Annotated in this window: 38 protein-coding genes and 1 tRNA gene (2 of these 39 cut by a window edge); 13 read left to right on the top strand and 26 right to left on the bottom strand. The window is 51.5% G+C overall.

Annotated elements, in window-relative coordinates; translation table 11 throughout:
* A protein-coding gene (locus HMPREF9441_RS01460; RefSeq protein WP_172634895.1) for a hypothetical protein crosses the window boundary here: on the top strand, positions 1-874 show its 3' portion. The gene continues 848 nt to the left of window position 1, outside the view; 874 of the gene's 1,722 nt are visible here — the last part of the coding sequence; the start codon falls outside the window, past its left edge; its stop codon occupies positions 872-874.
* Between the two features lie 238 nt (positions 875-1,112).
* Here HMPREF9441_RS01460 and HMPREF9441_RS01455 read toward each other — a convergent pair whose 3' ends face one another.
* The 5 genes from HMPREF9441_RS01455 to HMPREF9441_RS01435 form a co-directional block, all read right to left on the bottom strand.
* Entirely contained in the window at positions 1,113-2,003 is an 891-nt protein-coding gene (locus tag HMPREF9441_RS01455) for a T9SS type A sorting domain-containing protein (protein ID WP_008617194.1), read from the bottom strand.
* A gap of 40 nt (positions 2,004-2,043) precedes the next feature.
* Positions 2,044-3,870, bottom strand: a complete 1,827-nt coding sequence (locus tag HMPREF9441_RS01450; RefSeq protein ID WP_008617192.1) for a RagB/SusD family nutrient uptake outer membrane protein — start codon at positions 3,868-3,870, stop codon at positions 2,044-2,046.
* A 25-nt stretch (positions 3,871-3,895) separates the two neighbouring features.
* Positions 3,896-6,976, bottom strand: a complete 3,081-nt coding sequence (locus HMPREF9441_RS01445; RefSeq protein ID WP_008617190.1) for a SusC/RagA family TonB-linked outer membrane protein — start codon at positions 6,974-6,976, stop codon at positions 3,896-3,898.
* 12 nt (positions 6,977-6,988) lie between these two features.
* Complete coding sequence (locus HMPREF9441_RS01440) at positions 6,989-9,595, bottom strand: zinc-dependent metalloprotease (protein ID WP_008617189.1); 2,607 nt, start codon at positions 9,593-9,595, stop codon at positions 6,989-6,991.
* 97 nt (positions 9,596-9,692) lie between these two features.
* A complete protein-coding gene (locus HMPREF9441_RS01435; protein ID WP_008617188.1) occupies positions 9,693-12,176 on the bottom strand; it encodes a leucine-rich repeat domain-containing protein in 2,484 nt (827 codons plus the stop codon).
* 469 nt (positions 12,177-12,645) lie between these two features.
* On the opposite strand from HMPREF9441_RS01435, the gene HMPREF9441_RS01430 reads away from it, so the two are divergent.
* Positions 12,646-15,129, top strand: a complete 2,484-nt coding sequence (locus HMPREF9441_RS01430) for a M6 family metalloprotease domain-containing protein (RefSeq protein ID WP_008617179.1) — start codon at positions 12,646-12,648, stop codon at positions 15,127-15,129.
* 252 nt (positions 15,130-15,381) lie between these two features.
* Here the strand turns inward: HMPREF9441_RS01430 and HMPREF9441_RS01425 are convergent, their stop codons facing one another.
* From HMPREF9441_RS01425 to HMPREF9441_RS01380, 10 genes are all read right to left on the bottom strand, one after another.
* Complete coding sequence (locus HMPREF9441_RS01425) at positions 15,382-16,632, bottom strand: M16 family metallopeptidase (RefSeq protein WP_008617177.1); 1,251 nt, start codon at positions 16,630-16,632, stop codon at positions 15,382-15,384.
* 290 nt (positions 16,633-16,922) lie between these two features.
* The gene (locus tag HMPREF9441_RS01420) at positions 16,923-18,005 is read right to left on the bottom strand and encodes a carbohydrate porin (protein ID WP_008617163.1); all 1,083 of its coding nucleotides are present in this window, start codon (positions 18,003-18,005) and stop codon (positions 16,923-16,925) included.
* Between the two features lie 91 nt (positions 18,006-18,096).
* Complete coding sequence (gene feoB / locus HMPREF9441_RS01415; protein WP_008617161.1) at positions 18,097-20,484, bottom strand: ferrous iron transport protein B; 2,388 nt, start codon at positions 20,482-20,484, stop codon at positions 18,097-18,099.
* A gap of 80 nt (positions 20,485-20,564) precedes the next feature.
* On the bottom strand, positions 20,565-22,613 hold the full coding sequence (locus tag HMPREF9441_RS01410) for a cytochrome c biogenesis protein CcsA (protein ID WP_008617159.1): 2,049 nt from the start codon (positions 22,611-22,613) through the stop codon (positions 20,565-20,567).
* 29 nt (positions 22,614-22,642) lie between these two features.
* Positions 22,643-23,782 carry a Rid family hydrolase gene (locus HMPREF9441_RS01405; RefSeq protein WP_008617158.1) on the bottom strand — a complete coding sequence of 380 codons (1,140 nt, stop codon included), beginning with the start codon at positions 23,780-23,782 and terminating at the stop codon, positions 22,643-22,645.
* 7 nt (positions 23,783-23,789) lie between these two features.
* On the bottom strand, positions 23,790-24,500 hold the full coding sequence (locus HMPREF9441_RS01400) for a hypothetical protein (RefSeq protein WP_008617157.1): 711 nt from the start codon (positions 24,498-24,500) through the stop codon (positions 23,790-23,792).
* A gap of 32 nt (positions 24,501-24,532) precedes the next feature.
* Positions 24,533-25,744, bottom strand: a complete 1,212-nt coding sequence (locus HMPREF9441_RS01395) for a porin (RefSeq protein WP_008617156.1) — start codon at positions 25,742-25,744, stop codon at positions 24,533-24,535.
* Positions 25,745-25,803: 59 nt separating this feature from the next.
* On the bottom strand, positions 25,804-27,246 hold the full coding sequence (locus tag HMPREF9441_RS01390) for a di-heme oxidoredictase family protein (protein ID WP_008617155.1): 1,443 nt from the start codon (positions 27,244-27,246) through the stop codon (positions 25,804-25,806).
* 108 nt (positions 27,247-27,354) lie between these two features.
* Positions 27,355-28,587, bottom strand: coding sequence for an imelysin family protein (locus HMPREF9441_RS01385; protein ID WP_008617154.1), 1,233 nt, complete (start codon positions 28,585-28,587; stop codon positions 27,355-27,357).
* Positions 28,588-28,641: 54 nt separating this feature from the next.
* Positions 28,642-29,955 (bottom strand): hypothetical protein, encoded by a 1,314-nt coding sequence (locus tag HMPREF9441_RS01380; RefSeq protein ID WP_008617153.1) that lies wholly within the window; start codon positions 29,953-29,955, stop codon positions 28,642-28,644.
* A gap of 239 nt (positions 29,956-30,194) precedes the next feature.
* Here HMPREF9441_RS01380 and HMPREF9441_RS01375 point away from each other — a divergent pair, with 239 nt between their 5' ends.
* From HMPREF9441_RS01375 to HMPREF9441_RS01365, 3 genes are all read left to right on the top strand, one after another.
* Positions 30,195-31,175 (top strand): helix-turn-helix transcriptional regulator, encoded by a 981-nt coding sequence (locus HMPREF9441_RS01375; RefSeq protein WP_008617152.1) that lies wholly within the window; start codon positions 30,195-30,197, stop codon positions 31,173-31,175.
* Positions 31,176-31,208: 33 nt separating this feature from the next.
* The gene (locus tag HMPREF9441_RS01370) at positions 31,209-31,742 is read left to right on the top strand and encodes an LOG family protein (RefSeq protein ID WP_039864744.1); all 534 of its coding nucleotides are present in this window, start codon (positions 31,209-31,211) and stop codon (positions 31,740-31,742) included.
* A 725-nt stretch (positions 31,743-32,467) separates the two neighbouring features.
* Positions 32,468-33,484, top strand: a complete 1,017-nt coding sequence (locus tag HMPREF9441_RS01365) for a porin family protein (protein ID WP_244949550.1) — start codon at positions 32,468-32,470, stop codon at positions 33,482-33,484.
* Here the strand turns inward: HMPREF9441_RS01365 and HMPREF9441_RS01360 are convergent.
* Positions 33,475-34,434: a carbohydrate kinase family protein gene (locus HMPREF9441_RS01360; RefSeq protein WP_008617139.1), complete on the bottom strand. Its 960-nt coding sequence runs from the start codon at positions 34,432-34,434 to the stop codon at positions 33,475-33,477. The two genes, HMPREF9441_RS01365 and HMPREF9441_RS01360, sit on opposite strands and share 10 nt — an antisense overlap.
* A gap of 215 nt (positions 34,435-34,649) precedes the next feature.
* Here HMPREF9441_RS01360 and HMPREF9441_RS01355 point away from each other — a divergent pair, with 215 nt between their 5' ends.
* Complete coding sequence (locus HMPREF9441_RS01355) at positions 34,650-36,689, top strand: DEAD/DEAH box helicase (protein ID WP_008617138.1); 2,040 nt, start codon at positions 34,650-34,652, stop codon at positions 36,687-36,689.
* A 74-nt stretch (positions 36,690-36,763) separates the two neighbouring features.
* On the opposite strand, the gene HMPREF9441_RS01350 is transcribed toward HMPREF9441_RS01355, so the two are convergent.
* From HMPREF9441_RS01350 to HMPREF9441_RS01330, 5 genes are all read right to left on the bottom strand, one after another.
* Entirely contained in the window at positions 36,764-39,988 is a 3,225-nt protein-coding gene (locus HMPREF9441_RS01350; protein WP_008617137.1) for a hypothetical protein, read from the bottom strand.
* 203 nt (positions 39,989-40,191) lie between these two features.
* Entirely contained in the window at positions 40,192-42,357 is a 2,166-nt protein-coding gene (locus tag HMPREF9441_RS01345) for a S46 family peptidase (protein ID WP_008617136.1), read from the bottom strand.
* Positions 42,358-42,374: 17 nt separating this feature from the next.
* Positions 42,375-43,769 carry a DUF389 domain-containing protein gene (locus tag HMPREF9441_RS01340; protein WP_008617135.1) on the bottom strand — a complete coding sequence of 465 codons (1,395 nt, stop codon included), beginning with the start codon at positions 43,767-43,769 and terminating at the stop codon, positions 42,375-42,377.
* 4 nt (positions 43,770-43,773) lie between these two features.
* Positions 43,774-45,276: a lipopolysaccharide biosynthesis protein gene (locus HMPREF9441_RS01335; RefSeq protein WP_008617134.1), complete on the bottom strand. Its 1,503-nt coding sequence runs from the start codon at positions 45,274-45,276 to the stop codon at positions 43,774-43,776.
* Positions 45,277-45,297: 21 nt separating this feature from the next.
* Complete coding sequence (locus HMPREF9441_RS01330; RefSeq protein WP_008617133.1) at positions 45,298-46,533, bottom strand: nucleoside recognition domain-containing protein; 1,236 nt, start codon at positions 46,531-46,533, stop codon at positions 45,298-45,300.
* Positions 46,534-46,627: 94 nt separating this feature from the next.
* Here HMPREF9441_RS01330 and ruvB point away from each other — a divergent pair, with 94 nt between their 5' ends.
* The 5 genes from ruvB to HMPREF9441_RS01305 all read left to right on the top strand — a co-directional run bounded on the left by ruvB (position 46,628) and on the right by HMPREF9441_RS01305 (position 50,406).
* Positions 46,628-47,662, top strand: coding sequence for a Holliday junction branch migration DNA helicase RuvB (ruvB, locus tag HMPREF9441_RS01325; protein ID WP_008617131.1), 1,035 nt, complete (start codon positions 46,628-46,630; stop codon positions 47,660-47,662).
* Positions 47,663-47,676: 14 nt separating this feature from the next.
* Complete coding sequence (gene ybeY / locus HMPREF9441_RS01320) at positions 47,677-48,102, top strand: rRNA maturation RNase YbeY (RefSeq protein WP_008617130.1); 426 nt, start codon at positions 47,677-47,679, stop codon at positions 48,100-48,102.
* A 14-nt stretch (positions 48,103-48,116) separates the two neighbouring features.
* The gene (crcB, locus tag HMPREF9441_RS01315) at positions 48,117-48,494 is read left to right on the top strand and encodes a fluoride efflux transporter CrcB (RefSeq protein WP_147715937.1); all 378 of its coding nucleotides are present in this window, start codon (positions 48,117-48,119) and stop codon (positions 48,492-48,494) included.
* Positions 48,495-48,596: 102 nt separating this feature from the next.
* On the top strand, positions 48,597-49,490 hold the full coding sequence (locus HMPREF9441_RS01310; protein WP_008617127.1) for a glycerophosphodiester phosphodiesterase family protein: 894 nt from the start codon (positions 48,597-48,599) through the stop codon (positions 49,488-49,490).
* A gap of 133 nt (positions 49,491-49,623) precedes the next feature.
* Positions 49,624-50,406: a class I SAM-dependent methyltransferase gene (locus tag HMPREF9441_RS01305; RefSeq protein ID WP_008617126.1), complete on the top strand. Its 783-nt coding sequence runs from the start codon at positions 49,624-49,626 to the stop codon at positions 50,404-50,406.
* Between the two features lie 632 nt (positions 50,407-51,038).
* On the opposite strand, the gene HMPREF9441_RS01295 is transcribed toward HMPREF9441_RS01305, so the two are convergent.
* Positions 51,039-51,120, bottom strand: a tRNA-Leu gene (locus tag HMPREF9441_RS01295).
* Between the two features lie 84 nt (positions 51,121-51,204).
* On the bottom strand, positions 51,205-53,748 hold the full coding sequence (locus HMPREF9441_RS01290) for a glycoside hydrolase (RefSeq protein WP_008617122.1): 2,544 nt from the start codon (positions 53,746-53,748) through the stop codon (positions 51,205-51,207).
* 203 nt (positions 53,749-53,951) lie between these two features.
* Between HMPREF9441_RS01290 and HMPREF9441_RS01285 the strand changes: the two genes are divergently transcribed.
* Together HMPREF9441_RS01285 and HMPREF9441_RS01280 are read left to right on the top strand one after the other, a co-directional pair.
* Positions 53,952-54,626, top strand: coding sequence for a nitroreductase family protein (locus tag HMPREF9441_RS01285; RefSeq protein ID WP_008617120.1), 675 nt, complete (start codon positions 53,952-53,954; stop codon positions 54,624-54,626).
* A gap of 90 nt (positions 54,627-54,716) precedes the next feature.
* Positions 54,717-55,802 (top strand): mannose-1-phosphate guanylyltransferase, encoded by a 1,086-nt coding sequence (locus HMPREF9441_RS01280; RefSeq protein WP_008617119.1) that lies wholly within the window; start codon positions 54,717-54,719, stop codon positions 55,800-55,802.
* Between the two features lie 77 nt (positions 55,803-55,879).
* Here HMPREF9441_RS01280 and HMPREF9441_RS01275 read toward each other — a convergent pair whose 3' ends face one another.
* From HMPREF9441_RS01275 to HMPREF9441_RS01265, 3 genes are all read right to left on the bottom strand, one after another.
* Positions 55,880-56,287 (bottom strand): HIT family protein, encoded by a 408-nt coding sequence (locus tag HMPREF9441_RS01275; protein ID WP_008617118.1) that lies wholly within the window; start codon positions 56,285-56,287, stop codon positions 55,880-55,882.
* Positions 56,288-56,292: 5 nt separating this feature from the next.
* Positions 56,293-56,760: a transcription elongation factor GreA gene (greA, locus tag HMPREF9441_RS01270; protein WP_008617117.1), complete on the bottom strand. Its 468-nt coding sequence runs from the start codon at positions 56,758-56,760 to the stop codon at positions 56,293-56,295.
* Positions 56,761-56,940: 180 nt separating this feature from the next.
* On the bottom strand, positions 56,941-57,671 hold the 3' portion of the coding sequence (locus HMPREF9441_RS01265) for a TlpA disulfide reductase family protein (RefSeq protein WP_008617116.1). The gene runs 427 nt beyond the window's last position; 731 of the gene's 1,158 nt are visible here — the last part of the coding sequence; its start codon lies beyond the right edge, outside the window — the gene reads right to left on this strand; its stop codon occupies positions 56,941-56,943.

Below are 57,671 nucleotides of genomic sequence, written 5' to 3'. Positions count from 1 at the left end.
AGAGTACATCAAGTCGTCCAAAACGGAAATCTCTGGTGCTACCGTCATTTTACGTGAAGGCGGATTGGCCGATTTAGGCGATTTGTGTTATGAGTATTCTCTGAAATCTGCCTTACGCTTCAAGGTAATGGGTTGGGGGAAGGCCATGATTGCATGTAACGAATGCGAGTTGAAGGGTACTTATAGCCTGAAAAACGTCGTAGGACCTAATTTCTATTTCAATTATGAAAAGTTCTATGTATGGAATGGCTTTGGCAAAGAAGAGGCGGAAATAAAGATTGGAACCACATTGGTGAACGTGGCTACGTCGAACGACTATGTTGAAGGCGGTTGCAACCCGGGCTTCACTACCGACGGCGGCGAGACTCCGGTTGATCCGGAACCCGATCCGGAGCCAGAACCGGAACCCGAGCCAGAACCTGATCCGGAACCGGGCACTTCTGCCGACATCGAGCTTCAGATTCCGACCGACATCGAAAGGGAATGGTTTGCGGAAGCCGACGACTTTGCCATCCGCGTCAATGGCAAATATGAAGAAGACATTATTCTCGAAGGTAATGCAACGACATTGCACGGCGTGAAAGTGTCGGAGAGCAACCTGAAGGTTACCCTTTCCGGAATAGAAAACCTGCCTTCCGGCGACGAGTACACTTACGAGTTGTGGATTTGGGTAGAAGAGGAATCTTGGAACGCCTTTACCGACGCAGAGCGGAAAGCATGGGTTAGCGGAGACGGTGACGGAACGGACATTACCGAGAAGTGTACGGTTACCGCACCCGAAGGTTATAGCGTAAGGAAGAATGTCTATGCCGGTTTGGGCGGACAGAAAGATACTCCTTATATCAAAGTCTCTATCCATGTGGTGAGAGATTGATTTCTCTTGCGGATGCAATCTTGTAAGAAAAGAAGTTGGAAGTCCTTTGTTTGGGAAATGGTCTGCAAATAATTGTTTCTCAGATTAGTAAGGCAAAAGGAGACGCTTTATTGAAAGGCTGAAATCATTCTGCGCCAAACGAAAAATCGTTTGCAGCAGAATAAAAAAACAATCTCAGCCAAATGATTTTTCGTTTGGCTGAGATTGTTTTGTGTTAATAATCCGGAAAGTTTGCGGCTTATTGCACGGCCAATTTGCGAATGGCGTCGCCGGCTTTCACGATATAGATGCCTTTAGGCATGTTCGACAGGTCCATACGGTCGGTATGGGCGGCGTTCATCAGCAGTCCGTTGGCATTATATACCTTGATGTCGGTAGCTTCGTTCAGCACCACGCGGTTGCCCTCGAAGAAGATGCGGGACTTCGGGGCTACGGTTTCCTTGATGTTCACCGTGCTGTTGGTCGGAGTGGTCACGCGAATGCCGTGGATGTAAATAGGGTCGGCAGTAGCAGATTGGAAATAAGCGTAGATAGGTTCGTTGCTTTTGAGGGAATAACCTCCATTGTTATTGGTTAAAGTCTCAATGTTTTTCCATGTGAATATTCCAGAACGAAATAATGGGCTAAATCCGGGTAGTGCATATTTGGCACTGATAACGTCGTAATTGGTAAATACGGTATTGATATCTTTTGAAGCCATCATACGTACACAAGTCTGTCCTTCGCGTGACAAGCAGATACTGAAAGAGGAACAGGATGGCATGAGAACAACAAATCCTCCTCCATTTGGGTTTCCTATAGCCGATGAGGCTGCTGTGATAATGGCTCCCGTACGGAAACCTTCTGCGCCGATTTCACCACCTTCTCCGGCACCTTCCCAGAACGGGTCGGCATAAGTGGGAGGATAATCGGGAGCGATGTCTGCCGGTACCATTTGGATGATTTTGCCATTCGGGTCAATTTTATTGTCCGCTTCGTTGCAAAGGCCTACATACTTGTCTATCTTTTCTTGGGAGTCAAACCAAAGCCAACCGTCTGCGTCGACATCATAAAACAGGTTGTACTCCTGTGCCTGTACTCCGATGGTACAGGCCAAACCTAAAAATAAGGTACTGATAATCTTTTTCATTTTCTTTCTCTTTTTAGTTAAACAATCACTAATATCTATGTTATACTTCTACCCAATCCGGATTTTGGTCGATGCCGTGGTAGCGTATCTCGTCCCAAGGAATGGGAAGGTAATACTGCATCTTTTGGAACACGCGTACACGTTGTGGGAAACGGTTCATGTTGCTGATGGAATAAGTGGTTGTTTCACCACGTTTCACGATTTTCATCGCTTTAAGCGGGTTGCTCGTTCCGTTCAGCTTTTCCTCAGCTATGCCCCAACGGAAAAAATCCCAATATGAAGTTTCTTCAAAAGCCAGTTCCACGCGGCGTTCATTCACCAGTTGCTCCCATGTGAGCGAGGGCAACTCGTCCATGTGCGCACGGCGGCGGATGGCGTTCACTTGGGTACGTGCCGCTTCTGTGTTGCCCAACCGGAACATTACTTCTGCATAATCCAGCAATACTTCCGCATAACGCCAGATGATGTAATTCTGGCTGCTGGCATAGGCTTCGTCGTTGTTGATCTGTTGTTTTTCGTTGACGAACTTGCCCATATAGTAGCCCGTGCGGGTCACGGCTGCTGTGGTGGACGTGCCGTAGGCCGTCAGGTCCTCTCCCGGGATTTCGTTGTTGCCTTCGCGTGTGTAGTGTATGTCCATGACATGCCCGTTATAGGTGGAGCCGTCATACAGGATATTGGCGTAGAAGCGGTAGTCGCGTCCCACATAAGGGTGCTGTGCATCGTAAGTGAGGCCGGCGCGCATGCCATATTCATCCACATGGTTCTGCGTGGGCGTATAAGCGGCTGTCGTACCCGTAAAGTGGGGAGCGGCGGCGTCACGATCCAGTTTATGGCCGAAGCCCGTGTCGTAATTGCCGTCGTCAGAGTGCTGTACTTCAAGAATGGATTCCTTGCTGTTCTTGGTGAGGAATATGTTTCGGTATTCTTGTTTGATACTTTCCTCATCCGTTCCGGCTATCTGTATCAAGTCATAGTACTGCAAGCCCATGAGGGTTTCGTAGGCTACCCGTGCCGAGTCGAGCATGTCGTGAGAACGGTCGTCGCTGAAGCCCAGATACGTTTTTTCCTGATTCTGAAATACGTCGCTCGAAGCCCATTGGAATGTTTTAGCCACCAGCATGAGAGCTGCTCCTTGGGTGATGCGCCCCTCGTCCGTAGCATCATATTCCAAAGGGAGGACGGTGGCGGCAGCCCGGGCGTCGTCCACGATGGCCCGTACCATTTCTTCGTATGAGGCCCGCGGATATTTCCGGCTGTCATTCAACGGGTCGAGAGGCTCTTGGATGAGCATTACTCCACCGAACTGCCTCCAGAGCATATAATAATAGTAGGCGCGGAAGAAATGTGCCTCGCCCAATATACGCTGTTTTTGGCTACCTTCGGCAATCTCGCCTTGGTTGACAAACAAGCGGTTTACGGACTGTATCTGTGTATAGTAGTTCGACCATTGTACTTGTGCCCAGTTGGTGATTTCTTTGGTGTTGCTTTTCAGTAAATCACCGTAACCGGCATTGTAATAGTCGTTCTTGGAGGGCACTATCTGATCGCCGAACCAGGGCATGTAGTAACGCGAAGCGCTTTTGACCAAAGCGATGGTCGTGGGAACGTAAGTAGAGAAGCCGGAGTTCATGTTCCGATACCATGGCAAGACATACTCGTCCAAAAGCATGGGGTTCTTCCAGATGTCTTTTTCCGACATCTTGTCCACGGGTGTGTCGCGGAACAGGTCGTCGCAGCCCGTGAAAGCGGTGAGTCCGGCGGCAAACAATCCGCAGAGGATATATTTTTTGAAAATCGCGATTAAGCGAGAACAGAGGCAAGCTTGCTTGGCTATGCCGAGTGTAAGCGATTTATGCAAATCCATAACGATTCGTTTTAAGAAGTTAGACTTAGAAACCTAAATTCAAGGTGATTCCGTAAGAACGTTGGATAGGATAGCCGCGCAACGATTCCGGGTCCATCCCCAAGTCGCTGAGTGAAGACCAAGTGACCAGGTTACTGCCTTGCAAGGCAATGCTGGCCGACGTCAACTTGAGTTTCTTCAGCACGGCCGGTTGCAGGGCGTAGCCCAATGACAGGGATTTCAGGCGCAGGAAGTCGCAGTCTCTTACCCAGAAAGTTGACTCTTTACGGTTGTTGTCATTAGCCGTGGCAAATTTGATGCGCGGCAGTGAGGCACCGGGATTGTCCGGTGTCCAAGTGTCCGTCAGATGGTATTTCTGGAACCGCTGTAAGCTTCCGCTGTTCGTGGTGTAAAGCTCCTTGATGTTCTGTTGGTAACCTGTGGCGCCTTGGAACATGACGTTGACGAAAAATCCTTTGTAACTTGCACCGAGGCGCAGACTGAAATTAAAGTCCGGGTTGGAAGAATTTTTCACGTAAATCAAGTCTTTAGTGTCGAGTACGTGATTGCCGTCCTGGTCTTTGTACTTGATGTCGCCGGGAGCCAGTGTGGCGTTGCCCTGTCCGTCCTGATCGAGCGGCCAGTTGTCAATCTCTTCTTGCGACTGGAACAGGCCTTCGGCTTCATACATCGACCATACCATGCTGCTGCGTCCCACACGGCGCAGGTTAGGAGTAACGCTCGACTCATCGCCGAAATCCAGATATTTGTCCTGACTCTTGGCCAGTGTCAGATCTACGTTGTACTTCACCTTGCCGACGGTGTTGCGGTGGGTCAATGTCAAGTCCCAACCCCAGGCTTTCAGTTTGCTGAAGTTCATGTTGGGCACGTTGCCGTCCACGCCGGTCGAGGGCGGGTAGAGATAGGACGGGGCGGCTGTGATTTTGTCCGTTTCGTAACGCCAATAGTGTTCGAAGGTCAGGCCGAAGCGGTTGTCCCAGAACCCCAGGTCGGCAGCGATGTTATAGTCGTGCGACTTTCCCCACGTCAGTTCGGGATTGGGATAATTGCCTGTAGACATAATGATGCCCGGACGGTAATTACCTCCTATGTTATAACCCTCTCTTGTAGACTCTATATAAGTGAGTAGGTAAGAGTACTCTCCGACCAGTCCGTCGTCGCCGAGCAGACCTGTGGAAGCCCGGAATTTGACATTGGAGAGCACTTTTTGTTTCCAGTTTTTGAAGAACGTTTCGTTAGACAGCACCCACGAGGCCGATACCGAAGGGAAGAAGCCCCACCGATGATCGGGGTGGAAATAAGTGGAACCGTCTACACGGAAACTGGCTTCCACAAAGTAACGGTAGTCATAACCGTAGTTCAGTCGTCCGATGAGGGACGCACGCTGGTTGTAAGTCTCGCTGCCCAACAGGCGTGCGGTCACGGCTGTCCCGATCGTTTCCGGATAGATGCTGGCGTTCTGGTTTTCGCCCGTCATGTATTGGTTGTGCGTCTGTTGGTAGTTGGCTACGAGCATGGCGCCTACGTCGTGTTTGGCGGCAAACGTACGGTTATAATTTATTCCGGCTTCATAAAGCTGGTTGTCTACGAAACGGTCGATTTGTTCGATGGAGACTTTGGCGGTCGGGTAGACCGTATTCGGGTCGGTATCGAACTGTCCCGTCTGCTGGTCGTAGGTGTAAAGCGTAACGGGTTTGTCGAAGGTCTTCTCCATGCGGGTATTGTTGTCGAACGTAGCCCGGGCATAGACAGAGAGGCCTTTCACCCAAGGCAGCTCCCAACGCAAATTGGCCGTAATGGTGTTCATCTTTCCCGTGTCTTTGATGTAGCCTCCAAGGCCTTCCACGTTGATGAGCGGGTTGCTGCCGTCCACGCTGGCCAGATAGCCATTGTCAAACCGCAATACCTGGAGGGGAGAGGAGTTGTAGGCGTTGTCGATGGTCGTATAACTGGAATTCTTGCTGTTGGAGCGCGAACCGGTAATGTCGAGCGAGAGCACAAGTCCTTTGGTCAGTGTAGCATCCAGTTTGGCTGAATAGTTGAAACGGTCGCGGTTGACTCCGCTGTACAAACCTTTGGAATGGGTATATCCGCCCGAGATGTAGTATTTTACGTATTGGTTACCTCCGTTGGCCGATACGCTGTGCGTAGTGGTGTAGCCCACGTTGTCCAGATAATCCAGCAGGTTTTCATCGCCGTACACGTTCGGATTGGAGTGCGTGCGTATCATTTCCAACTGTTCGGGAGTGTAGGCCGCATTGGCCGTACCCGGCGTGTTCTCCACTGCACGGTTGTAGAGCTTGGCGTATTCGTAGGCATCGAGGAAGTCCGGCAATTGCGTGGCTTGCTGGATATTCATCTGGCCTCGGTAGTTGACCGACACTTTTTGGTTGCCGGACGCCCGTTTGGTCTGTACTAAAATCACCCCGTTGGCGGCGCGGGCACCGTAGACCGCTGCGGCAGCGGCATCTTTCAGGATGGAGATGCTTTCTATGTCGTCAGGATTCAGGTCGGACAGACGCATTTCCCCGTCGCTGGTGGTCGTACCGAAACGCGGTACGCCGTCGATGACAAGTAAAGGAGAATTATTGATACCCCGGATATGCAGGTTAGCTTCCTTGGCACTACTCGGGTCACCGGTGGTTTGCATGACCTGCAGACCGGCCACCTGACCGTAAAGAGCTTCGTCGAGATTGGCCGTCGGCAGGCTCAGCAGGTCTTCGCTCTTGATGGTCTCGATGGAGCCGGTGAGCGAAGCTTTCTTTTGTGTACCGTATCCTACTACGACGAGTTCGTCCAGATCCTGTGCGTCGTCTTCCAACGTGACTACCAGGTTTTTCTGTCCGGGTTTGATTTTGATGGTCTGGGTTTTGTATCCGAGGAATGAGATGACCAGTTCCGTTCCTGTTTCCGGAATCGAAAAGTTACCGTCCAGATCGGTTACGGCTCCTCCTTGTGCATTCTTCCATTTGACGTGGGCTCCGATGACAGTCTCGCCTCCGCGGTCTATCACCTTGCCTTTTAATATGGGTTGTGGAGTTTGTGCCGCCAGTCCCCCGGCCAGACATAAGGCGCCGATAAACAGCGCAGTTATTCTTTTTCCCATGGTGTAATGCTTTTAATTGGCAAATGTCCGCTCGATGAGCAGAATCTGATAATCGTAGAAATCTTTAGTGGAACCGGTTGCAGCAGCGCGGCGCGACTTATAAAGGCTGAGCACCTTGCGCAAGCGTCCGGTCATGAGAGCGCCGATTTGTTCCTTTGTCAGCGTGGGCAGTCCGAAGTTGATACGGGCAAACTCGTTGCCGTGACTCATGCCGCAAGAGCAAGGGAAGCTTGAAGTCATTTCGTCGAAAGCATCTTCCGGTGTCGTCGGTTGGCCGATGGCGCCTGTGTGGAGTGCGGCCGCATCTCCCGTGAGGCTTGTCGAGGCCTTTGCCGTAGGAGCCAGTCCCGTATTTTTCAACATGAGGGCGATGGCCGCGGCTTGCAAGCTCTGTTCGGCATCAGACAAACGGCCTCCGGTCGGGGCCTTGAAGAGGGCTGTGGTGACCTCGTTCAGATATTCGTCGAGCCGGAAATTGTGTACCGGATCCACGAGACCGCCTTCTTGAATACGGTAAAGTGTGGCCGAGTTGATGAGTGAGCTGACAATCATGGTCTGCAATTTGTCGTTTACGTTCATGTTGATTTCAAATTTACCGATCAGCTCTTTCACTGTCAGCCACTCGTTGTAGGTACGGGCTTGTTCCAACAACCAAAGCATGGCTTCACGCTGCCGGTCGCGGTCGATATAGTGTTTGGAGGTTTCCTTGCCGTCGCCTTGCCGTATCTCTTCGTAACGGATACCTCCGATATAAGGCATGACGTGGCGCAGGTAGCGGGTGTATTGGTTGACGATTTCACGGTACATGTTTTCCATCTCGTCGTAACGTTCGCCGCGTTCCATGTTCCATGTTTCGAGGTTTTGCATCAGAATCTTGAGGTTGCTGATGCCGTAGTCGCCGGCTTTGATATGGTCGTTGCCCAAGTCCTCCGTTTGGTCGGTCGGGTCCACGGTGCCGAAAAGCTGTTGTGCTCCGAATTCATACATGGGGTCTCCGGCCTTTTCGGCTATCCACTGGTCCAATGTCGGTTTTTCGGATTCGGGAGTCGAGGCACCGGGAATCAGACGGTAGCCCCAGTTGATGGCGTGGATGTCGTACACACCCAATACGGGCGGTGTCAGTTTCACCCCCCGTTCCACATCGCCCGGCTGGGCGACGAAGTTGTTGCGGGCGTAGTCCATGATACTCGGTGTCGTACCGTACTTCTGTGTGAAAGAGGGACTGCGTAACGAATCTACGGGGAAGGAGTAGCTTGCCCCCATATTGTGCATGAGGCCGAGCGTGTGACCGATTTCGTGAGCGGCTGCATAACGGATGGATTCGCGCATCACGTCGTCGTCGAATACCTGGCAACGTACTCTTGGGTCTACCGCTCCTGTCTGTACGAAACGCCAGTTGTGGAGCAGAGAAATGATGTTGTGGTACCAGATGACGTCACCGGTAAGGATTTCGCCCGTACGCGGATCCACATGGCTGGGTCCCATGGCGTTGGCTGTGGCTGTTGCAGCGTATTTGAAGCAACTGTAACGCATGTCGTCCGGGTCGAAGTCCGGGTCGTTTTTAGGATAATCCACAGCTTTGATGGCGTTTTTGAAACCGGCGGTCTCGAAAGCTGTGTTCCAGTCTTCTATTCCCTGATGGATGGCCGTGCGCCACTTTTCGGGGAAAGCGGAATCTACGTAGAACACGATGGGTTTCTGCGGTTCCACCAGTTCGCCTTGGAAGTATTTGTCCAAGTCCTCTTTCTTCGGTTCCAAACGCCAACGATGGATGAATGTGCGCCGGATGAGGCGGTCTTGTTCCGAAGTGTATATGCTCTTGTCGGAGTAGAAAAAACCTACGCGATTGTCTTGCAGGCGCATCGGCATCGGGTCGTCAGGCAATGCGAAGAGTGAACGGTGCATGATGACCGAGTAAGGTTGGCCGAGCGGGGTGAGGGTGAATGAAAGACGGCTCTTGATTTCGATGTTTTCCGGGAAACATTTCGAGCTGACGATACCGGAGGCATCCGGCACGAAAGTTCCTTTGAGCGAGTTGGCCCCTCCGAGCAATTTGCTTAACGGATTATCAGTCTTGATAGGACTGATGGCTTTTTCGTTGGCACCGAAGAAGGCCGTGACGTCGATCACCACGTTCTTTCCGTTTTGAGCCGCGATTTTAAACCCTTTCAACACGGGGTCATAAAAGTTCTTGTCGAAAGCCGACTCTATAGGGTCTGTCCCCGCTACGATGTCGCTGCTTTGTATTTGGTGTATGTACACGTTTCGTTCGTCCTTGCTGAAGCGAATCAATAAAGGCTGTGTGGCAATTTGTCCGGCTACAAAATCTCGCGTGTTGCTCGTAGCCGCTACACGGTTGGCCAGGATATAGGTGCGCCCGAAAGCGGAGTCCGGGATTTCGAAGTAAAGTTTTCCTTCTTTGGCATTGTATAAGGTGGTGAACAAGCCTTTCTGTACAGCGGCGTTTTTAGTCACTTTTTTATAATCGGCATTGACGGAGTCTTTTACCAGTGCTGCTATTGCATTCTTGTTCTTTTTGCTCTTTCTTTTGGCCTCAGTCGGCTGGCAAACAGCCAGGGTGGCCAACAAGACGAAAGCTATTCCTGTACCTTTTCTCATGATCGTCTTATTTTTGAATGATTGATTTGTAGACAGTAGAAGATAAGAGAGGAGGATGAGAACTTGTCTTACCCTCCTCTCCGGTATATGTGTTGTATTATTGAGCGTTTACTTTACATGAAATGTGATTCGCTTTTACAATATACAAGCCCGGTTCGAGACTGAAGTTTACGGCATTTCCGGTTGAAGTCTGTACGGCAATGGTCTGTCCGGACAGGTTGTAAACCTTCACATCGCAACCGTTTGCCAGTCCCGTTATCAGGACGTTGCCACGCGTGGCCGTAATGACAGGAGCATTGTGGCGTGTGCCTTCTATGCTGCTTCCGCCTTCTACGAGTGTGGTTGTGGTCTTGAACGTATTTGAACCGCTGAATTTCGGGAATGCGGCGGTGGTCATTTCGCAGTACACGGGCACGTCTTGTTTCACCAAGAACGTGAACACGCCCTCCTCTTCGGTATAGTCTGTTCCGGCCACGAGAGCCTCACCGTCTTCGGTCAACCAAGTATAAGTGGTTTTTACTTTGCAATCAAGCAGTCCGGAGATATTGTCCTGTGCCGAGAGGTCTACGGTCTCGCCCGCTTTTACTTCCGCTGCAATCTGCATGGCATTTTGTGGGGCATAGGTGTAAGTGTTGCAACCCAATGCAGGAAGAGTGGCGAGTGTGAAGTTGTTCTTGCTGCAATTCACGCTTTTGGTCACGTTGTCAGCCTTGAGTTCCGTCAGTTGGTTGTTCATGCAGAACAGCGAACCTAACTCCTTGCACGCCGTCACGTCGAGCGAAGTCAGTTTGTTTCCGTTGAGGCTGACGTAGGTCAGTTTGGTGTTGTTGCTCAGGTCTATGTCCGCAATCTGATTGTTCAGTATGTACAGGCTTGTGAGTTCTGTGTTCTTGCCCAGGTCGATTCCCGTGAGTTTGTTGTCGCTCAGTGTCAGCTTGTTGAGCGCGGTGTTTGCCGCGAGGTCGATTTCCGTGAGTTCCATGTTCTTTGCGTCCAAGGTTTTGAGCATGGTGTTTGCAGAGAGATCCAGTGCCGTGATGGGGTTGTTGTAGCAGTTCAGCACTTCCAACGCCGTGTTTTTGCTCACGTCGAGTATCGTCAGTGCGTTGGTATACACGTTCAGTTCACGGAGGTCGGTGGCCGCTGATGTGTTGATGGCAGTCACTTGTGCGCCGTCCACACGTGAGTCGCAGCCGAAGACTGAGATTTCACGGGCGTAGATTTTGATGTGGCCCTCTCCTGCGGGTGTACCGGTTACGGTGGTAGTCGTTCCGTATTCGTCTGCCATTGCGATAACCTCACTGGCCACTCGTTTGCCGTCGCCCCAGTCCACGATGATGCGGTTGGCTTCGGTCGTAGAAGCGAAAGTCAGGTTACGTTCGTTTCCGTCTACCTGTGCCGTGAGTGTCAAGTAGAGTTCCGGTTCGGTTTCCACGGTCACGTTTTCCGTCTTGAATATATTGGCGTCGGCGAAGTCCGGGAAAGCGGCTGTGGCCATTTCACAATAAACAGGTTCGTCGAAAGCTTTCAGGAACGTGAATACATTGTTTTCCACAGTGTAGTCCGTACCTTCTTGCAGTTCGGTGTCGCCTGTCTTCCATACGAATGTGGTCTTTTGTGCTTCGGCGGCCAGTCCGGTGAGGTTGTCCTGTGCGGAAAGGTCTATCGTCTCACCGGGCCAGATACGCTGGGCGACGGGCATGCCTTTTTGCGGGGCATAAATGAAATATTTGCTTCCCGGCAATGGCAGGTTGGCGAGCGAGAGGCGGTTGTCGGAGCAATTCAATCTGGTTTTGACGCTTCCCACTTTGAGCGAGGTAATTTCGTTGCCGTTGCAGAAAACTACGCTTAACTTATCGCACATAGACAAATCCAACGTGCTTAATTTGTTAGATTGTATATTGACTGTGGCCAAAGCCGTGTTTTGGCTCAGGTCTATCTCGCTCAGCAGGTTGTTGTTGATGTTGAGCGTGCTTAGTTCCGGGTTGGCCGAAAGGTCGATGGATTCAATCTGGTTGTCGTTCAGCATCAGTTTTTTGAGAGCCGTGTTCTTTGTCACGTCGATTTCCGTAAGCGACATGTTGGTTCCGTCGAGCGAGGTCAGTTGGGTATTGGCCGAAAGGTCAAGTGAGGTGATAGGATTATTGCTGCACACCAACTCTGTCAAATTCACATTCTTGCTCACATCGAGGGTCGTGATTTCATGAGTGTTGCAAGTCAACTTGGTCAAGTCCGTGGCTTTTGTTACGTCCAAGGCCGTAAGTTTGGTACCGTCATTGGCTGCATAACTACAGTCGAGCACCACAAGTTTTTCGCCATAAACACTGATTTTGCCTTCTCCTAAAGGAGTGCCTGTCACTGTGGTGGTAGTCCAACCATCGTCAACGGCTATTTCTTCAGTCTCAACCAAATTTCCGTCTCCCCAGTCTACTTTGAATTTGTGACCAGCTTCGGAAACGGCGAAGTTCAGTGTCAATGGCTTGCCTTCCACCTTGGCGGTAAGCGTGATGGCCGGTTCGTTTTGTGCATAAGTGATGATGCCGAACATGGCGAATAGAATAGAGAGTAGATACTTCTTCATAAACGTTTGTTTTTAATTAGAAAATAGTTTTTAGCCTCTTTTTGTCCGCTTTTATTCTTTCTGCGAACCGGTTGCTCTCTTAGTAAGAGAGCGACATTTCATTTACAACGGGCAGTTACACTTACAAAATGAAGAGTCAAATGCTTATTTGGTGAACTTAATTATAGTCTTTGTTGCATTAAAACATGCATTTTGTTTTGCGGATTTCGTCCTTTTGCTTATCTTTGAGGGTGTTATAGGATTGCATAATTATGCAATCGCTCTCTTACTAAGAGATAGACTTTCAATGTACTCTTAATCAACTTGTATGGTGGAAGGACAAAACTGTTCGAAATGTATCCGGTTTATGCGAATAAGGACTTTTGGAGCCGTTTTTACATCCCGGAATAGAAAAAAAGAAAGTAATTCACGGCATCGTATGGAAAAATGAATATCTTTGCGGATAGTATCAATCAAATGCCGAACGGTTATGGTGAAAGTTTATTCTTGTAGGTTTTTTCTTTTGTTTTTGGCTTTGTGTGGCCTGATTCCGGTCTGGGCGGAAAAGAACAAGGGAGATTTAAGTAATTTGGTTTGTTTCGTGCGTTTCTTGGACGAAGATAACGACGAGATGTTCGAGCGTCCTTTTTCTGCGTACGAACAGTTGTTTAATGACGACACGCAGGGGGCGAACTCCGTATACAACTATTTCCGCGAGGCTTCTTACGGGCAACTTGCCTGGAAGAGCAGTTTCTTCCCGGAAGCGGTGGACGGCCGGGTCATATCCTATCGTGCCAGCCGGGAGAGGGGATATTATAAGGAGAAAAGCTCGATTAATGAACTCGGTTATGAGGACGACGTGGACAAGGCGGCACGCGAGCAAGCCCTCATACGCGAAGTGGCGGCTTGGCTTTCCGATGCGCTTCCGGAGGACGCGTCGTTGGACGCGGACGACGACGGCATCGTAGATAACATGTGTATCGTGTTGAGCGGACGTTCGGAGTTGAGCAACCGCCATTTGTTGTGGCCGCACCGTTCCGACCTGGCTTTGCCCGATGAAAAGGCCATATATATAAAAGGTAAGAAACTGGTCGGTTACCTGATGGTGTTCGATGATGCGAACGGTTGGGCGTCGCTGGAACCCGTGCCGTTGAACACCGGAGTGATTTGCCACGAAATGTCGCATTCCTTGGGGACGTACGACCTCTACCACGTGAACGACGACCTGAATCCCGTGGGTGTCTGGGATTTGATGTCCGACAACCTGCTTGTACCCCAGCAGATGTCGGCTTATACGAAGTACCGCTATTGCGGCTGGATAGACGAGATTCCGGAGATTTCGGAACCGGGCACATACGTGTTGAATCCGGTCGGGGGAGAGAAGAAAGAGAATGTGGCTTATAAAATCAGGCCCATCGGCTCCGAAGAATATTTTGTGGTGGAATACCGCCGCAAGGAGGGCAGCACGTTCGACAGCGGGCTGCCGGAATCCGGCCTGTTGGTTTACCGTATCAATCCGGCTTATACGGGCGGTAACGTGAACTACAACGGGACAACCCGTCTGGACGAAGTATACATTTTCCGGCCGGGCGGTACGACAACTGCCGACGGGAACATAGAAAAAGCGGCTTTCAGCGAGGAGAGCGGGCGTACGGCTTTTGGAGGCGACGCGGAAGTGAAGCCTTTTTACAGCGACGGTACGGTGGCACGCTTTGCCCTGACGCATATCTCATCGTGTGGCGAAACCCTTTCGTTCAATTTGGAGAACCTGGGACATCAGATCAAACTGTCCGAAGAGGCTGTAACGCTTGGCGGTGCGGCGGGCGATAAGCTCGAGCTTTCGGTGGAGGCTGATGTAGACTGGACTGTGTCCGGTTTACCCGATTGGTTGAAACTGGCACCGCAGCAGGGAGAAGCGGGAAAGACCACCGTCACGTTGGAAACCCTGACCGAAAACGCCACGGCACAGACGCGCAAGGCGGAACTGGCCTTCACTTCGCCTTCGGATGCCGGACTGAAAACCATATTGACCGTACATCAACAGTCTAATGTCATTCTGCCCCCGTCCGGCTTGTCCGCCCGCGTGACGGAGGACGGGAAGGTGGAATTGGCATGGACGGCTCCGCAAGAGGGTACTCCCGTGTTGTCAGACGGTTTTGAAGATACGGCCAATCCCAACGGTTGGGTCATTCAAAATGCCGGTGACAGGGGGTGGACGTGGCAGGAGGCTGCCAAGAACTATATGCCTTACAGCGGGAATTATTCCATGTACATGAAGAGTGCGTGGGAGGATGCGCATCAGGACGAACGTCTCATCTCTCCCGTGTTCGCTTATGGCCGTGAATTGTCATTCTGGAGTAAGTCTATTGCTCCGCAGAAAAACGTCAAGGAGCAATACTATTATGTGGAAGTGAGTACTGACGGTGGGGAAACATGGACACCGGTATACGACTTAATCAAAGACTGCGATGTGCTGAACCAATATGTGAAAATCACCATCGACCTTTTCGCATACCAGTCCGACCGCATGCGCGTGGCTTTCCATGCTTACGACACGAACGATGTCGGGTTGTCTTACTGGTGGCAAATCGACGACGTGGAGATTTATTCCGCTCCTTCGGAAACCATGGTAGAAGGATATGCCGTGTACCGCAACGGAATAAAGTTAGGCGAAACGCCGGACGTGACCTTTACGGATGCCGAACCGCTTGCCGGTGAAAACATTTATACCGTACGGGCTACCGGGCGTTTCGGCGAGACCTCCGATTCGGAAGTCGCCGTGTTGATGTATGACCCCTCCGGCGTGGAAACGGCAGGGATGATACCGGACGTGACGGTCGGGACAGCACAAGGGCGCGTTGTGGTGCAGTCGTCCGCTCCGTTGGAACAGGTGCGTCTCGTGACGGTGGGGGCATGCAGACCGCCCTTGCCCGTCCCAAAGGAAATGTATGTATTTTTGATGTGTCCGGGATGAGCCGTGGCCTCTACCTTGTCGTCTGCGAGACCGAAGGGGACGGAACGCCTGTCGTGCGAAAGGTTATCTTGAAGTAAAAGAGCAGGTTAAACCCTCTTTGAAGCACTTTTCAAAAGGGTGCTTGATTACTCTCAGGAGAGAGGTAAATCAATCTCAGCCAAATGAAAAATCAATCTCAGGCGATTGAAATTTCGTTTGGCTGAGATTCGTTTTACGTTCGGCTGAGAATGATTTATGGCCCTCTGTAGAGGGCTATCGGTAGATGAGGAATGTCAAATTTTCGGGACGGAAAAGCTCCTGTGCCACGGCATGAAGGTCTTCCGCCGTCAACCCGTCTATCTTTTGGTACAGACGGTTCAGGTCGCGTGCCCGGTCATAATGCAGGAACGTCTTTCCCATGGCCAGCGCCACGTTTTCAAAGTTGTCGTAAGAGATGCCTATCTGGCCTTTGATTTGCCGTTTGGCGGCTTCCAACGCATGGGGAGCCAACGGGGCTTCGGCCAGCCGCCGCAGTTCTTTCAGCACAAGCCGACGGCAACGGGTCACGTCGTGAGGGTCGCAACCGAAATATACGCTCCACAAGCCGGTGTCGGTGTAAGTGGTCATGACGCTTTCCACCGTATATACAAGGCCGTGCTTCTCGCGCAGACTCAGGTTGAGGCGTGAGTTCATGCCCGGGCCTCCCAGGATATTGTTTAGCAGATAGAGGCTCAGGTGGCGCGGGTCGCGGGCACTGTAAGCCCGTGCGCCTATCATGACGTGTGCCTGATGGGTGTCTTTGTGCAGCGTGACGGTCTGGGGGCGGTATTCCGGTACAGCCGTGCGTCCGGCATCATTCCTGTCAGGCCGGGCAGGGGAAGCGTCGGTTTGGAGGAGCGTCTGGAAAGGATGGCCTTCGGGCAAGGAGGAAGCCACCCGTTTCAGGGCTTTGGTGATTTCCCGGCAGGCATGTGCCGGTTCGATGCGTCCGTAGACGAAGAAAACCATCCGGTCGGGACGGTACAGCCGCCGGGCGAAACGTTGGATGTCCTCGCTGTGGAATCCGCGCAGGCATCCGGCTTCGCCCAGGATGTTACGTCCCAAAGGGTGGCCGCAAAAAATCAGATTCTCGAAATCGTCGAAAATCAATTCGGAAGGCGAGTCGTTGTAGCTTTCTATTTCGTCGATGACCACCTCCACCTCTTTGTTCATCTCTGTTTGGGGATAGGTGCTGCCCAGCACGATGTCGGCCAGCAGATCCACGGCGCGTGCGAAGTGTTCTTTCAGGAAAGCCGTGTAGTAAATGGTTTCCTCTTTGCCCGTGTAGGCGTTCAAGTCCCCTCCTACGCTTTCCATGCGGTTCAGGATATGCCAGGAGCGGCGCCGGTGCGTCCCTTTGAAAGTCAGGTGCTCGCAAAAGTGTGCCAGCCCGTTTTCGTCCGGCAGTTCATCGCGTGTACCGGCATCGACGGCGATGCCGCAATATACCACATCCGTAGCCGAAGGGGCACAGATGACGCGCATGCCGCAGGGAAGGGTATGGGTATAGGGAACAGCCGAAGCGGGAGATGTTGTTGTCATGTCGTTATGCTTTGTGTTTACCGCACAAAGTTACTGCAAACCGCGGGAAAGGAAAAGGAAACAGGCCGTTATTTGCATAAATCGCTCCCACTCGGCAGACTTCGAGCAAGCTCGGTCTGCGCTCGCTTAATCGTGATTTTCTTTTTATTCCGTTTGCTGTCCGTCTTTGCCTGTCTGTTTTTGATGTTTAATAGACGAGAACCGGACGTGGCAATCTTCCTTTATGACCCGGTTCAGTTTCCGAATTCCAATATGGCCCGCAGTTGTGCTGCCGCTGTGTAGTTCCCGTTGGTGTTGATGCAATGTACGGCCGGCTGGAGGGTGAAATGGTTGCATACGGGAAAGCTTCCGGTCAGTTCCACGTCGGTTTCCCGGCCGTCGGCATAGAGGGCACGGTTGACCACCAATCCCACTTGGGTCATCCGGGGCGGAATGTTACTCCAGATAAGCCCCGCTCCCCAGTAATGACGGCATGTGCTGCGTGAAGCCGGCGACGTGCCACCCTGCCACATGGCTCCCAAATGGCTTTCGCCGACATGCAGGAGGGGTTGTTCTATCAAGGTCCACAAAGCGTAATTGAAAGTTTTGTCGGCGGATGTTTCGGACGGACTGGAGCCGAGGGCATATCCCACGGCGTAATATCCATGATGGCGGTCTTCTTCGCCGATGTGGTAGGACAGGCTGCCTATGTTGAACATCCCGTCGCTATGGGGGCAGAAACGGAACTGACGGTTGATACGGTCGCTGGCCACGCCGTTGTAGAGGCTTTCGCGAAAGGTGAGACCTGGCAAGGGGGAGAATTCCGTGTGCAGGCAAAGGGCTGCCAAAGGATAAGTGGCTAACGGGAAGTTGGCCGACAAGATGGGGAAGTTTCCGTGCGAGGCGTTGGTGAAAAGAGCTGTGAATGGGGTCGTAAAGTGGTCCATGTCGATATTTCTCAGTCCGGCATATACGGAACCCTTGTCACCGATGTTTTGCCGGATTCCCGCTTCGATGAGACGGAAGGCCTTGTCCGGACCGGCATCTATACAACTGAATGCTTGTAAGTCTCCGGCTACCGGAATCCCTAGATTGTAAGTAGAAATGGCTGAGGTTTCCAGTTGTGCGTCTTTCCATAGTCCGGTTTCTGCCGAGACTTCAAGCAGGTTACACCAGCCGGTTTTCCCGTCGGTGATGTTCCACAGTCCTTCGGTCGTTCCGGAGATTTCCCATTTTACCCGTTGGCAGAAAAGTGGAGACTGCATGCCAGTCATTGTGGCACACGTCCAAAAAGCAAAGCGCAGGAATGCGCTCTGTGCAAAAAGTTTTTGAATCATAAAATGTAGTGTTTCGTTGGAAGTGATAAAAAAACTTTCCGGTGAGGCGGTTTGCGCTCAGACCTCCTTGCCGGAAAGTTTTATGTTTTGTTTAAAAGAGCAATGCCATGCGGTAGACGGCAAAAGCCGTCACGTAGGCTAATAGGGTAGTGTATACCGCCGTAAAAATGGCCCACTTCCATGTGCCGCTTTCTCCTTTGACGGCTGCAATCGTAGCCAGACAAGGGAAATAAAGCAGTGCGAAGATCATGTAACTCAATGCGGCTTCGGGTGTGGTGTGCTGGCTTAGTATTTGCGCCAGGCGGGTCTGCGAAGCGTCTTCGGTGGTTTCCGGTTCCGCGTCTTCAGCCGCGCAGTTGTACAACACTCCGAGTGTGCTGACCATCAGTTCCTTTGCGCCGACACCGGCTATGATACCTACGCCCATTCGCCAATCGTAACCTAACGGACGGATTATCGGTTCGATGGCATGGCCTATCCGGCCCATGTAGGATTGTTCCTGTTGTTCGGCTTCTGTCAGTTCACCGTTTCCCGTGGGGAAATGTCCTAAAGCCCAAATCACGATGCTGGCCACCAAGATGATGCCTCCCATCTTACGTAAGTATTGGCGTCCTTTCTCCCACGTATGGCGGCAAACACCGCGCGAACTGGGCAGACGGTAAGGAGGGAGTTCCATGACGAAATGGCTTTCATACCGACGCATGAAGATCTTGCTGAATACCCATGCTACAAACAAGGCCATACCTGTCCCGAACACGTAAAGGCAGAGCATGACGGTGGAGGCGTTTTGGGGAAAGAATGCCCCGGCAAATACTACATACACCGGAATGCGCGCGCTGCATGAAATCATCGGAGTGACCAGCATGGTAATCATACGGCTTTTGGGATTTTCTATCGTACGGGTAGCCATGACGGCCGGTACGTTGCATCCGTAACCCATCAGCATGGGAATGAAGGATTTTCCGTGCAGTCCCAGTTTGTTGAACAACGGGTCGGCCAACATGGCGGCACGTGCCAGATAGCCCGAATCTTCCAATATGGAGATGAAGAAATAAAGAATCAGGATGTTGGGCAAGAAGACAATGACGCTGCCCACGCCGCCTAATATGCCGTCGCAAACCAAAGCTTGCAGCGTGCCTTCGGGCATTTGGCTCTCGCAGAGGGCGGTGAGCCATGCCACACCGTTGTCTATCCAGTCCATGGGATATTGTCCGATGGTGAACGTGACCCAAAAGATGAACCACATGATGGCCACGAACAACGGATAGGCAATCCAGCGGTTGGCCAGCAGTCGGTCTAACGTTGTGGTGACCTGATGACTGCGTCCGTGTTTTTTAATGTAAATGCCGTCGAGTATTTGTCCGATATGGGAATAGCGTTCCACATCTTCGTGTTCGCGTTCAGGGCACGGACAGGCCGTGTCGCTTCCGTTGTCTGCGTCCATATCTTCCGGATGAGCTCCTTTTCCGCTACAGTGGGTACAGTGCTCCGGATCGTTGCAACAGGCGGCCTCGTGGGTATGCCCTTGTATGCCTGCACGGTGAAGTGCAATATGTTGGTCGGCCAGTTCGATGGCTTTTTTCAGCAGGGCATCGATACCGATGCGCTTACGGGCTACGGTAGGGTAGAGAGGCATATCCAAACGACGGCTCAGTTCTTCGATGTCGAGTGTACTTTGGCTTTCTTCAAACTCATCATACATGTTCAAGGCTCCGACGAGCGGAAGGTTCCGTTCCTTCAGTTGCATGGTGAGCAACAGATTCCGTTCCAGGTTGGTTGTGTCGAGCACATTGATGACGGCATCTATCCGGCCGCTTTCCAGTTCGTGTGCCACATACGCCTCTTCCGGACTGAAAGCACGGATAGAGTAGGTTCCCGGCAGGTCTACCAAACGGATTTTCCGTCCATCGAAGACCATTTCTCCCACGACACTGCTGACGGTCACTCCGCTGTAGTTACCGGTACGTTCGTGTCCCCCCGAGGCTGCATTGAAAAGTGAGGTCTTGCCGCAATTCGGATTACCGACCAAAGCTATTGTAATCACTCCGGCTTCGGCCGGCGTGTCGGTGGTGATGCGACGTCCGGAAGGACCGCAACTGGGGCATCCCGGGTGTGGAGATGGCGGCATAACGCTTCCGCTTCTTCGTTGATGCCGGTCTGAACGATGCTTTTGAGTCGGAATGTCTGTGGAAATGTCTGTGGATGGGGCAGGGATGTCCGCTTCCGGTGTCGTAGATGGAGCGTCTGCCGTGCCCGAAACAGTGACTTGTATTTTTTCAGCTTCGCTCTTTCGCAGGGCGATTTGTCCTCCCATCAGTTCGAAAACAATAGGATTTCCCACAGGAGAAGTAAACAGTTTCTTGACGGTTTTCCCTGTGACAAACCCCATTTCACTCAAGCGGGCTCTGAAGGCTCCGCTGCCTTCTATGTGTGATATCATCACGGTTTCGTTCGTGTTGACATCCGATAATCTCATCATTACTACCTATATATAATTATACAGCGTGCAAAATTACTTGCAAAATCCGGCTTATGCAATACCTGATAGTAGTGATTTTGTTAAGAATTGGCATAGCTGTGCATGCCACCGAGCAGATAATTGACTCCGAAGTAGGTCATCAGGACTACGGCGAAAGCGAAGATCATATAGCCATGGAATAGCCATGGACGTTGAAAATAGGGCAGGCTTTTCCGGTGGAAAGAGATGCCGTAAATGATGAACGCCGCAAGTGCCCACACTTCTTTCGGGTCCCACGACCAGTAACTGCCCCACGACACATTGGCCCATACGGCTCCCAACACAATGCCTATGCCCAACAGGAAGGTGCCCGGATATAACAGAAGACGGCTCAACAAGGTGAGTTGTTCGATTTGTTCCCCTGTAATCGGCGAAGCCGTGTTTTTTTGTTTCCCTATAAGACACAAGGCCAGGATGCCGTTCAGAAAGGTGAAAGCAAAAAGGCCGTATGAAATCATGATGAGCGACACGTGCCAACTCAGCCACGGGGATGCCAATACCGGCATGAGGGGCGTAATTTGCGGGTTCATCTCGCCCAAGTAGGCCACGAGCAGAGTGAATCCGGAAAGCAGGAAACCGAAAGGCCGGGTGAAAGGGAACCTCCGTTGAAGCAGGCAGGCGGTCAGGAGGACTGCCAGAGCGACGAACTGCATCGTTTCGTATCCGTTACTCAGGGGGAAACCGCCTCTGATGTAACCGCGCAAGGCGTATCCTGTGGCATGGAATAGGGTGGTGAGGCAGAGGGCTGTGCCCCATACCCGTCGGCTTACGGCTTTCTCCTTACGGCCTGTCAGCATCCTGAACATGAATAATCCGAAGGCGGCAAAGCCTAAAGTGAGGTTGACCATGAACAGGATTTTGCTGAAGGGAATACGGTTGTACCACAGTTCGGCGTTGACTTTCTGGGTACTGAGAGGTGAAACGTCGGGCGGTAGCGGACGGACGAGCGTGCCTTGCCGAAGCATGAGGATGAGTCCTACTTTTTCGTCCGTCTCCTGTATGGCCTGGGCCAGTTTGCTCCGGTTGCCTTGTTCGCGTTGCCATAAAGGCTGTAGCTTGTATTGTGTCCCGTCGAACAAATGATTGAGCGAGGCATATTCTTCTTTAAGGCCTAAAGCGGTGCGCAACTCCTGATTTTTGATACGGATAATGGGAGTGCGGTTCCATTCTTCGGGGTAGAGCATCCAACTGCTCACCACCTGTTCCGGAGTGATTCCGTGGAAGGATGGTCGTCCGTATATTTTTTGTACGAAATCCCGTGCAAGTGTGTTGAACGGGGCGACGCGGTCGTTGTAAACCACTTGTTGGATAGCCAGACTGTCGGCTTGTACCCGCTTGACTACGGGCAAGGCCGGGTCGGCTTTCAGTTGACAGCCCCAAAACAAGGCTATTAGGAACAGTCCGCCTTTCCGAATCAGCGGATGCCTTAGCAGACGGCGGAAGCCTCCGTCCCGGGCGCACAGCAGGAGCAGGCAACCCAACCCCATCAGGCAGAAACCGGTGTAGGTGATGCCCGTCCCCCAAGGGTCATAGTTTACCGAAAGCCAACTGCCTTCCAAATCTTCATCGTAGGAAGACTGGTAAAAACGGTACCCTTGTGCAGAAAAAATCCGGTTCATGGAAATAATTGGCCGGGCAAAGATGTCGCCGTCGATATGCTGGCAGGAGATTTGGCTCACGTAGTCGGCAGGAGCTTCCGTGCCCGGATAATATGCTATGTGGAAGCTGTCTAAACGCATCATGAAAGGCAGGCGTGCCACTTGTTTCCGTTCGTTGACATATTCTCCCGTAGGCTGGCCTTTACGCAAGTGCAATATTCCTTTATGTCCGGTAAAGGCGGTGGTGAGCGCTCCGGCGAATATCACGCCGAAACTGAGATGAAGGACGAGAAGCGGAAAGTTTTTCCACATTTTACGGCGTACGAAAAGTGCGGCCAAAGTGACCATGACGGCGGTCCATAACAGTTTGAACCACCAAGTGCCGTAGACGTAGGTTTGGATAAAAGGCGTGCCGTGGGCATCTTCCACAAACGTGGATATACCGATGCCCGCGGCAGCCCAAAAAAGTAGTATGAAAGGAACTGACTTCATGATGTAGAGGGAATGTACCGGATAAGTCCTTAAAAGTCGCGATACTTTTCGTTGCAACGTTTTTTCACGGCGATACATTCCATTTCGATAAGCCATGTAGGTCGGCATACCGGTGCCAAGGTGATGACTTTCGGAGTGTCGGGGAACCGTCGGGCGAACATCTCGTTCACGGTCGGGTAATCGCAGACATCGCGCAGGTAAACGATGATTTGCATGACATCGTCGAATGATGCGCCGCCTTCTTCAAGCAGGACTCCTACATTTTCCCACATGCGTTCGGTTTGTTTCACGATGTTGCCCACATGCACCACCTCCCCTTTGTTGTTGATGCTGGCCGTGCCGCTGATGAACACTTGGGCACGGTCGCCGTATTCCATGACGGTACCCCGCTCGAACGTAACCCCGTATTCATAAGTAGGGTTCAAGTGGGTGGGGGCGTACAGGTAGCGTTGCTGTGAAGGTTCAAACCCTGTGAGGGCATACGTTCCCATCTGTACCAAGGCCCGTGTGTCTGCGGGCAGTCCGCCGATGCCCGTACTGCTGATGTAGTGGGTCCGTTCGGTGAGTCCTTGTTCGGCGAAGTTTTCCTTACGTGCTTTCACCATGCCGGCGTACTGCGTGTCTACATCGCGTACGAAAAACCACGTACGGATACAGTTGTCTGCCAGCGTGGCGTTGAAGCTTTGTAAGGTTTCCTCGTAACTGATGAGCAGAGATTCCGTTTGCCAGGCCGAGTCGCCCTTGTGTTCGTGCATGCCCATCTTCCATAAATGACGGTAACCGTTGTGTTCCGCCACGATGACACCGTTCACGTTGGCTACCTTGCAGCCTTTTTGCAGATACAGCCATACGGCCACCTTGCTGCCGTCGAGCGGTGGTTGCTGGATGACGGATACGGAACAGTCCGCTTCCTGCTTCATCAGAGGCTGTTGGTTGGTCGAATCGCTGAGAAAGTATCGCTTCAGGATGACGTCGGCACCCATGACCTGCGGCAACCGCAACAGCCGTTCCTCTCCTTCGTAAATTCGTTTGAGTTGTCCGTCGAAGAGTTCGGCTCTCGGCTTCACATGCAACATGACGTGGAACTCTTCTATCTTATCTTGTGGGGTAAAGGCGGATATTTCCGCCGTTACACCCAGATCTTCCCAAAAAACTTTGCTTTTATCCATGTTGTTCCTATTCTTTGGCGCCTGCGTTGATCCATTCGTCTATGAGCCGCAGGTCGGTTGATGAAGTTATCATATTTTCGTGACTGAAACCTAAGCCGAGTACATTGCCTGGATTGATTACCTTATGCAAGATGCTTTCTTCGGCGTTGCCCGGAATGACACGGATGCCGTCCTCGACCTGTGTAGACGGTTGGTTTACAAGGCTGGCATGGCTCTTGTCGGCCGTCAGGTAAAGTCCGGCTGCGGGAGAGGTACTTCCTCCGTGGCACTGTGCGCAGGTTTTGTCAAATATGTTCTCTTGTATGGCTGCATACATGTGGGCATCCACCTGTCCGGCATCCATGTAGAGCGTATCTCCCGAAATCGAAGCTACATCCAGACTTTGATATGTCAGGACACGTTTGCGCAACCGGTTGGTCACGCATAGCTCGATGGTTTTCACGTCGCTCCCGATGTTGGGCAGGGTGAGGCTCACGTTGCTGTTCGCGTCGGGGCTGACGAGCACTTGCGTAGTCGCGTATTCGCTGTCTCCGAACCCGGCCAACACAAGCTGGTAATATTCCGGCCAACTGTCCGCACCGGTGATGTGTCCGGTCAGTTTGGCCGCAAAGCCGGTGTGCGTAGCCGTGTGTTCCTTCCGTGGGATGGAGCCGTCGTCGCAGGCGGTGAGTCCCATTGCTACAGACAGGAGAACAAATATACCATAGTTTTTTTTCATTGTAAATTCTTTATCGGCTGAATTAACGAATATTAGAAAGAGTATTGCAACTGTATGGTACCTGAGTGCTTGGCCAACCCAAGGTCGTCGTTATCACGGTCGAGTTGCGTGTCGTGTCCGGTGCGTCCGATGAACTGATACATAGCTTGCAGTTTCAGATTACAGTTCTTGAAGAAATAATTGCATCCTACGGCCGGCATATTGAGGAAACCATTCGTGTCTACGCCGTTGCGGTTAAAGAAGTCGTAACGTGCGGCAACCTGTACGCGGGGAGCCACGAAATAACCGCCTTGGACGTAGCCGCCCAAGAAATCGTAAGTCTTGTCTATCTTTTGCCGGTCGGTGAATCCCACGTGCATGTAGTAGGCTTCGGCTCCGATATAAAGCTTGTTTTTCAGCATGGCAAACTCCAGTCCGGCGCGGGTGTCGTTGGTGCTTTCGCTCTCGCTTTCCACATTCAGGTTGGCGCTTGCGCCTAACATCCATTTGTCTTCGTGCAGGCGGTCGGGGTTACCCTGCGTGGCGGGCATGATACCCTTCGGCATGAAGGTGAAACGTCCGGCGTAGAGCAGGGACGGGATGTGCCAGTCGTCGCTGATGGTTTTCGTAGCCGTGTTGACCGATGCGCCGGTACCATTGAAGATTCCTATTTCATATCCGAACTTATTGGCTGCGAAACCGTGGATTTCCACACCGAGATCGAATCCCGTCCCGATGTTCGGTGTGACGGCGTTCAACGAATAAGGCATGATGACCGCCGCGGTCAGCGAAGTCGGGAGTGTAGGCATCATGGTTTCGCCCAGCGTCGTCAGGTAACCGTGAGAAAAGGGAGTCTTGAATTTACCGATACGTACGGCAAAAGCTTCTTTCATGGCCACATCGATCCATGCCTGCTGAAGGATGGCTCCGCCACTGGCTGCTGCATTGATAGAGAGGTTAAACGATACCTTGCCCCACGCTTTTCCCGTAAATCCGAGTACGGCATACGGTACGGCAAATCCCGAATTAGCCAAGTTGTCTTGGTTGTAAGCCTTGTCCAGGCCTTCGTCGTCGTACCAATTGATGTTGGCCGCAGTCTGCACCAACAGGTAAGGTTTGAACACAAAGTCGGCTTTCTTCGTTTGGATGGAGAACCCTTCGCGTCCGGCCAGGGACACCACGCCGTTTTCGCTGCCCTCTTCATATTGTGCCATGGCGGCAAGAGGGAGAGCCGCCAATAGGGTCATCGCAAATATTTTTTTCATTGTTTTCTGTTTTTTTCTTTGTTTGATGCTTGTTCTGTCAAGAGGCTTTCGTCGTCTTGTTATAAGGATTGCAGGAATCGGATGAGTGCCGCACGGTCTTCTTTCTTCATCTGTTTGAACAGGTTTTTCGAGGCTTCCCCTTCTCCGCCGTGCCACAAAATGGCTTCGGTAAAGTTACGGGCGCGTCCGTCGTGCAAGAAGTAAGTGTGACCGTTGACTTTTTCCTGTAGCCCGATACCCCAAAGTGGAGTGGTGCGCCACTCATTGCCGCGAGCCAGTCCGCTTACGTAATTGTCGTTCAATCCTACACCCATGATTTCGCTTCCCATGTCGTGAAGCAGGAAATCGGAGTAGGGGTGGATGGTCTGGCTGCCCAACCACGTCAGTTGCGTACCTAACAGCAAAGTGGAACCACGGGGTTGGGTATGCAGTGTGACGGTATGGCACAAGTGGCATTTGGCTTGGTAGAACATCTCCTCCCCGCGTTTCACCGTAGGATCGTTCACGTCACGACGGGCCGGTACACCAAGGCCCTGCATGTACAAGTCCACATCCTCCATTTCTTCCGCGCTGATGTCCAACTGGTCGTATGTCAGTCCCATCATGCTTCCGTCCTGCATCTGGAGCTGTCCTTCGCAGATTTCTTCCGGATAGCGGCTGTTCGTGACGCCCAAGTCACTGCTGAAGCCAAGCTCCACGGTCAGGTCGGCATGCTGTGCTTTGTTGCCGCTCAGCCCTAATTGCAGTTTCCCTTTTTCCGTGATATAGTTGGCGCGTCCGCTGATACCGTATTCCGGGTAGTTGCTCTTCGCGGCCAGTTGCTCTATTTCGTGGCGGTCGATGGCCATCATCGGCCCCATGCCGACATGGCGCAACGGGATCCTGACGGTGCAGAACAAGTCTTCGGGCGCGATGCTGTCGGCATACCATTCGCTGATGCTGTATTCGGGATAGCACAGTTCGTAGGGCTCTCCGTCGGGGAATGCCCCTTTCTCGTAATGCCATTTGACGCTCAACTTGCCTTCCGGTTTAACGCCGTAGATGGCTTGGTCATGAAGTACGCGTCCGTAATTCTGGAAAAATGCGCCGTTCTTGCGGCTGATGTACACCAACATGGAAGAGAAGCCGTAAGAGCCGCTCCCCCCTTCGCCGAAGCTGCCTCCGCCGTTCCATAACTCCGGTTTCGTACGCCCGGCATTGCGATGGCAGCTTCCGCAGGAATATCCTGCATAGACCGGGCCGAGGCCTCCCGAGATGGTACGCGTGTCGTCGTACAGTCCGTCGCCGTCGCGGAAGCGCATGGCATAATCGGGGTCGGCATCGATCCAGTCGGCCTGCGTGTCGTAGGCCACGGAGCTGTTGAGGAAAATGGTGGAGACTCCAGCCGAAAGGGCGTAACCTTGCGGGATTTCCACGTCCCTCACGTCCAATCCGTCGTCGTCGCAGGCGGCGAGGCTGAAGGCTAAGGAGAACAGGGCTAAATATTTTACAGTATGGTTCATTGTGATATGTCTGTTTTTATAGTTCCTTTTTTATACCACATAAGTGAAGACAGCCTTTGTGAGGTCTGTCTTCACTTTTAATTGATACAGTGAACTTATGAGTCGGGTTTATTGTGCAGAAACGGTACGCGGGTTACCATTCTTGAACAACAGGAACTCCAACGTGTGGAAACCTCTTACCTCTTGTGAGGCAGTGATTTCGTCTTCCGAGTCACCGTCTTCCCAGTTCAAGTCGTCGAAGTTGCCGGAGTTCAAGATGTTGACGATGGCTACCTGGTCCAAAGGCCAACTGTCCATGTTCGGGTCAAGGCCGAGGATGTCGACCGGGCCGAACAAGAACGCTTCGCTCTGCTCCCACGGCATACGGGCTACCAACCATGCTTCGCAAGCTGCCTCGAAAGTGTCATCGCTCGGAGTATTGTAGAAGTCCTCTACGGCTGCGAGGAGGGCAGTATTCTTTTCTTTCAAGTCCTTGTAAGTCGGCAATACCACATTGTTCACGAAGCCGCTTACTACGAGATCCATTTCTGCGTCGGTAATGGTTCCGTTGTTATATGCGTTCTGGATGGCAGCCTTCAATTCTTGGTCGAGGGTTACTCCTAAAGCCACGCAAGCCGATTGTGCCACAGGAACCTGTGCATCGCCGATGTTGTTACGGAACGGTTGCGGGATGGCAAGGATGGCGTTCTTCGTACTTTCGATTTCGTTGGCAATCTTCGTGTTCAACGCAGGGTCAATCTTTTCTACCAATTTATACAAGGAGTTGTTGCTGATTGTACTGTCCAGGCTGTTGAAGTAAGAGTTGCGGATGGAACGGATGTTGTTGGAATAGTCATCACGTGAGTGGAAGCTGTACCAAGACTCTACGGCATAGAGGGCTTCTGTCTGCTGTCCGGCCGTCCATTTGTCGTAGGGGTCGCCGATTTTTGAGTTGCCCACCTCGTCCGTGATTTCCACACATTTGTCGATGATCTGTTCGATACAGCTCAATGCAGACGTATAGGTTCCGCCATTGTGTTCCGTGAAAGTCTTTTTGAAAGCCTCTCCGCCTTGGAAGGAAGTCTCCCAACTGTCATAGAGGGTCGTGGCATCCTTCTTCAACAATATGGCTACTTGGCGCGAATAGTTGCGCCAACTGGCAGCGTTTTCCGTATTGTAATCCAAGTTTGCAGCAGCGTCGAAGCCACTGTTGCTTCCAGTGCCGCTATTCCCACCGTTATCGGTTACGCCGCCGCCGCCATCGCCGGTGTTGTCGTCGTCGTCGCTACAAGAAGCGGCAGTGAAACCTGCAAAGGCCATTCCCATCAGGAATAAGGCTGAATAAAGAAATTTCTTTTTCATTGTTTTTGTTTTTGTTATGTTTTTATGAATGATTTGAAATGATATATTCTCTTGTTATTTGCTCCAGAACCAACCTACGTAGGCCACGCCGATGGCAAACTCGTTTTCGCTGTTGTATTTGCCGCCGCCGATTTTACGGGTCGTGTAGTCGGCCTTGAACACCAAGTTCGGCAGGGCCTTCCAGTTCAGTCCGGCCGTCCACATGCCTACCTTCTCGCGGTCATCGGCAGCCTGACGGGTGATCACCTTCTCCTGCGGGTTGTAGTATTCGTAACGGGCGAACGGGTAGAGGGCGGGACATTTGGGGGTGCCTGCGATGCCTTGCAGGTTCAAGCCTAATTCCGCACCGTAGCTCACGGCCTTCTTGGCAACAGGTGTGGCACGGGTGTAAGGACTGTTATTTCCTAAATTCAAGTTCTTTTGGCTCAGTTTGTCGCTTTTGCCGAGGTTGCCGAAGATGCAGTTTCCACGGAAGGTCAGGAAACGGTTGATGTATTGTGCGTCCACCGTGTATATCCTTACCGGGATGTCACCGTAACTCGTGTAAGTCGTGGGCTTGTCAGAATTGGCTCCTATGTTGTTGCAGAAATACCATGAACCTCCCACGCGCAGACCCGGCACTCCTCGGTAATCCACGCGAGCCACGTAAGCCGGTGAAGTGAAGTTGTCGTACTCGAAGATGCTGGTCTTGCCGCTTCCGGCCCAAGTCTTACGGTCAAAACCATTGGCGTTGAGGCCGGTCACTACCATAGCCTGGTAGTCGAACGTGACCCATCCTTTACCGAGCGTACCGAACAGTTCGAGACCCGTTTCATGCCAAGTGGAGGGGATGATTTTCGTTTCCCCTTCCGGGCGGCTCGTACCGAAGAAATTGACGGGTTCGTGGTGGGAGTTGGTCAAACCTACCGGTACGATGACATGTCCTACGCGCACGTTGATTTCCGGCAGGATGAGGCGCGTGATGTGGAACTGTTCCAAAGCTACTTCACCGCCTTTCTCTATTTCCGTTTCGTAATCGCCGTTTTCGGTGTTCTCCAGTTCGTATGCGGCTCCCGTTCCTCCGCTTTCAAACTCGATTTCGGCTCCCAATATCCATTTGGGCGTGAACTTATAGTCGAAAGCAATCACGAAGCGGGGAATGGAGATGGTATTGCGGTCCGTCTTGGTATTTCCTCCTTTGCCATTTCCTTTGCCACCCCAATACCGGTTGATGCCGTAATCCTTGAAATTAGCCACCATTTCACCATATCCGCCCACGCGGAATTTCTCGTAAGTGCTGCCGCCGTCTTCGCCTCCTTGGGCCGAAACACTACTAAAGGCTGTCAGGACGGCCAATGCGGCGGTCAGCAGATTTTTCTTTTGGTTCATCTTATTATTGTTTTTTCTATCTTTTTACCCTTTTCTTTGTTTTGACGCTGCAAAGTTACCGGATTGGTTAAAAAGCATCAATACACAAAAATGGGCAATTTCATTTGAGGGGTGATTAGGGCGGTGTACCTACATGAGGTGGTATTTACCTAATTTTTTTTGATAATACTCAATTATAGCGATTGTCAGGGTCGTTTTTTTTTCCGTTCTTTGCAAGAAGTTTAACGATTTAAGGTATCATGTCTGAAAAATATAAAGAGACCGACCGGATGGGGGACATCATTTGCGATGATTACCGCATCTTGCAGGTGATTAGTCGGTTCGGGCTTACGTTAGGGTTTGGCGACCATACGGTGAGCGAAACCTGCTTGGCAGCGGGAGTAGATGCCCCCACTTTTTTGGCAGTGGTGAATTTCATACGTTCCAATGGGCGGACGTCGAATCTGTCCGATATTGTGGAGTCTTTGTCGCTCACGGCATTAATGAATTACCTTCGCCGCTCTCATGATTACTTTGTGAAGTTCCGTTTGCCGGCCATCCGGCGCAAACTGATAGAAGCGATAGACTGTTCGGCGCGCAATCAGATTGCATTTCTCATCCTGAAGTTTTACGACGAGTTCGCTTCGGAAGTCGGACGTCACATGGATTACGAGGACAAGCATATCCATACGTATGTGAGCGATTTGATGAAGGGTGTGAAAACCAGTCCGGACGTGAACATCCACAAACTGTCTCATCAGCATCACGACAACCACGCACAGCTTGAAAAAAGCCTCTCCGAACTGAAAAGCATCATCATCAAGTATTATCCCACAGACAGTAACGCGCAGTTGCTCAACGACGTGTTGATAGACCTTTTCATGACGGAAGAAGACCTGTTCAGCCATTGCCATTTGGAGGACACCTTGTTTCTGGAAGCCGTGGTGCGGTTGGAAGACGAACGCCAGGAACAGGCTCGCGAGGAAAATCCCCAAACAGAGGAACAATACGGGGAGGATAGCGCGAATGATGCATTGAGCGACCGGGAGAAAGAAGTTATCGTCTGCGTAGTGAAGGGTATGTCGAACAAGGAAATCGCCGAACAGTTGTATATCTCGGTCAATACCGTGATGACGCATCGCCGCAACATCAGCCGTAAACTCCAGATTCATTCTCCCGCAGGGCTGACCATTTATGCGATTGTAAACGGGCTGATTAACCTGGAAGATGTGAAACTGTAAAGGCGGATGCCTTTTCCTTTAAATCAGGCAGACATGGAATCTATCGGTCTTTTTTGTGCCGCTTCGGACCGGCTTGAGGCAAGCTATTATGACTTGGCCGGGGCTTTTGGCCGCCTCGTGGGGGAGCGCGGCCTGACGTTGGTGTATGGCGGAGCCGATTCCGGTCTGATGGAGAGCGCCGCACGCGGAGTGAAAGATGCCGGTGGGCATGTGGTGGGCATTGTACCGTCTGTCTTGGAAGCGCGCCGGCGCGTGAGCCGTTATGTGGACGAGGTGGTACCGTGTCACGATTTGAGCGACCGTAAAGCCATTATGGTGGAGCGTAGCGACGTGCTGGTTGCTTTGCCGGGCGGTGTCGGGACGCTGGACGAGGTGTTCACCGTGATGGCTGCAAATAGTATCGGCTATCACCGGAAGAAAGTGGTTTTGTTTGCTTTAGACGGATTTTGGGACGGGCTGGTTGCGGTGTTGCAGGAGATGGACCGGCGAGGTTTCGTCAATGTTCCCTTGGAGCAATACCTTGTCGTGGCACGTTCGTGGGATGAGCTTCAGGCTGTCTTGGCGTAATTTTCCCGAAGCTCACGGCACGGAGGGAAAAGACCGGATTTACTTTTTGTCAAAGTGTCAGATTCAACTCTCTGAGAATGGCCCATATCATTCCGGATAGGGCTTCGCCTGCGAATACGCCAGCCATGGCGGTTTTCCTTTTGACGTAATGTCGTTCGTTTTCTTTTTTTGCTTTCTTTCCGAAGCCCTGTGAGAGTTGTAGCGTAGCATGCCATGAGGTTATGGGTAAGCATCATGTGGATTTTCATGGAGATGTGACAGGAATTTCGTGAGGTCCGGAACGGGGCAAATAGGTGGAAAATCCGCTTTTTCGAGACCTCTTTTTGGGGTTCACACGGGCCGTTTTCCTTTTTCTGCGGTTAGGTTTGGAAAGTTATGCGGAGAAAAATTTTTCGCTTTCAGCCAAACGGAAAATCATTCTCTTGTGATTGATTTGCATATATGCGGTTTTTTATGTGAAAATCGGTGGAATATGCGCATAAATATGCAAAAAGTCTTTCCGGCTGCTTCCGGAAATCATTTTTTTTGTCCCTTTTTTGCGAAGAAAGGCTGACAGTTTGTTACCGTTTGACATAAAAGTGCGGTATGATGTTGTTTCTTAAAAATAAAAATGATAATTTTGGAAGGAACTTTTTAGTCTGTGGGGAGACTTGTAGAGAATTGTTTCTGCTCGCTTCTCCCAAAAGGGAAATTCATACTCATGTGTAACGATGAAGCAAAATGCAATGAAGAATACGTTTTTTGTCTTTGGGTGTGTGTCTTTTTTCATCGCGGGATGTAGTCCGAAAGTGACGACAGAGGTGGTGAAGTCTTATCCCGTCACGCGGGCGTACGACGTACGGCTTTTCGAGGCGAAGGATACCTTGCCCCCTGCGGCCGAAGTATTGGGGCGTGCTTCCGTGGAGAAAGGGACGGAAAGTGATGCTGAGACCATGGTCAAGGTGGAGACGGCCAAGGTGGGCGGCAACGCTTTTGCCGTGAAAGAGAAATCTTCGTCTTTCATGGGACGGTCGTACAGGATGGACGGTTATATGTTGCGTTTTCCGGGTACACGTTTGGAAGTAGACCAAGCGTTGGACGGGCTTGCCGCGAATCGTTTTTGGACGGATTCGGATCATGAGACCGCGAAGGATGAAAAGAAAGACGGTACGAGCACACTTTACTTGAATGCCGGAGGGGGATTCATCACCAGTGAATTGCGTACGCCCGGAGGAACAGCCGTGTGGGGTCATCCGCGCCGGGGCACGGAGATGCAGGCCGGATGGGACTGGGTGGGGCGTAAAGGGCTGGGAGGCGGCCTGTTTTTCTCGGCTTACCATTCCCGGGCTTATGGTCTTGCGTCTCCGCCGGAGGTGGCCGACGAGCGGTTTCACATGAATTTCTTCTATATCGGACCCGAGTTTGTGGTCAGGACGTTTTTCAGTGATTATTGGTCGGCAAAGGCTGCTTTGGGGTTAGGGGCATTCTTTTCGCGCGAAAAGGTGCGCGACAATTCTCGGCTGGATTACGGTTTGGATGGCTGGGGCGGGCATTTCCAGTTGGGATTGGAGTACCGTTTGGCCGAGCATGTCGGTGTAGGATTGAACGGAGGGTACATCCTCGGTTGGTTTCCCGGCAAAGACTTTGCAAGGGAGTTCTTTCCCGATGATGGCTTAGGCGAACTGGGCAAGTCCGGGAAACGGAAAGAATTGGACGGTTATTTCCATTTCTTCGTGACGGGCGGACTGCGCTTTTATTTCTGAACATCTTGCCCGGACGAGGCCTGAAGCTTCTTAGCCATCTGCTTTCCGAATTCTTCGTCGATGGAGTTGTGTATGCTACCACAGACGTCGGCGGCGAACCGTATGCCGCAGTCGACGGCTTGATGCCATTGTGTGCAGGACAGGCCGGGCAGGTCGATGCGGCGGATACCATAGCGTATCAGCCCGTAAATGAATCCGGCATTGAAGTTGTCTCCCGCTCCTATGGTACTGACTGTGCGTACGGGCGGTACCGGAAAGCGTGAGCTTCCTTCGGGTGTGCACAGCGTGACGCCTTCCGCTCCGCAGGTACAGAGAAAAAGCGGGCAGTAGGGCGCGATATGCAGCCGGTAGATTTCCTCCGCATCACCCAGGCCGTACATCACCTCGAAGTCGTCGGCCGAACCGCGTACGAGGTCGGCCAGCCGGAAGTTTTCGTGGATGGACGGAAGGAGTTCTCGGATTCTGTCTTTGTAGGTACGGCGATAGTTCAGGTCGTAGTACAGGATGGCGTTCCGGCTGCGGGCGTATTCCAGAAACGATTTGACTTGGGGGCGGATGTAGGGATTGAGGGCATAATAGGAGCCGAATTGTATGATGTCGTCGGTTTCCACCGTGGGGTGGATGAAATCCTCCAGCGTGCGCGGCGGTTGTTTGTAGAACATGTAATGGGCATCGTTCCGTTCGTCGAGGAAGGCCAGTGACACGGCGGATTGGATGTCGCCGCGCATCCGCAGGTAACTGGCGTCCACATGGTTGGCGTTCAGGAAATCCGCAATGCGCCGTCCCACTTCGTCGTGTCCCGTTTCGCCGACGAAAACGGCCGGGATGCCCGCCCGTCCGATGGAAATGATACTGTTGAACGACGAGCCGCCCGGAACGGCAGCCGTAGGTTGTGCCCCGTGAAAGATAATGTCCATGATGGTTTCGCCCATCCCGATGACTTTGCGCATGAATGTCTGGTTTAGAAACAAGTGAATGCAAACATACGATAAAAAAGTGGAATAAGTCGTAGAAAAAAGTGAAAAAAACGAAGATTTGTCGTACCTTTGCCCATCCAATTTTTAGGGAAGGCGGTTTTCAGGCGTTGTGATACACTGAAGGGTTGTTTTTGTATGTTGTAAGCGCCGTGCGCTGCCTTTGGTGTATTAATTTAATAATTAACGTATTGAAAACTTTTGAGGAGCTTGGTGTTTCTGCGGAAATCAGACAAGCTATTGAGGAAATGGGGTATGAAAACCCGATGCCGGTACAGGAGGAAGTGATTCCTTACTTGCTGGGAGTGAATAACGACGTTGTGGCACTGGCACAGACCGGTACCGGAAAAACAGCAGCTTACGGTTTGCCCGTCTTGCAGAAAGTGGATGCCACGCGCAATGTGACGCAGGCTCTCATCCTGAGTCCCACCCGAGAACTTTGTTTGCAGATAGCGGATGATTTGGAGAACTACTCCAAATACTTGCCCGGTGTGCGCGTATTGCCGGTGTACGGCGGTGCGAACATCGAACCGCAAATCCGTACGCTGAGGAAGGGCGTACAGGTCATCGTGGCCACACCGGGCCGCCTGATCGACCTGATGGAGCGTGGGGCGGCTTCGTTGGAGCATGTGGAAAACGTGGTGTTGGACGAAGCCGACGAGATGCTTTCCATGGGGTTCACGGAGAGTATCGACAAGATTCTGGCCGGGGTGCCCGAAAACCATAACACATTGCTCTTCTCTGCCACGATGAGCCGTGAGATAGAGCGTATCTCGAAGAAGTACCTGCGCGAGGCCAAGGAAATCGTGGTAGGCTCGCGCAACGAGGGAGCGGAAACGGTGAACCACGTGTATTACATGGTGCATGCCAAGGACAAATACCTGGCCTTGAAGCGTATCGTGGATTATTATCCCAAGATTTATGCCATCATCTTCTGCCGCACGCGCATGGAGACGCAGGAAGTGGCCGACAAGCTCATACAGGATGGATACAATGCCGACTCGTTGCATGGCGACCTTTCGCAGCAACAGCGTGACCTGACGATGCAGAAATTCCGCCAGCACCGCGTACAGTTCCTCGTGGCTACCGACGTGGCGGCGCGAGGACTCGACGTGGAGGACTTGACGCACGTCATCAATTACGGTATGCCGGACGACATCGAGAATTACACACACCGCAGCGGGCGTACGGGACGTGCGGGCAAGAAGGGGACGAGTATTTGTATCGTCCACACGCGCGAACGTTCCAAAATCCGCGAGATAGAAAAGGTTATCGGCAAGGAGTTTGTCAAAGGGGAGATGCCCAGCGGCAAGGAAATCTGTGCCAAACAATTATATAAGGTAATAGACGACATCGAGCGCGTGGAGGTGGACGAGGAGGAAATCGAACAGTTCCTGCCCGAAGTGTACCGTAAGTTGGAATGGCTCGACAAGGAAGACCTCATCAAGCGTGTGGTGAGTCGGGAGTTCGGCCGTTTCCTGCAATACTATGCCAACGCGCCTGAAATCAGCGAACCGACGGGACGTGGGGAGAAGGGCGACAAGAAAGGCAAACGCGGCGGACGCAAGCCCGAAGAGGGATACACCCGGTTGTTCCTTAATTTGGGTAAGGTGGACGGTTTCTATGCCAAAGAGGTGATGAAGCTGGTGAACGACCATGTGCAAGGCAAGGTGGAAATCGGGCGTATCGACCTGATGAAGAGCTTTTCTTTCTTTGAGGTGCCCGACGGTGAGGCCGACCGTGTGTTGCACGGGCTTTCCGGTGTGCAGGTGAAGGGACGTAAAGTCAACGTGGAAGTGGCTACCGGAGAGGCTCATGAGGCCGGAGAAGGCAAGTCGAACCGTCGGTCCGGTCGTGATGGCCGGAGTGGGGGTGACGCAAAGGGCAGTCGCGACCGTAAGAAACATGGTGGAGGAAAAACCTACGAAGAGGCCATGTCCGGCAAAGGAAAGGGCAAAAAAGGTAAGGATATGGGCGGCAAGGATAATGCACGGAAATTTGCGAGTAAGCGAGAGCAGACCGAGCTTGCTCGAAGTCTGCCGAGTGGGAGCAAATTATCCAAAGCAGCCAAACCGTCTCGTGAAGAACGGGGATACACCGCACCGCACGGTAAGAAATATACGAAAGACGATTGGAAACAGTTCTTCCAGCCACAAGACGGAAAGGACTTGGTAGGTGATGAGCCGGACTTCTCGGAAGAAGGATGGGCGCGTCGTTTCCCGAAAAAATAAGATAGAAAAATCTCCCGGTTACGTTTAGGTTCGTAACCGGGAGATTTTTTTATTCCGAATGCAAGACTTCTGATTTATTTAACGATGACTTTCCGGCCATTCACAATGTAGATGCCGCGTCCGAGACCGTCGAGCGACGTGGCTTGCCGACGCACGCAAACACCGCTGAGGCTGTACACATCCGAAGGGGTGGCAAAAAGGTCTTCTGCCTGTGTCTTGTCGGTAATAGCCGGACGGATGTCGGTTACGAAATCCGGAGACATGCTTCCGTAATAGTACAGACGGAAGTCATCGAATATACACCAATAGCTAGAGCTTGTTTCACTGCAGCGCATGCCGACTTTCAGCTTGGAGTCATCTTCTGTCAACTGTGTAACTACACCGTTGTCATAAAGGTCGGCTGCAAAATATAAGCTTGCAGCTTGCATGTTGTTCGGTACGTAGCGGGTCGGATTGGAGCCTACGGCCGTTTCGCTTCCGCCCAATTTCTTGGTTTGTGCCTCTGCTGCAATATTTTGTATTTTGGCTTCTTTGTCGCCGGCATAGATTGTAGCATTCACATCGTCTTGTCCGGCAATAAAAGCTTTATACACGTCTGCTGTGGTTCCCGGGCGTTGGAATCCTCGGCCTTTGAATTGGTAAGTTCCGGCTGGCAGTCCTGTGACAGTCTGGTTGAAGTCGAATGTATTCTCGAAGAACTCACCGCAAGAGAATGATATGGTAGGGGTGGAAGACCAACCTTTTCCATCCGTAAGCTCTGCGTCGGACATCAGAAAGGTGATGTCGAAAGGCTGCTCTACGCTTTCCGGGGTAGCTTTGGCTAGGAATGCCATTCCGGCTGCCAGGGCCTCTTCCGTCAGAGAGGAGATACCCTCTGAAGTGATTTCCGTGTCGTGGCTCTTCTCTTCGATTTCCGACAGTTTGGCCGTCAGCGTGGCATCCGTGCCGGCTTCATCTTCGGTATGCGGGGTGTTTGCCAATGCTTTAATACGGGTCAGCATGTCTTCGAGTTCAGCTTTGCGTTCGTCCTTTACTGCGGTGTCGAATGCCTGAAGTTCTTCGCCGGACAATATGATCCAGCGTTGGTCTTTAGCCGAGTTGGCAATGTTGAAAGTTTCGTTGGTTATTCTTCCTCCGGCATTAGAACCCATGCATGGGGGATTGAGCGTTTTTTCCGGCCGGATAATCCAATAGCCCCGTGCTGTGACAGCGGTGTTGCCTGTCCCGATATTGACATCTGTACGTCCGCGCATGAATTGGAAGCTTTCAGTCGTTGTCGGAGTTTCTTTATTGGTCGTGAGGAATTTATTTCTGGATGCATTGTATGTCAAGTATTGTCCTGTTCCCACGTTACGAAGCTGGTAGTAGCAGGTTTTCGGGTTAAACGTGACGTACCACGCTGCATTGTCGTTTGCCGTAGCTTCGGCAGCGGTCATTTCTTCGCATTTGACAGCAGTACTGTTGGGATTGGCCACTAAATAAGATGTATAGAGGCCGGCTGTTTCGTCTTCGTTCTTGAGATAGTATTTTACGTTGTCTTCCTGCTCGAATACGTAGGCGGGGGTGGCAAATCCTCCGGTGGGGGGAAGTCCGTCTTCGCCGAGTCCCTGCGTGATCAGGCTGTTGCCTATGTACAGCACTTCGCTTCCTGTGTCTTCATGTGCGCCGTTGATACCATAGGGCCACATGTGTGTGTTGTCCCCGGTCATGACTGCTGTCGGATTATTGTCCCAGAACCGTAGGACTGCATTGGCCCGTTCGCCTAACCAGTCGCCCCGGTCACCGTTGGCCCTTAAGTTGCCGTTCCACCATATTTCATGTTGTCCTACGCCTATGGCATGCCCCATCTCGTGCATGATAGTACCGGTGCGTTGGTAGCTTGCATTTGGGCCTACTCTCATCCAACCTCCATAGCTGCAGTCGGCAGTGGGAGTCCCTGCACCGAAACTGACAGTCAAATGTAGTCCTTGTATGCTGGTCAAATGGTTCCAATAGTCTACGGCAGAGCCTACGGCTGCATTGATGCGTGCATTGGCATCGGCCGGTCCACCGTTATTGTAAGACCATGTTATTTTACCCTCCGGTAGCGTGATTACTTTTATTACGTCTCCATAGCCTACGGCATAGCCTTTGGTCATGGCGTAGGCACGTATGTAATAAATGGTAGACGGTTCCAGGTCTTTCATCCAGTAGATGTAACCGTTGTTGTTCAGGTATTCGGTTGTACGATGATCCAGAACGGTGGGATCGGGAGAAGTACTCCAGCAAAAACCGTGTTCCAATAAATCGGATGTGGACACGCCGGATATGGTGCTTCGTCCGAATGCCATCGTGGAGCCGCGTGCATATCGTGTGTCGGTTACTACGGTAGGAACCGTGCCGGTTGCGTTAGCCAAGGAAAACGCTAAAGTTGCTGTTTCCAATTGGGTGACGGCAAGTGCCAGGTCTTCCAGGCTGGCTTCTAAGTTATTTACTGTGGATTGGGCCGATTGGATGGCGGCATCGAATTCTTCTGCTCCGCTTTGGCTACCGTCACCGTATGCTTCAAGTGCCTTGTCAATGACGGCTTGAAGTTCTCGGTAAGCTTCGATGGACGTTTGAGCTTCTGTGGTAGCTTTGCGCAGGCGGACGGCAACCTCGGCTATATTTTCGTCGGTGGGTGCTCCCACTTCCTGTTGAGCGGCTTGAATAGCGGCATTGAGTTCCGAGAGCACATCCTTTTGCATTTTTTCGGAAACCAATGTTTGTGCCTGTTCGATGCGGCGTTGCAGTTCTTCTTGTATTTCTGTTAAATCATTGTTGACAGCATACAGCCGGAAGTTATCGCAGGCGATCCAATTGCCGGTGGCGTTTTCAGCTTTAAAGCCTACGGTGGCTTGTCCCTCAATGACCGTAAAGGTCAGGGAATAGTCATTGATGGCACCGACAGAAACTTGTTCATTATCCGCAAAGACATACGCTCCGCTTTGTGTGGCCGAACTGTTTTGCTGAATGTTTTGTGCGGCTACGGTCAGCTTGTAGACCCCGTTTTTCAGAGAGGTCAGCGTTTGACTGACATGGGCATCAGCTACTTTGTTACCTTGTCCGACCCATTGTTCTACGTAAGTATTACCGTCTTTTTTGGAAAAAGAGGTATTCGTTTGGGTTTGCATTCCGGCATTATCCCAGTCCGTGAAGTTGTTTTCAAAACTTGGATTCTTTAGGTAAGTGTCTGTGACTTCAGTCTGTGCATGCAACGTGTAGGAACTCCAGCAGACCAAAGCTCCGGCCATCAGGAAATGAATAAACTTGTTTTTCATGATGCTTTTGTTTTGAGTGGTTTGTTCAAAATTGAAATTAAGTTATAAACTGTTCGCAAATTTATAGTTTAGTATCCAATAATACAATTTTGTTTCGCAGAAACTTATGTTAAATATCTGCAAAGCATGTGGTTGATAACACAGCCGGACCATCCTTAATATACTAAAGACGGTCCGGCTGGATAATGGGTTCGGGACGAAAATTATCGTGCACCTATTTCTTGGATAAGACGTTCCGCCTTGCCCCATCGGTCGATGATGTAAAGTACATAACGGATGTCTACGCCGATACAACGGGTCAAATCCTGTGTGAAAGTAATGTCGCTGCTCAAGGCGTCCCAGTTACCGTCGAAAGCCAGTCCGATAAGTTCGCCCTTGCCGTTGAACATCGGGCTGCCGGAATTTCCGCCGGTAATGTCGTTGTTCGTAAGAAAACAGAGTTGCATTTCGCCGCTTTCCTTGTCTTTGTAAGGGCCGAATTCGCCTTTTTCGAACAGAGCTTTGACTTCCGGTTCCACTTTATATTCATCTATTCTGTCGCTTTGTTTGACTTTATCCAACAGACTCGGCATGGTAGTAAAGTAGTTCTGGTGTCCGGCAGCACTGGTGTAGTCGTCTACGAAACCGTAGCTCAGGCGCATGGTCGAGTTCGCATCCGAATAATGCGGCTGGTCCATTTCCATTTCAAGTATGGCTTCGCAAAGCAGTCTTTCCTTTTCTGCCACGTCCATGTTGTACTGACTGATTTGGTCAGATACTTTTCCACCAAGTTCCATCACACTCTTCAGGCATTTCAGTGCCATGTCATTATCTTTTTGTTCTTGGGTCAGCGTCAGATTGACACAGTTTGTATCGGTCAGGACCGACTGTTTGAACATGGCATCCACATAGGTACGGATGTCGTTATTGTATTCTTTTTCTATCGTCTGATAGAAGTCCGGCAGATATTCGGGTTTTACTTGCTTGGCGTAATTGTCTATCAAGGCCGTCATCGTTTCCTTGTCGACCTCCTCGTTCCAGTCCTTGTATTGTTGACGCAGACGGTTTTTCCAAGTTGCCTTGCCCGTTTCTCCTCCTGCGTTTTGCAAGTTGTCGAAGTAGAAAGCGATACGCATCAGATCGGGACCTCCAAGGAAAGACTCGTTCAGGAACGCGATGGCGCGGTTGCCGTCTTTGCGGGCTGCGTACGCTTTTTCAAGTTCGGGAGCCAAGTTACCGAAGCGTTCTTGTCTTTTTTTGCTTTTTTGTGCCCATTCGTTGATTTGTTGTTCTTGTTTTTTCTTCTGTTCTACGACTTTCAACTCTTTAAGCGCCTTGTTCATGCCGATACTGTTTTTCCAATAGTTGGAACTGTTGGCATATTTGGAAGCATACTGTAAACGGATTTTCGGATCGCTGTCCATCCATTTCTTCCATATCCCTTGCTTCACGCCACGTACATTGATTCGGGATTCGTTGGTATTCTCCATGCGTTCCACGATTCCGTAAGAAGAGAGATAACGGTTGGTACGTCCGGGATAGCCGATGGTCATACAGTAGTCTCCTTTCTTGAAACCTTCTAAAGAGACTTTTGCATAACGTTCGGCTTTCAACGGGCGGTTGTCCGCACTGTATTCGGCAGGCTGGTTGTCCTTGTCGGCATAAATGCGGAAGACACTGAAGTCGCAGGTTTGGCGCGGCCACATCCAATTGTCCGTTTCACCGCCGAACTTGCCTAAGCTTTGAGGCGGTGCGAATACCAGACGGATGTCGTCGTATTGTTTATATACGTTGACATAGAAGGCGTTTCCCGTGTAATAGGGGCTGACTTCACAAATCAACTCCGGATATTTCTTTGCATATTCGTTTTCTATGGCCAGGCAGATGGAGTCCACACTGTTCCAACGCATTTTTTCTTTGGCATTTTCACCCAATTGGGCCATCTCGGCGGCATGTTCCTTGTAGTATTTGTCCAAAGCTTTGTTTACCCGTTTGGTGATATCTTCCGTCCTTTGGAGGATCTGTACATAAAGGCCTTTTGCTGGAAGTTCTTCCGCTTGTGTATGGGCCACGAATCCGTTCTTCAGGATGTCGTTTTCAGGTGTGGCCAAAGCCTGTATGTTGCCGAAGCCGCAGTGGTGGTTTGTAAAGACCAAACCGTCCGGTGAGACTACGACACCGGAACAGAAGCCACCGAAACTGACCACAGCGTCTTTCAGCGAGGTGCCTTTCGTATTATACAATTCTTTTTCGCTCATTTGCAGTCCCAAATCCTTCATGACCTTCATACTTTTGGGCGAAATGTGGCTGAGCATCCACATGCCTTCATCGGCCTTTATACCGTTGAGACCACAAACGAAGGCGAGTAACGTTAAAAACTTTTTCTTCATATTTATCTGTTAAATGGTTATTTTTTGTTGTTTTCTATCTTTGTTCCGACAATGAGTTTCATGTTTTGGGCTTTCAGTCTGGCTTTGAGCCATTCCTCCATCTTCTCCCGATTCTGAGCCGATAACTTTTCTTTCAGGGTAAGACTTACCAAGGTCAAAGAATCTTTCTTCGTACTGTCACCGACAGTATAGGAAATGGTGCGAGAGATACTGACGCGTGCCGCTTCGGGGAACAGAGTCGCCATTTCCGCACTGACGGACTGGGCTTGTTGTTCAGTAGCTTTGTAAAAGTCCAATTCTTTCTGCAACCGATCCCCGCGTTCCTGTTCATTGGCCAACAACTGTGCACTTTTGTCTGCCTGTTTGACGGCCGGATCGTTCAGCATCGACTTCAGTTCGTTTGTGCTGAGATTCTTTGTACCTTGTACGATGGACAGTTTGACGTCCTTTAATCCGAAGCGTTCCATCTGGCTTCTCATCCTTTCCAATTCTTTTTCGGCTATCTCTTCCCCGATGGTAACGAGGCGGATTTCTTTGGTGCGGTAGTCTGCCTTTTTTGTGATGACCTGCGTTTGGTCGGACGTGACGACTTGTGTTACGAAATTATTGACCTTACTCATGAATATGTCTTCCCGGACCAGCGTATAGGTAAGAAGGGCAGAAGGTAGCATCGTGAGCACGGCTATGGTGATAATGATATGCTTCACTCGCTTTTCCCGCTGTTTGTCCACAAATACCTTCTTCTTGAAATCCAGGATGTTCACTCCTACGAACGTGGCCAAAGCAATGAAAATGGAATTGATGAGATAGAGATAGAAGGCTCCGGCTGCGTAAAGCCAGTTGCCCGTGGCTAGTCCGAAACCGGTCGTACAGAGGGGAGGCATGATAGCTGTGGCTATGGCTACGCCGGGAATGACGTTACCTCCGCGTTGCCCCGTGCTACACAAGGCTACGATGCCGGCCAGTCCGCCGAAGAGCGCGATGAGCACGTCGTAAATCGTAGGTGAGGTCCGGGCAAGCAGTTCGGACTGGGCTTCGTTTATGGGTGTGATGGCAAAATAGAACGTTGCCGTGAGCACACTGAAAATAGTGGCGGTGGCAAAACTGCGGAACGCCCGTTTGAGCAGTTCGAAATCGTAGATACCCACGCCTAGTCCCATGCCGACAATCGGACCCATGAGCGGAGAAATCAACATGGCACCGATGATGACGGCGGCAGAGTTGGTGTTCAGGCCCAGGGAAGCCACAAAGATGGCGAAAATCAAGATCCAGAGATTGGCTCCGCGAAAGTCGATACCAGCCTTGATAGAGGCTATGGTTTCTTCTTCCGGGGCCTTATCTTCCTTCATGCTTAAAAGTCTGCGGATAAACAGGTTGAGATAACTCCGTTGTTTTTTGGGTTTATTTTCCATGATTTTACTTTTGAAATTTATGAAAATATTTGCCGATGACCGGTAGGCTTCGTACCGGTAGGTCGTGTTTCAGGATATGTCCGACGAAGAGCAGGATGAGCACCGTGTTGATACCCAGTCGTGTCCATACGGGCCATTCTTCGGGCGTACAGGCCATGATGGCGTAGAAACCTCCGGCAATCAGTACGTAGATGCCGATGGATTTCAACGGATAGCGGACGGGGTTTTTCTTCTGTCCCACGGTGTAGGACAGGAGCATGGCCGTGGCGTATCCGGCGAAACCGCCCCAGGCACATGCCATGTAGCTGTACGTCGGGATGAAGATGATGTTGACGGCAAAGAGGACCAAACAACCGGCAGCCGAGAACCAGGCCCCCCAAATCGTCTTGTCGATGAGCTTGTACCAAAAGGAAAGGTTGAAGTAAACCCCCATCATGATTTCGGCTGCCATGACAATGGGGACGACACGTAAGCCGGGCCAATAGTCCGGAGCTATGATTCGTTTCAGGATGTCCATGTAACCGATGACGCAAAGGTAGGCCAGCAGGGTGAAGATGATGAAGAACTTCATGACCGTGGCGTAGGTCTCTCCGCTGTTCTTGTCCTTAGCCTTGCCGAACACGAACGGCTCATACGCATAGCGGAAAGCTTGGGTGAACATGGCCATTATCATGGCAATCTTCACGCAAGCACCGTAGATGCCCAGTTCGGACTTGGCCGCTTCCGTGTCGCCGTACACCAACGGGAAGATGATTTTGTCGGCCGTCTGGTTCAGGATGCCTGCAATACCGAGAATCAGGATGGGCCAACTGTAGCCCAACATACGTTTCATCAGCCGGGTGTCGAACTGATATTTGAATCCTGTCAGTTCGGGAATGAAGAAGAAAGTGATGAACGATGTACAGACAAGGTTCAGGATGAAGGCATATCCCGGTCCTACAGACGGGTTATAAATTGCGCCCACCCATGCGTGGCGGACGTACAATGCCGGAAGCACGACGAAATAAAGGATGTTCAACGTGATGTTGAGCACGATGAACAGCATCTTCAACGCGAAAAACTTGATAGGACGGTGCTGGTAGCGCAGCCAGGCAAAGGGAATGGCCTGAAAGGCATCCAAGGCTACCGTGACCGCCATGATTCCCACATATTCCGGATGGTCTGCGTAGCCTATGCCGGAAGCTATCGGATGGAGGAAAGCCAGTACGAGCAAGGCAAACAGCAGAGACAGGCTGCCCACCATGGTGAGTGTCGTGCCATAGACGGTTTGCGGGTTTTCCCCCTCTTTGTTGGCAAAACGGAACAGCGTGGTTTCCATGCCGAACGTGAGGATGACCATCAAAAGCGCCACGTAGGCATAAATGTTGGTCACGATGCCATAGCCTCCGCTTTCCACGGTCATCTTGGCCGTATAGAGCGGGACCAGCAAATAGTTCAGGAACTTTCCGATGATGCTGCTTAGTCCGTAGATGGCGGTGTCTTTGGCCACCGATTTCAATTCTGCCATATTTCGTTCAGTTTGTTTCTATTATGCTCCGAAAAAGAGATAAGCCACACCGATGGCGGCCACTATACCTGCCAAATCGGCCAACAGGCCGCAAGCCACGGCATGCCGCGTGCGGGTGATGCCCACACTGCCGAAGTAAACGGCCAATATATAAAAGGTGGTGTCGGTCGCGCCTTGGAAAATACAGCTCAACCGCCCCACGAAGGAGTCTGCACCGTAGGTCTCCATGGCATCCACCATCATGCCGCGCGCCCCGCTGCCGCTCAGCGGTTTCATCAGTGCGGTAGGCAGTGCACCGACAAAGTCTGCGTCGCCGCCGCAGGCTTTGACGACTGCGGCGATGCCGTCTGTCAACAAATCCATGGCCCCCGAAGCACGGAATACCCCGATGCCCACCAAGATGGCGACTAAATAGGGAATGATACGTACGGCTGTGGTAAAACCGTCTTTTGCTCCTTCGATAAAGGCATCGTACACGTTAACGCGTTTCCTGACACCGGCAGCAATGAAAGCGATGATGATGCAGAACAGCAGTACGTTGGCGATGGTCGTACTCCACAAGTTCATCTCTTCTTTGTCCAACCGGCTGAAGCCATACACGATGCCGGCTACGGCCAGACAGGCTCCTCCCAATGCCAGTACGACCACCCGGTTCAGCAGGTTGATGCGTTGATAAAGGCTGGTGACGATGATACCCGTCAGCGTGGAGGCAAAGGTTGCCAGCAGAATCGGGATGAACACATCCGTGGGCTGTGCCGCTTCCATTTGGGTCCGGTAAACCATGATGCTGACAGGGATGATGGTCAGTCCCGAAGTGTTCAGCACGAGGAACATGATCATCGGGTTGCTGGCTGTGTCTTTTTTCGGGTTCAGTTCCTGAAGGCCTTCCATGGCTTTCAGTCCCAACGGCGTGGCCGCATTGTCCAGTCCCAACATGTTGGCAGAGATGTTCATGAAAATGTTTCCGATGACGGGATGGTTCTTGGGAATGTCCGGGAAGAGCTTGCAGAAAAGCGGGCTGAGGCCGCGTGCCAGAATGTGGACCACTCCGCCTTTTTCCCCGATTTTCATGATGCCCATCCAAAGCGAGAGCACGCCGGTCAGGCCGAGGGAAATCTCGAAAGCCGTCTTGGCGGAACTGAACGTGGAGTCCATGATGGCCGGAAACACGCCGGCATCGCCTGCGAAAACCAACTTCCCTGCCGCGATGAGGAATGCGATGCCGAAGAATGCCACCCAGATGTAATTCAGAACCATAGAAATCTCCCGTTACATGATTGAAAGGCAAAGTTACATAAAAAATGGGACGCATGCCCGTTTTGTGGGGAAAAGATGTTATCTTTGTCCCTCAATGGAAGAAGATTTCGACATACGCCGTTCCTCAAACTCGTCTGCCGAGCGCGAGTTCGAGAATGCCTTGCGTCCGCTCCAGTTCGGGGATTTCAGCGGACAGTTGAAGGTGGTGGAAAACCTGAAAGTTTTCGTCGAGGCTGCCAAGTACAGGGGCGAGCCCCTCGACCATACTTTGTTGCACGGTCCTCCGGGATTGGGGAAGACCACGCTGAGCAACATCATAGCCAACGAACTGGGCGTGGGTTTCAAGGTCACGTCCGGCCCGGTATTGGACAAGCCGGGCGATTTGGCCGGTATCCTGACTTCGTTGGAGCCGAACGACGTGCTCTTCATCGACGAAATCCATCGGCTCAGTCCCGTAGTGGAGGAGTATCTTTATTCCGCCATGGAGGACTACCGGATAGACATCATGATAGACAAAGGCCCGTCGGCACGCAGCATACAACTCGACTTGAATCCCTTCACGTTGGTGGGTGCCACTACGCGCAGCGGTCTGCTTACCGCTCCCCTCCGTGCCCGTTTCGGTATCAACCTGCATCTGGAGTATTATGATGCCGAGGTACTTTCGCGTATCGTGGAACGTTCGGCACACATCCTTTCCGTACCCATCGAGCACGATGCCGCCATGGAGATTGCCGGGCGCAGCCGTGGAACGCCCCGTATCGCCAATGCGCTTTTACGCCGCGTGCGCGATTTTGCCCAGGTGCGCGGCACGGGACGGGTGGACATGGCCATCGCACGTTATGCGTTGGAGGCACTGAATATCGACCGTTACGGACTGGACGAGATAGACAACAAGATTCTGCTTACCATTATCGATAAGTTCAAGGGCGGACCGGTAGGCATCACGACCATCGCCACGGCCATCGGGGAAGATGCGGGAACGGTGGAAGAGGTGTATGAGCCTTTCCTGATTAAAGAAGGGTTCATCAAGCGCACGCCGCGCGGACGGGAGGTGACGGACATGGCTTACAAGCATTTGGGGCGCAGCCGTTTTACGGCGGAGCTGCAAGGCAGTTTGTTTGACGATTAAAACACAGGAAAGAAATGATTACTTACAATACGGACGGCGTGAAGATGCCCTCCATCAAGAAACGCGAAAACACGGCCTGGGTGAAAGCCGTGGCTGCGAGTTACGGCAAAAGGGTAGGCGAGATTGCCTACATCTTCGTGGACGACGAGAAGATTCTGGAGGTGAACCGCCAGTATCTCGGGCACGATTATTACACGGATATCATCACGTTCGATTACTGCGAAGGTGACGTGATTTCGGGCGACCTCTTCATCAGTCTCGACACGGTGCGGACCAACGCCGAGCAGGTGGGGGCAACCTACGAAGAGGAACTGCACCGTGTCATCATACACGGTATCCTGCACCTTTGCGGCATCAACGACAAGGGGCCGGGCGAACGTGAAATCATGGAGGCGGCCGAAGACAAGGCTTTGGCTTTGCGTTCCTCATTGGGTCAATGACAGGAGGACGGCAAATGTGGAAGACCTTGTTGTGTGTCGGAGTCGGTAGTTTCGTGGGTGGCATAGCCCGTTACGGGCTGACCCGGTGGGTCTCGGCGGGCAGTTTTACTCATCTCCCGTTGGGGACGATGGTCGTCAATGTGGCGGGTTGTCTGTTCATCGGCTTGTTGTACGGTTGGTTTGAGCGGGCGGATGTCTTGTCCCCCGAGTGGCGTTTGTTCCTCACGGTGGGCTTTTGCGGAGGGTTTACCACCTTTTCCACGTTCGTACACGAGAACTACATCCTTTTCCTTTCAGACAAGTTCTGGTCGTTTGCCGCATACGCGGTGTTGAGCTTTGTTTTGGGGCTGTTGGCCGTGTGGTTCGGCCATTTTCTGGTACGTGTCTTCTGATTTGCATCCCGAAAACACAAGATTGTCAATCTTAGACGTAAATCTTTTCCGGCGTTTCCCACGGAAAGGACTACTTTTACTCCGGTTAAACATGAAAGGGAAATGAAAAAGATTCTTTTTACGGTTGGGCTGTGGTGCCTGGCACTGTGCGTACAGGCAGCCGGGCATATCAGCCGGTTGAGGGCGGAACTGCAAGACAGCCGCTCCGATTATGTGTTCGTCGTGGCCCACAGGGGCGACTGGCGGCATGCGCCCGAGAACTCCGTGGCGGCCATCAAAGGGGCGGCAGACATGGGGGTGGACATGGTGGAGATTGACATCCAACGGACGAAGGACGGCGGTTTCGTGCTGATGCACGACGGGAGCATCGACCGCACGACGGAAGGCAAAGGCAACGTGGCAGACTACACGGTGGAGGAACTGAAGCGTTTCCGCCTGCGCCGGGCGGACGGAAGTCTTTCGGACGAGACCATACCCACGCTGGAGGAAGCCCTGACGGCTTGCAAGGGGGCGGTGCTGGTGAACATCGACAAGGGCGGAGACTACCTGTCCGAGATTGCGCCGATTATCCGCAAGACGGGTACGGAAGACCATGTGGTGCTGAAGGGGCGCGGCACGGTAGAGGAGGTGGAACGGCAGCTTTCCGGCTACAAGGACATTCTTTATATGCCCGTGGTGGATCTCGATGGCGAGGGGGCGATACCCTACGTCGCTTCGTTTCTTTCCGCATTCCGCCCGCAGGCCGTGGAGGTTATTTTCAAGAGAGACCGTTTTGCCAAGTTGTCCTACTTGCCGGTGATAGCCGCATCGGATTGCCGTGTCTGGATCAATACGTTGTGGGCGAGCCTGTGCGGCGGCCATGAAGACGAGAAAGCCCTGTCCGACCCCGATGCCCACTGGGGCTGGGTGCTCGATCGCGGGGCCACTGTCATACAGACCGACCGTCCGGAAGAGTTGATTGAATATTTGGAGAAAAAAGGGAGAAGGAACCTTTGAACCAGTCCGGTTCCCGCCGTGGAGCCTGAACGGTAAGATGGAAAAAGAGGTTGTCTGGAAGATTTTATCCGGACAGCCTCTTTAATATAATAGTTTTTTATTAACTTTGGCGCAAATAAAATGAGAATTTAACATGCAAGAGCGCCATTCCGACCGCGAACGTTATTTTGACGAGCAGGCCCGTACGACAGAGAAATACTATATTCCTTATATCCGTAAATGTTGCCCGGAACTTCCGCAAGAGGTGTTGGAAGTGGGTTGTGGCGAAGGGGGTAACCTGTTCTCGTTCGCGCAGTTGGGTTGTTCGGTGACGGGAGTGGACATTGCAGCCGGACGCATTGCCGAGGCTCGTAAGTTTTTTGCCGAGAGAGGGGCGGAAGGTACTTTTATCGCATCCGACATTTTCAAATTGACGGAACTGGAGCATAAATTCTCCCTGATATTGGTGCACGATGTGATAGAGCATATCGACGACAAGGTCGGTTTCCTGAAAGGGCTGAAACGCTATCTTGCGCCGGGCGGCGTGGTGTTTATAGCCTTTCCGGCATGGCAAATGCCTTTCGGCGGTCACCAGCAAATAGCGCATAGCAAGGTGGTGTCTCATTTTCCGTTCCTTCATCTTCTGCCTTCTCCGCTCTATAAGGGCGTGTTGGCCGCAGCCGGTGAAAACGAGCCGACCATTCGCGAACTGATGAACATCAAGCACACACGTTGCCCCATAGAGAAGTTTCAGGCGGCATTGTATGCCACCGGCTATCGGGTCGTAGACCGGCAACTCTATTTCATCAATCCGCATTACGAAACGAAATTCGGCCTGAAGCCCCGTAAGCTTCATGGCTCGCTCTCCGTCCTGCCATACGTGCGTAATTTCTTCAGTACAAGTTGTTTCTATCTCGTGCAGCCCGAAAGAGGGTGAATGCCGTTTGTCAAAATGTCATTCCGGCCTGTGCGTGGCTCGCGTATTTGGCGTAGGGTCGGGGAGTGACTTGAAATATCGCAATCTCGGGCTTCGGCGGGCATGCACGAAGATAGCTGAAAAGGCGTTGGACTGTCATAAAAGAACGGCATGCCCGGAATGGTCCGTATGGTTCGGGACGGCTTGTCGGCGTCGGTGGGTTTAGCCTTACTTTTTGACATTCTGTTTAGACAAGCCGGAGAGGCTCAAATAGAGGAAAAAATACGTTTTATGGTGTTTGGAAAACGGATTGGGAGAGGTTTTTTCCCGTTTTTCGTCATTTCATTTTTTCAATCTGCTGAGAATGATTTTTTTCTTTCAGCCGAATGATTTTTTATTCTCATGAGAAAAAACGGCATATATGCGATATTTTTCCGCATATATGCCGTTTGAAGTGAATATTTATGCAGCGATGCGTTCCTATCCTGTCCGTTTCCGCTTTGGGAAGATTCCGTAAGAAGCCGTTTGGGCTGACTTTTTGACATACCAAGAGTGGCAAATAGTGACAGAATGAAAATGGGATGTTTTTGGTGGATTCTCCTGAAAATAGAAAAAAGTCAAACGATAATAAGAATCGTTTGACTTTTTCCTTGTACCCAGACCCGGGATCGAACCGGGATGGGTTGCCCCACTGGTGTTTGAGACCAGCGCGTCTACCTATTCCGCCATCTGGGCGCATCTCTCTCGATTGCGAGTGCAAAGGTAGGCGTTTTTTTTATATTTGCAAAACTTTAGCCGGATTTTTTTCTTATTCCGGCATTATTTTATGAAAATCGTTTGATGGAAGCGGGCAGAGCGGCTTATGCCACTGACGATGTAGATGCCCGGATGGAGCGGAACCCGTAGGGTCTCGTCCTGAAGTAAGGTCTGGTAAATGCAGCCTCCTGAAGGGGTATAGATGCCGAGCCTGCAAGGGGTATCCGAAAGTTTGTCTGCCCGGAGTATGTTCCCCGGTTCGCAAGTGAGACGGAAAAGGGGCTGGGATGTATCGTCGGGAAAGGAGATGCCCGGAACGGCATCTGGGCTCCCGCTATCCGGTTGGCGCATAAAGAACCATTGGCGGTGGCAGGCAGTCGGAGCGGAACCGTATTCCCACAGACCGACTGTGGTGCCGGCCGTATGATGTTCTCCTTCCAAGTCGAAAGCCTTCGACCCGTCTTCTGTCATGATTTTATAAAAGAGCCGGTCGATGGGAGTGAGGATAAAGGTTTGTCCGGCTTGGGGAGAAGGTTCATATCCTAACGCATAGTCTGGTGAGTGTTCGGTCAGGATATCACCGTTGCCGTTGGTAAAGGTATATCCGTTTCCGTCCGGTTGCAGTTTCCAAGTTTGCTCCGGAGCGTATGACAGAGGTTGCAGAGTCACCTTGCCGCCGGATGCTTGCAGGGCTTGGTCGGCTGCGTTACGGGGGCATATCCAGTAAGGAAGTCCGGGGCGTATGGCATTGTCGGCATCCGCGCTTTCTTCCACGGGGATGACGAACGTGACGATGCTGTAAGCTGGGAGCTTGTAGGTCAGTATGCGGTCTTCGAGTGTGTAATCGGCCGTTGGGGACAAATCCTCGGTCTCCGAGCTGCGGAGTGCCGTCAGTTCGCTGCTTATGGATTCGTAAAAACTTAAATCGGCACGATGCACGACGGGTAAGGCGTTCGGATTGATGGCCACTATGATGAGGCTGTCACCTTCCGGGTTGCGGGCTGCCAGTGTCTGTCCGTTCAACGACGTGAGGAATGTGTAGCCCGGACGGATGAATTTACTGAAGTGTTGGCGGATGGAATAGTTCTTCACCTTGTGGTAAGTCTGTTTCGTGAAGTCGCCTTGCACCAGACACCATTGGTCGTTGCCCTCCTCCACGTATTGCCAGTCCACCCACGCCACAGGCATAATGTAACGTATGTCGTCCATCAGTTTCTGTGCCAGGTTCAGGTTTCCGGCAATACCGCTTCCGCCGCTGCCTACTTCGCTCATCCATAGACGGATGCCCTGTTCTTTGCAGAGGGCGCTGATTTGGCTGCGTGCCTGCGTGGTGGCCGAGTAGGTGTGTGTGTTCCATTGTCCGACGAGGGGCAGCACTCCGGCGGCCTGATAACCTTCAAAGTCCCTGACCGACTGTGCGGCATCGGTTTCTTCCGAGGCCGAGATGACGGTGTTCAGGCCGGAGGCTTCCAGGATGGGGTGCAACACTTTGAGGAAAGCCACTTGCGAGGCAATGTCGAAATGGCATCCCTCTTGTCCTCCGTTGGCTCCCCAATAACTCGTCATCGGTTCGTTGAAAGGCGAAAGCGTACGGAACTCTATACCGTATTCCTCTTTATAATGTCGGCACACGTCTACCAGATAATGGGCGAACGCTTCATAGTATTCCGGTTTCAAGTTGTCGGCAGACGCATCGGTATGGCCTGCACAACATCCGCTGTAAGTCATGTAGTAGGGGCAGGAATTGCTGAAGGCCTCGAATATGGCATCCGGACGCTTCTCTTTGATTTTCAGCATGATTTTCCGTTGTGCGGCATCACGGCTCCAAATGTATTCACCGTCCGGACTGTCTTTGAAACCTTCCATTTCCGCACGCAGGCCTTTTCCGCTTCCCATGTGGTGCGGCGTGCAGTTCCGGTTTTGCGGGTCGTCTCCCCCGCCGATGTTGTAGCGGAAAATACGGTAGTCCAGTCCGTCCGGGCTGACCAGCCAATCCACAAGTTCGTCTATCTTCTCGTCGCTCCACTTCCCGCACATGTTGGCCCACCAGCAGAGCGAGATGCCCCATCCCTCGAACTGTTGACGGGTGGCGGCCGGGTTGATGACGTAGACCGAGGTGTCGGCAGGCGGAGCCTGATGCACGTCGGTCGTAAGATACCACAGATGCCGGGTGTCCGTCCCGTCTTTGTCCGAATACACGGCTGACGACGCTGTCGTCCCGTCCGTTCCTAAATAGTTGTTGTTGTATTTGCAGCGCAGCTTGACGAAGAACTCTCCGGAGTTCTCTATGGCATACAAGGCTTTTGCCGATGAGGGGTCGGTTGTGAAGGACGTGTTCCATTGTCCGGTCAGTGACAGATAACCTTGCCCGTCGGCCGATTGCAAGGCATAATATCCGTTACCGTCAGGGATGAATGTAAGTTTTTGGGGCGACGGGGCATCGGCGGCTTCCAATACCGCTCCTCCTTGGGCGTCTTTGGCCACATGGTTTCCACTGGAGTGCATGAGGAAAAGTGCTGTGGGACCGTCGATGGCTTGCGCCAAAAGCAGGGCCGGCAACCACAAGAATATCCAGCCGGTCAGATAAGTGTAAAGTCTGTTCTTCATCTGTTTTGAATTTGAAATCAGGTTGATGGGGTAAAAGTACGATGAATCTGCAAGAATAACAAGTAAAGAGGGGATAAAAGTTTATAGCTGAAAGTATTTATGGCTTCTTACCGGAAGATTATGAGGAAAAAGTTGGCTTTGAAGGCGTTTTTTATTAGTTTTGCGAAGACTACTTATTTATTATTTATCAAAAGAAGAAGCGTATGAATACATTGAAGAATTTTGCTTTCGGTATGTGCTTGTGCGGCACATTCGGGTTGGGGCTGACCCTGTGGGGTTCTTGTACATCTTCGGGTGGAAAGACGGAGACGGTCATGTCCGATAGCGTGGATGCAGAGCAAGGGAATGCGGTGGTCGAAGCCATAATGTCCCGGCGCAGTATTCGTAAGTACAAAGACCAACCGGTGGAACGCGAGAAACTGGAGACCATTGTGAATTGCGGTATCAATGCGCCCAGCGGGATGAACCGTCAGCCTTGGCAGGTGCGTGTGGTGGACAATGCCGATTATATCAATGGAATCACGGAGGTTTTCAAAAAAGCCAATCCGAAGGCGGCCGAAGAGCCCGGTTTCAAGAATATGTTTCGGAATGCTCCGGCCGTAATATTCATCGCATCCCCGAAGGACGGAAGCGGCCAGTTGGACTGCGGGCTTTTAGGTGAAAACATGGTGTTGGCGGCACAGTCTTTGGGGCTCGGCACTTGTTGTCTTGGCGGTCCGATCGCTTTCATGACAGGTAATCAGGAGGCTGCCTCTTATCTGGAACGTTTGCAACTCCCGGAAGATTATGTTCTGCTGTATGCCATTGCCGTGGGTTATCCTGACGAGTCTCCCGCTGCCAAACCGAGAGACGCGGAGAAGGTTAAGTTTGTGGAATAAACTGTGTATTTAAGTGATTTTAAAATTCCTTTTTCGAGTTTGTTCGTGAAAAGGGTTAACTTAGCGACAGTTTATACCAGCCTTTGAATTATGGAAGCAAAAGACGTGAATTATTGTGTGATATTGGCCGGCGGCATCGGCAGTCGTTTGTGGCCTGTAAGTCGTAAAGAGTTGCCTAAACAGTTTCTCGACTGGTTCGGAACGGGGCGTACTTTATTGCAACAGACCTATGACCGTTTTCGCAAGATTATCGATGCCAAGCATATTTTTATCGTGACCAACGAGCATTATGCGGATTTGGTGAGAGAACAGTTGCCGGATGTGGCACAAGACAGAATATTGAAAGAACCTATCCGGCGGAACACGCTGCCCAGCGTAGCGTGGGCTACGACATGTATCAGCCACCTTTGTCCGCACGGTAATGTGATAGTCTCTCCCGCCGACCAGTTGATTCTGGAGGAGAATAACTTCGATAACGACGTGCTGAAAGGATTGGACTTCGTGGGGCATTCGGATTGTCTGCTGACCATGGGGGTAAAGCCGACCCGTCCCGATACCGGGTACGGGTATATCCAAGCCCATGAGAATATGGAGGAGGGGGCGTTTGCTCGTGTGAAGTCCTTTACGGAGAAGCCTGCGTTGGATTTTGCCCGTGTATTCATGGAAAGCGGGGAGTTTTACTGGAATACGGGCTTATACCTGTATAACGTGCGTACCATGATGAAGGCGATTCATGACTTGGTGCCGGACTATAGGGACAGCCTGACGGAGGCTATCGATGCCATCGACGAAGATGACTTCTGCCGGGTGCCGGCTCATTTCGATACCTTGCCGAACTTGTCGTTGGATTATAGTATCCTGGAAAAGAGCGAGAATGTCTATGTGCAGGTGTGCGACTTCGGATGGGCGGATTTGGGTTCATGGTGCTCTCTCCACAATGATACGCAGCACGACCGGCAGGATAATGTATTGCTCAATACCGAAGCCTTGCTGTATAATAGTGAGGGGAATGTCATTTGTTTGCCTAAGGGAAGGATAGCGGTAATCGACGGGTTGAAAGGCTTTGTCGTGGCAGAAAAAGGCGATGTGCTGATGATCTGTCCCAAGGATGACAGTGCGGCATTAAGGCGGATGATGACAGATGCCCAGATGAAGTTAGGAGAAGAGTTTATTTAGTCTTCTTATTATATAAGGTATAATAAAAGCGCGGTTTCTTCGGAAAGCCGCGCCTTTATTTTGTCGTGTGTTTTGTGTTATCGAATGTCTGCCGTGCAGTTATCCGAGATAGCTTTGGCAATAGCCTTGAATTCCTCATCCGTGAACGTCAGTTTAGGGTTGCTGAAAAGCATGTCCTTCTCGTTCTGCATGGGAATCAAGTGGATGTGCGCATGGGGTACTTCCAGTCCTAAAACGGCCAGTCCTACTTTGATGCAAGGAAAAGCCTTTTTGATAGCTGCTGCTACGTGCTTGGCAAAAACTTGTATCGCACCGATTTCTTCGTCTGACAGGTCGAAGATGTAATCCACTTCGCGTTTGGGAATGACCAAGGTATGACCTTTCACCAACGGATTGATGTCGAGGAAAGCATAGAAACGGTCGTTCTCCGCACATTTATAGCTCGGAATCTCTCCGGCTACGATTTTACTGAAGATGGTAGCCATGGCGATTATTCAAATGAGATGTTCGTGATTTCCAGTTGTACGGTGCCGTGCGGGATTTTGATTTCTGCCACATCGCCGACCTTTTTACCCAACAATCCCTGTGCAATAGGAGTCTGAACCGAGATTTTACCTTCTTTCAGGTTAGCTTCCGTTTCAGAAACGATGGTGTACGCCATCTTCATGTTGTTTTTTACATTTCTCATCTCCACTTTGGACAGAATCTGTACCGTGTCGGCTTTCAGTTTCGAAGTGTCGATGATTTTGGCATCGCCGATGACAGCCTTCAACTGGTTGATTTTCATTTCCAGCATCGCCTGGTGCTCTTTGGCTGCATCATATTCCGAGTTTTCGCTCAGATCACCTTTGTCACGCGCCTCTGCGATGGCTGCCGAGGCTGCCGGACGTTCTATGGTTTCCATTTCTTTGAGTTGGGCCACCAGTTTGTCGTAGCCCTCTTGTGACATATAAGCCATAATTATTCCTCCTAATTATATTTATGCGTTTTTACTTGAAAAGATAAAAACAAAAGAATTCCGGCTTTAATCAGCCGGAACCCTTTTGCCTTTTCCTTTAATGATTCGATGCAAAGTTAAGCTTTAAATTCTGAATCACAAAGATTTTTGCATTTTTTCTGTTTTATGTCTTTTATTCAACTATTTGCCGCATAGTTCACGTATGGCCTTTTCCAGATCGTCTATTTGCTCGTCCCGCGCCACAAGGTCGCCGTGGCGGTTGATGAGGAAGTAGGTAGGAAGGCGGCGTACGAGATAAGAACCCAAATAGCCGGAGGCTTCTCCGCGGCTCTCATAGACGCAAGTCCAGGGCAGATGTTCGCATGCCGTTTTCCAATAATGTTCATCAGGGTCGATGGATACCTGGTAAATGTCGAAGCCCAAAGAGGAATACTTGTCATACAATCCCCTCATCTGCATGATACGTTCTTGTGAAGAAGGAAGGGAGTAGGCTGTGAAGTCCAGCAGTACGACCTTGTTTCTGATGTCGGAAAGCTTGCGGTTTTTGCCGTGTATGTCCGGCAATTCTATGTCGATGATACCGGCTGCGGATATCTTGCCCGGGTCGATGTCTTCCAATGATACGGGAGTGGGGCGTTTGGTGTTCTTCATACCTTGTATGGCAATGTTATGCAAGTTTTCCGTGCGGCTGGTGCCCGGATAGTTCGCATCCCATGCCGTGGCCACGGCTCCCACGAACTTGATATCGTCCGGATTGCTTATCGGATTGAAGATGAGGCTTCCGTTTACGGTCTGGAACAGGGCGAAATAGGCTGGAGCAGAGGCCGGATTTTCCATGATATAGTGCATCTTCATCTCATTCTTATAAAGGTTTATTTTTTCATGTACGAGGCGTTCCTGTTCCCCCAACG

It is taken from the genome of Paraprevotella clara YIT 11840, assembly GCF_000233955.1.
Classification (GTDB): Bacteria; Bacteroidota; Bacteroidia; order Bacteroidales; family Bacteroidaceae; genus Paraprevotella; species Paraprevotella clara.
This window is presented reverse-complemented; position numbering and strand designations above follow the sequence as displayed.

Excerpts from the sequence above, each read along its gene's own strand:
- HMPREF9441_RS01455 (WP_008617194.1), bottom strand. The coding sequence starts at position 2,003 with ATGAAAAAGATTATCAGTACCTTATTTTTAGGTTTGGCCTGTACCATC.
- HMPREF9441_RS01280 (WP_008617119.1), top strand. The coding sequence starts at position 54,717 with ATGGAAGCAAAAGACGTGAATTATTGTGTGATATTGGCCGGCGGCATC.
- HMPREF9441_RS01410 (WP_008617159.1), bottom strand. The coding sequence starts at position 22,613 with ATGAAGTCAGTTCCTTTCATACTACTTTTTTGGGCTGCCGCGGGCATC.
- HMPREF9441_RS01435 (WP_008617188.1), bottom strand. The coding sequence starts at position 12,176 with ATGAAGAAGTATCTACTCTCTATTCTATTCGCCATGTTCGGCATCATC.
- HMPREF9441_RS01310 (WP_008617127.1), top strand. The coding sequence starts at position 48,597 with ATGAAAAAGATTCTTTTTACGGTTGGGCTGTGGTGCCTGGCACTGTGC.
- HMPREF9441_RS01440 (WP_008617189.1), bottom strand. The coding sequence starts at position 9,595 with ATGAGAAAAGGTACAGGAATAGCTTTCGTCTTGTTGGCCACCCTGGCT.
- HMPREF9441_RS01330 (WP_008617133.1), bottom strand. The coding sequence starts at position 46,533 with ATGGTTCTGAATTACATCTGGGTGGCATTCTTCGGCATCGCATTCCTC.
- greA (WP_008617117.1), bottom strand. The coding sequence starts at position 56,760 with ATGGCTTATATGTCACAAGAGGGCTACGACAAACTGGTGGCCCAACTC.
- ruvB (WP_008617131.1), top strand. The coding sequence starts at position 46,628 with ATGGAAGAAGATTTCGACATACGCCGTTCCTCAAACTCGTCTGCCGAG.
- HMPREF9441_RS01340 (WP_008617135.1), bottom strand. The coding sequence starts at position 43,769 with ATGGAAAATAAACCCAAAAAACAACGGAGTTATCTCAACCTGTTTATC.
- HMPREF9441_RS01365 (WP_244949550.1), top strand. The coding sequence starts at position 32,468 with ATGAAGAATACGTTTTTTGTCTTTGGGTGTGTGTCTTTTTTCATCGCG.
- HMPREF9441_RS01375 (WP_008617152.1), top strand. The coding sequence starts at position 30,195 with ATGTCTGAAAAATATAAAGAGACCGACCGGATGGGGGACATCATTTGC.
- HMPREF9441_RS01285 (WP_008617120.1), top strand. The coding sequence starts at position 53,952 with ATGAATACATTGAAGAATTTTGCTTTCGGTATGTGCTTGTGCGGCACA.
- feoB (WP_008617161.1), bottom strand. The coding sequence starts at position 20,484 with ATGATGAGATTATCGGATGTCAACACGAACGAAACCGTGATGATATCA.
- crcB (WP_147715937.1), top strand. The coding sequence starts at position 48,117 with ATGTGGAAGACCTTGTTGTGTGTCGGAGTCGGTAGTTTCGTGGGTGGC.
- HMPREF9441_RS01290 (WP_008617122.1), bottom strand. The coding sequence starts at position 53,748 with ATGAAGAACAGACTTTACACTTATCTGACCGGCTGGATATTCTTGTGG.
- HMPREF9441_RS01385 (WP_008617154.1), bottom strand. The coding sequence starts at position 28,587 with ATGAAAAAGAAATTTCTTTATTCAGCCTTATTCCTGATGGGAATGGCC.
- HMPREF9441_RS01360 (WP_008617139.1), bottom strand. The coding sequence starts at position 34,434 with ATGCGCAAAGTCATCGGGATGGGCGAAACCATCATGGACATTATCTTT.
- HMPREF9441_RS01450 (WP_008617192.1), bottom strand. The coding sequence starts at position 3,870 with ATGGATTTGCATAAATCGCTTACACTCGGCATAGCCAAGCAAGCTTGC.
- HMPREF9441_RS01430 (WP_008617179.1), top strand. The coding sequence starts at position 12,646 with ATGGTGAAAGTTTATTCTTGTAGGTTTTTTCTTTTGTTTTTGGCTTTG.
- HMPREF9441_RS01420 (WP_008617163.1), bottom strand. The coding sequence starts at position 18,005 with ATGATTCAAAAACTTTTTGCACAGAGCGCATTCCTGCGCTTTGCTTTT.
- HMPREF9441_RS01335 (WP_008617134.1), bottom strand. The coding sequence starts at position 45,276 with ATGGCAGAATTGAAATCGGTGGCCAAAGACACCGCCATCTACGGACTA.
- HMPREF9441_RS01425 (WP_008617177.1), bottom strand. The coding sequence starts at position 16,632 with ATGCGCGTCATCTGTGCCCCTTCGGCTACGGATGTGGTATATTGCGGC.
- HMPREF9441_RS01390 (WP_008617155.1), bottom strand. The coding sequence starts at position 27,246 with ATGAACCATACTGTAAAATATTTAGCCCTGTTCTCCTTAGCCTTCAGC.
- ybeY (WP_008617130.1), top strand. The coding sequence starts at position 47,677 with ATGATTACTTACAATACGGACGGCGTGAAGATGCCCTCCATCAAGAAA.
- HMPREF9441_RS01370 (WP_039864744.1), top strand. The coding sequence starts at position 31,209 with ATGGAATCTATCGGTCTTTTTTGTGCCGCTTCGGACCGGCTTGAGGCA.
- HMPREF9441_RS01395 (WP_008617156.1), bottom strand. The coding sequence starts at position 25,744 with ATGAAAAAAATATTTGCGATGACCCTATTGGCGGCTCTCCCTCTTGCC.
- HMPREF9441_RS01275 (WP_008617118.1), bottom strand. The coding sequence starts at position 56,287 with ATGGCTACCATCTTCAGTAAAATCGTAGCCGGAGAGATTCCGAGCTAT.
- HMPREF9441_RS01350 (WP_008617137.1), bottom strand. The coding sequence starts at position 39,988 with ATGAAAAACAAGTTTATTCATTTCCTGATGGCCGGAGCTTTGGTCTGC.
- HMPREF9441_RS01380 (WP_008617153.1), bottom strand. The coding sequence starts at position 29,955 with ATGAACCAAAAGAAAAATCTGCTGACCGCCGCATTGGCCGTCCTGACA.
- HMPREF9441_RS01400 (WP_008617157.1), bottom strand. The coding sequence starts at position 24,500 with ATGAAAAAAAACTATGGTATATTTGTTCTCCTGTCTGTAGCAATGGGA.
- HMPREF9441_RS01405 (WP_008617158.1), bottom strand. The coding sequence starts at position 23,782 with ATGGATAAAAGCAAAGTTTTTTGGGAAGATCTGGGTGTAACGGCGGAA.
- HMPREF9441_RS01345 (WP_008617136.1), bottom strand. The coding sequence starts at position 42,357 with ATGAAGAAAAAGTTTTTAACGTTACTCGCCTTCGTTTGTGGTCTCAAC.
- HMPREF9441_RS01305 (WP_008617126.1), top strand. The coding sequence starts at position 49,624 with ATGCAAGAGCGCCATTCCGACCGCGAACGTTATTTTGACGAGCAGGCC.
- HMPREF9441_RS01445 (WP_008617190.1), bottom strand. The coding sequence starts at position 6,976 with ATGGGAAAAAGAATAACTGCGCTGTTTATCGGCGCCTTATGTCTGGCC.